Here is a 57671-nt window from a genome sequence, read left to right on the forward strand (position 1 = left end):
CCACTCAGAAATAAGCATTTTTTATTCCTCCCCGTCACTCCCATTCATATAACATAATTCTTTTCTGTTTCTTCATGGACTTTCCGAGACTACACATCTAAATCCGCTCCTTCTCCGCCCACACGGGAAAATGTTACAATTGCCGCATCGCCGTAATCCGCTGCGGAATTTATGGCTGCGTCCGTGTATTTCTCCCAGGGACATTCTGATACTTTCGCACCCTCCGTTGCCACCATGCCGGCTACTTTCCTGGCATATTCGGAAGCATCATTCACATAAAAATCCCAGAGAGCTGCATTCACTTCAAATCCTGCGTTCTCCAACGCTCCTTTTAAAGTATTTGCGGTAGAAGCGTCAATATTTCCGGAACCGGTACCGCCATATACCAGATTCACCGATGAATTGGAAAAACAACTGACCTTGCTGCCCTTAGCCAACGGCAATGCGTTGTTTTCATTCATCAGAAGAGCCGCCCCTTCCGCTTCCACCTGCTGGCAGAGCTTCAATCCGTAATGCACCATCTCTTCTTTGGAAGCAAAATCCGCCTCATAATAAACGGCGCTGTCGTCTCTGTTTTCCAAATGGTTGAAGGTTCCTCCAACGAAAATTGAAAAGGAGTTGTCAAACATGCTGGTAACAGCCGTTGCCGCAATCAAAATCACTGCAAAAGGAAGGCTGAACCAGGTCAGAAACTTCCATGGCCTGGTAGCTTTGCGGCGGGCCCGTTTAAATTCTTTTTTTCTCTTCTTCATTTCTTTTTTCTCTTCCATAGTCTCCTCCATTTCATACATTTTTACATAAACAAACTGTCTGTGCAAAAAACATACAACCCTTTCTCCCTATACCCAGTTTTGGCTTTTTCCTTTTTTCACTTTATATTCCGGCCGGGGTTTGTCTGTCCGATAAATCACCGCCTGATCCCTAAGCTCTCCTGCCCGCGCCTCCAGATGGTTTTCCTGTTCCAGTTCCACCTTAAAGTGAAACGCATGGCTGCCCTTTTTTACCCCAATCCGTTTGCCGTTCTGATATAATGCCACCTCTTTCTGATTGGAATAAACGGTCACATCCGCAACCTGCTCCGTCCGGTATTCATAACGTTTCCCGCAGAGATGGACAAAGGGTTCCTCACTCCACCATGCCTTGTAAATATAAAAGCTGTCCTTTTTTATCTTCCGGTCAAAGGTCACAAGTCCTTTATGATTCATACCCGGCTCTCCGCCCTGCTCCCTGGCGTCCGCTGCAAAATCAAACATGTTCCACACATACGTGGACCAAAGAAATGGATGCCTTGCAAAACAGTCCAGCATATACTCATGGTATTTGGCCTGATATTCCTCCGTGTGATCCCCCCGCCTGGGCTTTGCGCTGTGAAGATTGGGCATTCCCTCTGCTCCGTATTCCGAATACCCAAGGCACCTCTTGGGATATTTCCAGTGATAAAACCGCAGAAACAGGTCGTTCAGAAACAGTCCCGGCACATACCATCCCAGATACAGGTTCCATGCCACAAGATCCGAAATTTTTGTAACTGGATGGAAGGGATGGCACATGGCGTAACATGCAAGTGTTGTGGGCCGCCCCGGGTCCAGTTTTTTTGCATATCTCTGAAGATTCCTGTGGTTGTCCAGCATATCCTTTCTGTGCTTTCTGGAAATGGTAATCTCATTGGAAAGCCCCCAAGTCACAATGCAGGGATGGTTGTAATTCTGAGTAATCAGTTCCTTCATCTGGAAAAATGTGTTCTTCCTTCCCTCCGGCATATGGGCGGAAATATAAGGAATTTCTGCCCATACCACTATGCCGTATCGGTCACAGAGTTCATAAAAATACTGGTCGTGCTGATAATGTGCCAAACGAATGGTATTGGCTCCCACCTCCCGGATCAGTTCCATATCCTGTTCCATCTGTTCTCTGGAAATAGCATTTCCTATTCCCTTCCAGTCCTGATGCCTGGAAACGCCCCGCAGGGGATAAGATACGCCGTTTAAGAAAAATCCCCGTTTCGGATCAACAGAAAAAGTCCGAATGCCGCAGGCTGATGTAATCTGATCCAGCAGTTCATCCCCCCGTTTCAAAGCTGCTGTTACCTGATACAAATAAGGATCTTTGACGCCGTTCCACAGATGGGCCTGTTCCACTTCAAACACCCCTTTACATCCCCGGAATTGTGAAATCCTGTTTCCCTCACCATCCTTCAGCGTCAGTTCCACATACAGCTCTTCTTCCGGTTCGGGACAGGATGTTTGCTGCTGATTTCCAGATTCCTGGGCTACAAATGCCTGAACCTTTATCATACCGGCGCCGTCTTTGACCTCCGTGCTGATTTTGATTCCAGGCCCTCCATAATAATCCAGTTCAAAATGATGTTCCGATACAATCAGAAATTCCACCTCACGGTAAATTCCGCCGTAAAATGTAAAATCCGCCACCTGTGGATACACTTTTTCGTTTTTGCTGTTATCCACCTCCACTCGAAGCATATTTTCTTCTGCCAATTTTCCCGTGACATCTGCCCGGAATGTAGAATATCCGTTGTGATGGCTGCAGACTTTTTTCCCATTTAGAAACACATAGGCGCTGGCATTCACCCCATGAAACTGAAGGTATACCCGCTCCCCCTCCTGAAATTCCGGTTTTGGAATTACTTTTTCATAAACGCAGGTTCCCCGGAAATAATCATTTCCTCCATCCTGGCCGTCCTGGGCGTTCCAGGTATGGGGAAGATTTACCAGCTGCTCTTTTCCTTCCGGTCCGGTAAAGATCCACCCATTCATTAGGCTGACTGTTCTTCTTTCCGCCATAGCTGCTCCCTCCTTTCTTCCAAAAAATAAAAATGGAACTTTGTATAAAAAATATTATACCAAAATTCCTTTTTTTATTTCCAGTGCTATGTCCTAAGCGGTAGCATATCTGTCCTATGCGGCAAATTGCACTCGTTTGCTTGGATGATTCATATAAAATTGTGCATAACTTACAAAACTTTTCCCATAAGAAGGATCCGCATAGTTACAGCGTTCTTTCACGTAAGAGGAATCAGCATTGTCACGGAAAAGCATCCATCTTCTTCCTCAAGATTCAGCACCCCTTCGTATTTTTTCAGGTTATGCTCGATGCTCCTGAATCCGAATCCATGAAATCCTCTGTCCTTCTTGGTTGTCACCGGGAACCCGCCCTGATAGACCAGCGGCGCTTCCATCGGATTGATAATCTGAATTGTCAGAAACTTCTTCCTGCGGTATATCATCAGATCAATCTGTTTTTGTTCCTTCTCTTTCAGTTTTCCTACTGCTTCTATCGCGTTATCAATTGCATTTCCCAGAATGGCATACAAATCCACCGTATCCATAAAATCCAGACAGCTCCCGTCCGCCACGCAGGAAAGAGCAATGCCCTGCTCCCGGCAAAAAAGGCTTTTTTCCGTCAGAATGATATCCAGCGTTTCATTTCCAGTCTTAACAATGGCTTCATACAGGGAAACCGATTCCTCAAGCTCATCCAGATACCTGTCCGCCTGCTCCTTGGGCATATTTCGAAGAGCGCGGATCTGATGCTTCAAATCATGGGTCTTCTGATTGATTAACGCAATGGTTTCTTTGGACAGATAATACTGTTCCCGCTCTTTCTTCCGAAGCAGGTTCATCATCTCTATTTCTTTACGCATCTCACTTTTTTTGAACAATTCATTCTGAAGATACAGGGTAACGGCAAGTAAAATTTGTGCCATATAGAGAATCAGCCAGCGTAAGTCAAAAAGGCTGATTTCCAACGAACCAAACATAACTGCAAGGACCTGCAGCACCACAAAATCAGAAACTGCAAGGGCAAGCTGTCGGGGACCGATTTTCTTCTCTCCTCCGTCAGGCATGTTTTTCCCAATTGTCAATGCTGACAGGAGATCCCCAACCAGATAAATGCAGATTCCCATTCCCCAGTCATGCCAGGGCTTTCCTGTTCCGGAGGTTTCGTACAGACAGCTTAATATTACCCAGAGCTCACTTAAAATCTGCCAGGTCAGAAATGCCCAGATACCATAATATACAGATGCGCTCCAGGTCAGCTGGATTCCCTGATGGAGCAGGCTGGCTAAAAAGATAAATCCCAATATTTTAACGAAAAATTCAAATTTTGACATGCTCTCTGCCAAGAGCCCGTATACAAGTCCACAGAGCAATAGATACAGAGCGATTCTTTCTGCAATACGCTTCCTGTTTTCCACTCTGCGCTGAAGCGTATAAACATAAACGATACCGCTTGGCAAAAATGCAAGGGCGCAAATCCAACGGCTTACCAAATCCATCAGCCCATTCCTCCCACATATTCCGCAAGGGACTGTAAAAAAGCGGCCCGGCTGCGTCTGCTGATTTCCAGCTCATATCCGCCCACCACCACCGTATTCTTTTTTACCTCAGATACATGCTTTAAATTCACAATATACCAGCGGTTGCATTTGGCAAAAGAGGCTGCCGGCAGCGATTCCTCCAGGCTTTGTATCGTTCCCCGAAGGGAATATTCTCCCTGAGAGGTATAATAATGAAGGATACGGTTCTGCACCTCCACATAATAAATCTGTGAAATGTCCAGCTTCTTGACGCCATCCGGACAGGAAAGCAGGATTTCCTGGGATTTTCTTTTATTCAGGCGCCTGAAGCATCTTGTCAGCCTCATGGCAAACTGGTAATAGCTAATCGGCTTCGTCACAAAATCCAGCGCCTCCACCTCATACCCCCGGATGGCGTAACCTGCAAGATTCGTAATAAACATCAAAGCAACCTCTGTGTCCATCTCCCGAATTCTGACTGCCGTATCCATTCCGTTGATTCCAGGCATCTCAATATCCAAAAGAATCAAATCATAAACAGGCTGATAATTCGCAAGAAGCCCTGTTCCATCAAAAAAGACAGACACTTTTAACGGAATGCTTTTCTCCTTCTGATATTGTTCCATAAAATCCTGAATCTGCCTGGAACATTCCTTTTCATCTTCCACAATTGCTATGTGATACATGTTATCCCACCTGACAATAAAAACTTCTATGGACAGTTTACCATGGATTTTCACAAGTAACAACCATATATCTCATTCCTGCAATCCAATATTTTACCAATGCTGCTGTTCACAATAACTTTCCCGTGTACAGCCGTATATTTTCTGGTATAATAAAGAAGGCAAATGAAAAACAGATATCATTTACTCAGAATTTTCACTGGAAAGGACATACATATGAAACAGAAGCAAGCGATCCTTCTGGTTAGCTTTGGCACCAGTTATCTGAAAAGCAAAGAAAAAACCATTGACAAACTACTGGAAAAAACTGCGGAATCATTTCCTGATTACAGGATTTACCAGGCATGGACCAGCAAAGTAATCATTAAAATTTTAAAAGAACGCAACAATATTGTTATTCCCGCCATTGAGGAAGCAATGGCTCAGATTCATTCCGAGGGTATCGAAAAGCTGATTGTCCAGCCCACCCATTTCATCAACGGCATTGAAAATGAGACGATGGAAGAGCTTGTGCTCCAGCATGCAGCGCCCGGCTTAGACATCCGCTTCGGGGATCCTCTGCTTACAAGTACCGAAGATCACAAGGCTGTGCTTCAGGCAGTTATCCGGGAATTTTCCCAGCTCCCCAGGGAGGAAGCCCTGGTATATATGGGGCACGGAACCACCCATCACGCCAACTCCGTATATGCTGCCCTGGATTATATGCTGAAGGATATGGGCTGTCTCAATTTCTTTATGGGTACGGTGGAAGCTTATCCTGACCTGGATGCCTTAATCCGGCAGGTCACACGAACCAAAGCCCGGAAAGTCCACCTTGCCCCCTTTATGCTGGTGGCTGGAGATCATGCCAACAACGATATGGCAGGGGATCACAAAGACTCCTGGAAATCCCAGTTTGAAGCCGCAGGATATGAAGTGGAATGCCATTTAAAAGGGCTTGGAGAATATGAAGGAATCCGGGATATCTACATGGAACATTTGAGAAAAGCCATAGAAAAATCATTTTGATGTAATTCTTTCCAACGGCCCCTTCCTGGACGGAAAAGAAAATTTCCGCCTGAATTATAAGGAACTGTTCAGAAATAACTTTTATATAGTGCACAGAATGCAAGCAATATTAAAAGTTTTTTCGACAGTTCCTTATAATTAAGAGTATACTTATTTGCCAAATGATTTGCTGCTCTTCTTGAAATAGTGGGAATCTGTTGACAAACCATTTTGCTCGCAGGTATCTATTTAATATACAAAAACAGCCACGCCAAATGCCGGCAAAGGATAGGCAAAGGAGAAGGGCCTGTTATCGCACTCCTGCTTTTCTGCCTTATATACCAGCGGACGTTTTACGCCTTCTCCGCCGTATTTCTTGTCATCGCTGTTGAAAATCAGCTTATACTGCTTTTTCAGCGGTACGCCCACCCGGTAATCTTCCCGTTCCACCGGAGTAAAGTTGCAGACAAACAGCAGGTTATTTTTCCCTGTCCGGCTCTTTCTTACAAAGCTGAAAATACTGCGGAAATTATCGTCGGCATTAATCCACTCAAAATTCTCAAATCTGGTATCCGCCTCATACATCGCAGGATATTTTCGATAAATATGAAGCAGATCTTTCACAAAGGTCTGAAGCTGCAGATGCTCTGGCTCTGCTAACAGAAACCAGTCCAGCTCCCTTTCTTCGCTCCACTCCCGAAGCTGTCCAAATTCCTGCCCCATAAACAGAAGCTTTTTCCCGGGATGCCCCATCATGAATCCGTATCCAGCCTTTAAGTTGGAGAACTTATCCTTACCCTCTCCCGGCATTTTATTAATCATGGAGCATTTCAAATGTACCACCTCATCATGAGATAACACCAGAATATAATTTTCACTGTGGTTATAGCTCATGGCAAAGGTCATCCTGTTATGGTTGTCTTTGCGGAAATAGGGATCTAATTTCATGTAATCCAAAAAATCATGCATCCAGCCCATATTCCATTTATAGCTGAAATTCAGTCCATCCTCTTCCACGGTTCCGGTCACCCTGGGCCATGCAGTAGATTCTTCCGCAATCATAACGGTTCCCGGGTTCCTGCCCAGTATCAGGGTATTAATATGTTTAAAAAATTCAATTGCTTCCAGATTCTTATTATCGCCATATTTATTGGCTACCCATTGTCCGTCCTGCTTGCCGTAATCCAGATACAGCATAGAGGCCACTGCGTCTACCCGAAGGCCATCTACATGATAATGCTCTACCCACATCAGGGCGCTGCCAATCAGGAAATTCTTCACCTCATTTTTGCCATAATCAAAAATCTTAGTGCCCCAGTCCGGATGTTCTCCTTTCCTGGGATCTGCATATTCGTACAGACATGTTCCATCAAACTCTGCAAGGCCATGGGCATCCCTTGGGAAGTGGGCCGGTACCCAGTCCAAAATAACGCCAATTCCATGCTTATGCAGATAATCTACCAAATAGGCAAAATCTGCAGGGGTTCCATACCGGGAGGTGGGCGCATAATATCCTGTCACCTGATACCCCCAGGAACCGTCGAAGGGATATTCAGAAATTCCCATCAACTCTACATGGGTGTATCCCATTTCTTTCACATACTCTGCCAATTTTACCGCAAACTCACGATAGGTATAAAACCCTTCATCCTCTCTGCCCGGATGACGCATCCAGGAACCGGGATGCACCTCATAAATTGCCATTGGCAGGGCATGAACGTCTTTGCAAGCCTTACGCTTTTCCATCCATTTAGTATCTGTCCACTTAAATGCATTGATATCTGCCACGGCAGAGGCATTTCCCGGACGCAATTCCGCATAATTAGCAAAGGGATCGGCCTTGTAAAGTTTATTTCCCTCTGGAGTTTCAATGTAAAATTTGTACAAATCGCCTTCTTTCACTCCCGGGATAAACAGCTCAAAAATTCCCATAGGCTCTAAGCGCTTCATTTCATTTGCATCTTCTTTCCAGTCATTGAACTCTCCAATAACCGAAACTTTAGCGGCATTAGGAGCCCATACTGCAAAGTATACGCCCTTTTTTCCCTTTTCTGTAATGGGATGAGCGCCTAATTTCTTGTAAATGTCATAATGTGTTGCCTGTCCAAAATAGTACATGTCTAAATCTGAAAAACGTTCCATAGCTACCACTCCTGTTTTTATCTTATTTTATTCTTCAAAATCTTTTTCTCTCAGATATAAATACCCTTCCGGGCTGAATTTCTTTCCGCCAAATAATTTCTTAAATCCACCTCTTTCCGCACTGCTGATGGCCATATCCACAATTTCTTTTACCTCTGTCAGCGTAGTGGCCTCATCCAGCTTTTGTATATTGCTGATACGGTTATAAAGAGCTAATATTCCCATATCATCAATTTCACATTCCTGCTCAAAAGCATATGCTTTCGCAAATTCCACCAGTTCATCACTGGTGAAGACCGGTATCTTAATTCGTTCCGTAAATTTCTTTGCAAAATTTGCATCCTGACTTAAAACCTTTTCAATTCCTTTTCTGGTATCTTCCAGAATGAACAAAAGCCCGTCGGTATCCTGATCCATCAAAAGAGCCAGCCTCGTGGCTGTTTCCTGAGAAATCTCTCCAGCCCTTTCAATAATAAGATATCCGCCTGCAATTTTTTTAAGCAACTGGCTTAAATCCTTCTGGTTCAGGGATTCTCCTGTAATCTTGCCTACCTTTCCTTCCTGGTGGCCGCCCTCTTTTTGAAGGGCTTTGATCATATCAGTAGCCAGTACTGTTTTTCCGCTGCCGCGGCCGCCCATAATCAAAATGTTTCCGCTGCCGGAACTGTTTTCCCTGCCTTTTCTATGTAAGGCTCCCTCCAGCACCTGGCAAATCTGCTGCTCCATTCCGGTAACCGGAACAAAATAAGAAAAAATTTCTTTTTGTTCTTCACTTAACTTCCGAACCGGTTCCTCTTCTGAAGCCATTTTTATTTCAGATTCAAACAGCGTTTCCTCCGGCTCCAGCGAAACTTCAGGAACAGGAAGCTCCTCCGGCTTCGGCTCTGGTACCGGAACAGGCTCTTCTTCCCGTTCCAATTCTACCTTGGGAAGCTGATTCTTCTCTTCTCTTGAGGCTTTTGCTGCCCGAAATGCAGATTCCAGATAGCTTTCCGCATCTTTCCTGGCCGGAATCTCCGGTTCCTTCGGCGCTTCCGGCTGCCTGGGAAGCTCTGCCGAAACCTCTGGCCGCCTTGTTGTTCCCATTGGAACCTCTGGATGGCCAGGCATTTTCGTTGGAACCTCCGTCGGTATGGAAGTTTCCCGCAAAACATCTTGGGATTTCAGAGCTTCCGGCTGTCCCGACAGGTCCCCGGCCTCTGATACAATTTTTTCTTCCAATGACTCCTCTGGCAAACTTTCCGGTTCCCTTGCCAGGGTCTCTGACGGAGCTTCCGGTTCTTTGGCAGCGCCCTTTATTGGATATCCTGCCCTGGCTAAGGCACTTTCTGGCGGATATCCCTCTTCTTTCAGAAAACTTTCTATCGGATACCCTGCTCCTTCTGGAGAAATCTCCATTGGATAGTCCTGTCTATGCCCTTCCAAGGAAAACTCAGGCTCTTCTGGCAGAGCCTGAGACGGCGCCTGTAAATTTTCTTCGTATATCTTCCGGCCATCTTCCTTCTGCAAAACCATTGCCGATTCTTCCTCCGGAAGATAATCTTCCGGTTGCATTCCGGCCTCTGAACCACTGTAATAACCTTCCGACTCCATTCTGGCTTCTGCCTTTGCATGATAGCCTTCCACCTGCATTCCAGGCTCTTGCCCTGGCTGATATTCTTCCGCCTGCATCTCTGGCTCTTGCCCTGGCTGATAGCCTTCCGCCTGCATCTCTGGCTCTTGCCCTGGCTGATAGCCTTCCGCCTGCATTCCGGCTTCAAGCTCCGCACGATAGTCTTCCGGCTCCATTCCGGCTTCCGCTCCGCTGTAATAGCCTTCCATCTGCATCTCTGGTTCCGCTCCGGCAGGATACCCTTCCGGCTCCATTCCGGCTTCCGCTCCGCTGTAATAACCTTCCATCTGCATCTCTGGTTCCGCTCCGGCAGGATACCCTTCCGGCTCCATCCCAGCCTCTGCTCCGCTGTAATAACCTTCCGGTTCCATCCCAGCTTCTTCTCCGACAGGATACCCTTCCGGCTCCATCCCAGCTTCTGCTCCGCTGTAATACCCTTCCGGCTCCATCCCAGCTTCTTCTCCGCTGTAATACCCCTCCGGCTCCATCCCAGCCTCTGCTCCGTTGTAATACCCTTCCGGCAACATCTCCGCCTCATCATAATATTCCTCTTCTGCCGGAAACTCTGCATCCTGCAGATAGCGTTCCGCCAGCAATTCCTGCGGTGAAACCCCCGCATTCAGCTTCGGGATAATCTGGTTCAGCCGTTCCATTAACTCTTCCGCTTCCTGCAGCGCCCTTGCCTTGGCGGATTCCAGCTTTCTCTGCTGAGCGACTGCCATTGCTGCCTCTGCTGCCCGTCTGGTCTTCTCCCACTCTGACAAAACATCCTCTATCCGAAGCTGGCCGTTAACCTGAGGTTCCCACCAGTCTCCCCCTGGAACAGACATGCGAATCTGCCCGTCCCAATCCTCAGCCAGCAATTCATTAAAATCCGTCTGCAAAGAGCCGTCGATCTCTTCATCTGTCTCAATATGCCCATACCGTTCTTCCTCAGCCACTAATTCCTCTTCCGGCTGAGGCATCTGCAAATAGGGGATTTCCTCCACGATTTTCTTAATGCTATCCATGGTGTCAGAAACCGTTTCCCTGGTATTTGCCTCCATAATCTGCTGCATGCCCTTGGCCAGTTCCTCCTGCAGGTTCATGGTGTTAAAACGGCCGGCATTTGCCGTAATATCTGGTATCTCCACTGTCTCGTGAATGATTTCTTCTGATTCTATCGTATCCTCCGTCTGCGCTTCATAAATCTCCCCCCTGCGCATCTTAATCTCCCGGTATTTCTCTTCCTGATATTTATTCAGGGGCTGGTAGAGCATCTTAAGCTCCAAAGCACGTTCCACATACTTTCCATCACCGATCCACAATACCAACTCATCACAAATTTCCACACACCGCTCACTGTTGCCTGAACGGTGATACAGGCAGGCAAGCTCAAAGGCCCATTCCTCTGTATATTCCCGCTCCTTGAATTCCTCTAAAATAGCAATCAGTTCTTCAATGGGCAGCCCTTCCAGCCGGGCAAGCTGATATCGAAGCACATATTTCAGATTATCGTACGGAGCAACCTCCAGAAATTCGTCATAATATTCCTTCGCCTCTTCCAGATTCCCCATTTTCATAGAAACCAGCGCCAGCCGGTAAATAATATTCCTTCCAACTGTTGCCCGATCATAAGCCATAAGAAGAATCTCACGGCTGTTCTCATACTGTTTATTTCTGTCGTATATTTCCCCAACCATACAAAGGGTTGTTGCACTCTTTACTTTTCTCCAATTAATCGTATCTGCAATCTCCGCCGCAGTACTATAATCTTTCTCTTCCACCAGATTTTTCAATTGCTCCAGCTTCAGTTTGTATTCATATTTGTCCAAACGTTTCACCTCAAAATTATTAAAAGGTATAAAACTCCTAATTATCAACCTGTACCCTATAGTCTACCATAATTCACCCTGATATGTCAAAAAAATATCGCAGACATTATCCATTTCAGACAATGCCTGCGAAACTAACCAAAACTGTTATTTCTCTTCCTTTTTCTCTGCTTTTTTCTCTTCCTTTTTTCCTTCGTCTTTTTTTACTGGTTTCTGTATTTTCACTGGCTGCTCTGGAAAACAAATCAGTGTATTAGTCTCTATATCCAGTTTTTGGGCTTTAATATAACTTCTGGTGTCTCTGGGCAATCGTTTACTCTTTAATATATAATCCAGAATTTTCTTGACGATATAGAAAATTACCGCAAACGCCGGAACGCCGATAATCATACCCGGAATTCCAAAAATACCGCCGAAGGTCAGTATGGCAAATACCACCCAGAAGGAAGACAGCCCAGTGGAATCCCCCAAAATCTTCGGCCCGATAATATTTCCGTCCACCTGCTGCAGCACCAGAATAAAAATAATAAAATACAAACCCTTGATGGGATTTGCCAGCATAATCAGGATGGTGCTGGGCACAGCTCCCAGATACGGGCCGAAAAAGGGAATCACATTCGTCACTCCAACAATCACACTCACCAGCACACTGTAAGGCATCTTCATAATATACAGACATATAAAGCAAAGAATCCCGATAATCAGAGAATCCAGGATCTTTCCGGAAATAAATCCGCCAAAGATCTCATTGCTTTTGTGTACCGTATGAATCACTGCGTTGGCTTTTTTTCCCGGCAGCAGCGCATAGACAATCTTCTTGCTCTGGCCGATAAACAATTCTTTGCTCATCAGCACATAAATAGAAATAATAATGCCGACTATCACATTAAACATCAATTTTACTGCAATAATCACACCGGAAGTAAGGCCCGCAAGAACATTTCTGGTCTGGGGAAGGAATTCTGTCTGGGCCCATTCTTCAAAAAATTCCGTTCCCTTTGTCAGAGCAGTTTCCAAATAACCGGAAATATTGCTGTCTGAACTGACATAATCATTCAGCCAGTCCATAAAACTGTTCACCTGTCTCGGCAGTGTACCAATAAGTCCATTAATGCTGCGGTACAGCTCCGGTATTACCATCTGCAGCAAAACAGCGATAATAATCAACACAAACAACAGCGCGCCTGCCACACTGAGGCCCCTTACCAGCCTCCTGGCTTTCCTTTTATTCTTCATCCTTTCCTGCATCACAGGCAGCAGATGGCGTTCTTCAAAATTCACAATGGGCGTAACAAGATAAGCCAAAACAAATCCAATGGTAATCGGCTGCAGAATCACTGCCAGCCGATCCATCACCTGCGCCACTCCATGAAAACGGTAGACAAAGAAGAAAAAAGAAATGCTGGCTGCAACTACCAAAAAGGAAGTCAGCCCTATCGCCAGATAGGGTCTGATATTCCAGTTGTTTTTTTCATTCCTTTGTTTTTTTTCCTGTTCTTCCAAAATAAAATTTCCTCTTTTCTTACAGACCGCTGCATGATCCTTCTTCAAAAACAGCAGTTCTGCCTGTTATCCTTTATAATAGTTAATCAGGCATCCCTTTAATATGATCGTCCGTTCATCCTCCGTCAGTTCTCCCATGCCTAAAGTAAATTCCTGCAATGCCCCGTCTTTCACCACATAAGCGGCAACCTCACTTTTCTTCTCTTCCACCGCCTTGCGGATATCAGGAATAAAAATATAATCTCCATTGGCAAAGGGCAATTCCCCTTCCGGAATCAAAAACGGCAGCATACCCCAGTTGATCAGATTCGAGCGGTAACGTTTGGTGGCGTATTCATTGGCAATGTTGGCCCAGCCCCCTAATACCTTCTGGCAAGAAGCCGCCTGTTCCCTGGCAGAGCCATCTCCTGGCTTTACTGCAAAAATGGCGCTTCCAATTCCCAGCAATCCAGGCTCTTTCTTCTCTCCAAATCCCTTTTCAGGAAACGTCTGGTTAATTGCAGCCATCACCGGCCCAAGCTCCTCCACCGCATCAATAGGGCAGGTTCCTGCTTCCAAAGCTTTCTGGGCTTTCTGAATCTCTTTGGCGCGCCCTACATAAGCCGGATCTTTTCTGGATAAGGTAAATTCTGCCAGTCCCAGCGGATTGGAGCGGTAAGAAGAGGTTTCACCGGAAGGAATCAGCTCATCTGTGGTGGTTACCGGATCATGAATCTCAGACACTAACTTCAGCACCATATGTTCCGGCAATTCACTCATTGCCGGCCAGTCTTTGATATTGGGACCAAACCGAACCTCCTGAGAAGGATCTGCCTCTCCTTTGCTGTCAAAGACACGGTTTTCATAAATTCGGCTGTCAAAGTGATATTTGGGGCTGGTATATTCCACATCCAAATCTGTTGCCGCTGTCAGATATCCTTGATTAGCCGCTGTCGCCGCAATGGAACGGGCGTCCATCAGCGCTACTGATGCAATCTGTCCGCTCTGCAGCTTGCTTCCCTCACGGTTGGGGAAGTTTCTGGTGGAATGGCGGATAGAGAATCCATTATTGCCTGGCGTATCCCCGGCGCCGAAACAGGGACCACAGAATGCTGTTTTCAGCACTGCTCCTGTTGCCATCAGGGAAGCTGCCGCTCCATTTTTCACCAGTTCCATATAAATCGGCATACTTGCCGGATATACGCTCAGGGTAAATTCATCCGCACCAATGCTTGCCCCCTTTAAAATATCTGCCGCATCGCAAATGTTTTCAAATCCGCCTCCGGCACATCCTGCAATAATTCCCTGATCCACATAAAGCTTTCCATTTCTCACTTTATCCTTCAATGAGAATTCCACTGCCCCATCCAGGCTAACCCGGGCTTTCTTCTCACAATCCTCCAAAATATCCATCAGATTCTGATTCAGCTCCTCAATGGTATAAGTATTGCTGGGATGGAAGGGCATAGCAATCATTGGCTTTACTTTATCCAAATCCACTTCAATCATTCCGTCATAATATGCTGCCTGTCCAGGGTTCAGTTCTTTATAATCTTCCCTTCTTCCATGAATCTCATAAAATTCCCGAATAGCGTCATCCGTCTGCCAGATAGAAGACAGACAGGTAGTCTCTGTGGTCATAACATCAACGCCGATTCTGAAATCTGCACTTAAACCGGAAACCCCTGGCCCTACAAATTCCATTACCTTGTTATTCACATAACCGTTGGCAAATACTGCCCCAATAATGGCAAGAGCCACGTCCTGAGGCCCTACGCCCCGCTGAGGCTTCCCGGTAAGATACACGCCTACCACCCCGGGCATGTTGATATCATAAGTTTTATTCAGCAGCTGTTTTACCAGTTCCGGCCCGCCTTCTCCCATTGCCATGGTACCCAGAGCGCCGTATCTGGTGTGGGAATCGGAACCCAGAATCATTTTGCCGCCGCCTGCAAGCATTTCCCTTGCATACTGATGGATGACTGCCTGATGAGGCGGTACATAGACGCCGCCGTATTTTTTGGCGCAGCTAAGCCCAAACATATGATCATCCTCGTTGATGGTTCCTCCCACGGCACAGAGGGAGTTATGGCAGTTGGTAAGCACATAGGGAACCGGAAATTTCTCCAACCCTGAAGCCCTGGCGGTCTGGATGATTCCCACAAAAGTAATATCATGAGAAGTCAATTTATCAAACTTAATTTTCAGCTTCTCCATATTGCCTGAGATATTATGTTCTGCTAAAATCCCGTAAGCAATGGTGTTTTTGGCAGCCTCCTCTTTGGTTATGGAAAGTCCTGTCTCCGCCTGAATTGCTGCTGCCGCCTGAGCGTTATCCTCAATGAAAGATGTTCCATTTACCAGATAAACGCCGCCGTCGTGTAATGTTATCATGTGATTTCCTCCTATTTTTGTCAATTAATACTCTATATAACGCCAAGTATAACCCTTTTGTCAAATAAATTCTTTTATTTTTCGGTGCAGAAGCTGCATTTCCACCGGTTTCGTTAAATATTCGTCCATACCGATCTTCTTTGCATGCTGGCTGTCCCCTGGAGATGCATTGGCAGTCAGCGCCATAATCGGCACAGTTTTGGCGTCTGTCCGATTCAGGGCGCGAATCTCTCTGGTTGCCGTCAGCCCATCCATCACAGGCATCCGAATGTCCATCAGAATCAAATGATACCATCCCGGCTGAGAATTTCTGAACTTCTCCAACGCAATCAGTCCATTTTCCGCAGCGTCTACTTCCAGATTCCAGTCCTCTAAAAAAGTCTGCACAATCTCCAGATTAATTTCATTATCTTCCACTACCAGCACACGCTGCCCTTGGAATACCTCTGAAAAATCATACTCTTCCTCCGGAATATTCTCTTTCTTGTCGGTATCCAATGTCTGAAAGGGCAGTTCCACTACAAAGGTAGTGCCTTGTTTCTTCCTGCTCTTAAAGCTTATGGTTCCTCCCATAAGCTTAACCAGACTTCTGGTAATGGAAAGCCCAAGGCCACTGCCTTCAAAAATTCGGCCTTCTGTAGAACTCTCCTGCTCAAAAGGTTCAAACAATACTTTCTGGAACTCCTCGCTCATGCCAACGCCGTTATCCTTAATCGTAATTCTCAGTACTGTCTCTTGTCCCTGACCTTGCAGCTGTTCTGCTTTCAGGGAAACTTCTCCCCCTTCCCCTGTATATAAAACGGCATTGCTCAAAAGATTCAAAAGAATCTGTTTCAGACGCAGATCGTCTCCCAAATAGGCTTCTGCCACCGCTGCATCCACGGAGACCTTCAGCTGCTGCTTCTTTTCCTCTGCCTGCAGCACAAGCATCGCCGTAAGTTCCTGTATCAATTCCCGAAAATGGAATTTCTTCTCCCCTATTACAAGCTTCCCGCTTTCAATCTTAGACATATCCAGAATATCGTTGATTTTTGACAGCAGAAAACGGGTGGAAAGTCCCATTTTCTTCAGACACTCCCTTACCTTTTCCGGATTTTTCAAATTGGTCTCTGCAATATTTGACATTCCCATAATTGCATTAATGGGAGTCCGGATATCATGCGACATTCTGGAAATAAAATCCGTCTTGGCCTGATTCGCCCGTTCTGCGGCCTTTAAAGCAGTTTTCATCTGCTCTTCCATTGTCTTGCGTTCATCAATATTCCGGCTCAGTGAAATCTGCATCGTATCGTCATTATAGGGATTATCTACACGGATCACATGGGTGTCTGTCCAGTGATATCTTCCATCGTCTCCCATCTGCCGGTGCTCCATATATCTGAATTTTTCTCCGGAAGCATACATCCTTAACAGACTCTCCCGGCTAAAATTTTCCCGAAAAGCCTCCCTGTAATCCGGATGCATACTCTCAGCGCCAGCAGCAACCAAATCATCAAACCTGCCGGAAACAGGCGCGCAATGACTGTCAAATCCGGCATACTCCACCATAAAATAAGTATTTTTTGTCAGATTTACGGAGACTACCATAGTGTAGATCTGAGACAACGCAACCTGCATCTGCATCCGTCTCAGCTCCGTTCCCTGATCCATTTTTTCTATGGCGTGGCTGCAGACAGACACCACATATGCGGGAATTCTGTCTTCCCACATAACTTTCACAGCACTGATATCTACAAATTTCCCAAATGGCATATCGTAGCTGGTAATCACGCGGCTGTCTTTTCCCTCCATATCGCAGGCAGGACAGTGCATGCGGCCGCATTTCCACACTTCTTCACAAATATCCCCCGGTTTAATGGAATGCTTAATTTTCTTAATCCGTTCATTAACATACAGAATCTCATGGCTCTCTTCTGCAGTAACAAATATAGAGGCGCCTGTCATACTGTCCAGCACACGTTCTAACTGGCTTATTTTTCTCATAATCCCACCATTCCTATATGAATACGGCAATCGCTTCATATTTTGCACTGTTTTCTGAGTATAAAGATACTTTTATTATAGAGCCTTTTCTTCGTTACTGCAATAAAAATTTCCCTTTTTTCCTATCCGTTTTTTCGCAATATGGAACCGCTCAGACACCTGTGCCGTCAGGCAGTTTTAAAATTTCCGGCTCCTGAGGGAAACTTACGGTAGCTTTGAACAAATCTCCGTCCAGATAAATCTCAAAGGTTCCGTTCATCAGTTCCGTAAGGCTTTTGGCAATGGAAAGTCCAAGACCGCTGCCTTCTGTGCTGCGGGAAATATCTCCCCGGATAAAACGTTCCGTTAATTCCTCCGCATGGATATTCAGAGGATTCTCGGAAATATTTTTAACGGAAAACCTGACCCGGTTTCCATCGGCCTCCATATCTACATAAACCCGCGTATGCTCCATGGCGTACTTTGCCACGTTGCTGTACAAATTCTCCAGCACACGCCAAATACGCCTTCCATCCGCCAGAATAATCACAGGCTTCCGAGGCAGCTTGCTGACAACCGTGAGATTTCTGACCTGAAACCTTTCGTCAAATTCCCCTTCCGTCTGATGCACCAGTTCCACCAGATTAATCCGTTCCATTTCCAACTTGATATTGCCGGAGCTGACCTTAGAAGCTTCCACCAAATCTTCTGTCAGCTGTTTCAGCCGCTGAGACTTGCTGTCCAGCACAGCAATATACCCCTGCACCCGCTCATTCTGCAAATCTTCTCTTTTCAACAGATCCACATAATTGATAATCGAGGTCAGCGGCGTCTTGATATCATGGGATACGTTAGTAATCAAATCCGCTTTTAAATGTTCATTCCGCATACTGTCATCCACTGCATGAAACAGACCGTCTCCGATGGTATTCACTGCTTCTGCAACGCATTTATTGTCTCCGCTTAATTCTTCCGCTGCAATTTTATACTCCAGATCTCCGCCGGAAATCTTGCGGATGCCTTCTAAGACCTTATTGCGCTGCACGCCTTCCCGGATAATCAATACCGCTTCCACACAAGAAAGCAGGATAAAACCCGCCAGGATCAGCATTATCACCTCTTCATCATACATATTGCTCAGTATGCCCGACCAAAGCGCAAAACAAAACAATAAATGCATTCCGAACAAAATCAGCATTTTGGCAGAGGACTTTCTGGTGAGAAACAGCAGGCCAATTCCGTGTACAAACCAGTACAAAATACTCCTCTTCCACAAAACCCCTGCACGAATCCTACGCACAAAACTCAGATAAAAGCTTAAAAACACCGTTCCGCTGAAGAAAGACAATATTCCTGAGGCCAGCATCAGCCCCGTCAGCTCCTCACTGCTAAATTGGTAGAATATCCTGCCAAACAGCAGAAAACAGGTGCTTCCTGCGGATACAACGAGAAAATACAAGACCTCAGTAGGAATCTGATCAAACAGATTCAGATAAATCTTCTCTTCCTCTTCTCTTCTGCCTGCCGCCATACTGAGATAGATCAGGCAAATCAGACAAATCACAAGACTGAGCGCCGCCCCCAGCAGACTGATATATATCCATGGGCGCATTCCTGTGAATTCATCTCTGGCTCTTTTGAATTCATCTTCATTGGGAAAGGCAGTATCCACACAGACAAACAGCACATTGCCCTTTCCTCCGTATTTTGGTTCCAGGAAGCTGTAAAATACATCTTCCATTCCTTTTACATTTGTCTCCAGCCGGATATCGTTTTCCCGGTAATATACATATTTTCCTTTTTTTTCGCCATACTCTGCAAACCCAATATTCAGCGGTTCCTTAATATTCGTGTATATCGTATCTTCATTCCCCCGACTGATCCAGTAAGAAACGTTCGTTCCGTTTTCCGAAAGATTATACAGATTCAGACACCGTTTATACTTGCTGATTTCCTCTCCGATATTGGCAAGCGTATATTCCAATGCAGCATATGCATTGCACATCCGGTTCATAGTATACTCTCCCTTCATGAAATTCTCCCAAATTCCCACGCCGTTTACCGGAAGATAATCTTCTTCTACAAATTCATAACTGACAACCGTATTCAGGTTCATCATATCCATGCTCCCTAAAAGGAGGATCAGCTCATCCCCTTTCAGCTCATACAATTTTCCATTCCGGACCTTTTGAATCATTTTTTCCATTTTTTCATCTTCCGGCAAATCATCTTCTGAATAAGCTTTTTCATCTTCCGGCAAATCATCTTCTGAATAAGCTTTTTCATCTTCCGGAAATACTGTGGTCTCCGAATATGTTTTTCCCTCCTGCACCACCGATATGCTGTAAGAACCGCCGTAATAATGCTCTACGTTCTGAACAATAATTTCCTGCAGCTCTGTGGTCATTTCCTCAAGAGTGGATACTGTTTTTTCTTCGCTCAAAATAGAGACGCCATCTTTATAAACATTCTGTTTCAGACGGATTCTCTGGTCTATGGTATATTCTGACACAAATTCATACTCTGCCTTTTGATATCCCCGTGACCATTCGGACAAATCCCCCAGATAATACTGTAATCTGTTTCCGTCCTTACTTTTTCCCATCCGGCCAGGGATTTCCCTGCTCGCATAATAATCCCAGATTCCCACTTCTTTTTCACTGTCATAGCTTCCGTCCGTTTCAAATTTCTTCCTCAAATCAATAAAATTCAAAATTTCTTCCTCTGATTCTTGAAATTTTGAGAAAAAAGCACTGGAAGATTCAAAGGATTTATTCTTTAAATCACCAAAGTCCAGGATGTCTTTTTGAAACAGCACAACCAGCATCATCACAGACAGCACCAGTATCACGGAAAACACAAGATTGGCTGCAACTGCAATAATCTTCAGGCCAGCAGAATATCGAATTTTTGTCACTTTACCACCGCTTTCATTTCTCAGAATTATTTTGATTTTTCTATCTTATAGCCTACGCCCCAGACCACCTTCAGATACCGGGGCTCTTTGGGATTGATTTCTATTTTTTCCCTGATATGACGGATATGTACCGCTACTGTATTATCTGCGCCAATGGCGTCTTCGTTCCATATGCTCTCATAAATCTGGTTAATAGAAAAAACCTTTCCTTGATTTTTCACTAACAGCAGCAAGATATTGTATTCAATAGGCGTAAGCTTTACCGAAGCATCATCTACGGTTACCTCTTTTAGATCATCATTGATGATCAGACCTCCCACCTGATACACCCGTTTACTGCTTTCTGCTGCGTTGCCAAGCTGGGTGTAACGGCGAAGCTGCGACTTAACCCTTGCCACCAATTCCAGAGGATTGAAGGGCTTGGTCACATAATCATCCGCCCCGATATTCAACCCCAGGATCTTGTCCGCATCCTCAGACTTGGCGGACAGAATAATAATGGGAATGCTGCTGTCTTCCCGGATTTTCAATGTCGCGCGAATACCGTCCAGTTTAGGCATCATCACATCAATAATTAGTAAATGCACTTCATTTTCTCTCAGAACCTGTAAGGCCTGTTCTCCATCATAGGCTTTCAGAATACGATAGCCTTCCTGCTGCAGATAAATCTCAATTGCATCCACAATCTCCCTGTCGTCATCACAAACCAGAATACTTTTCATTTCCTTCACCTCGCTTTATCGTCGGTATTACCGCTTTTCCATTATAACCTTTGAAAAGCCGGATGGCAACATTCCGGTATGTAATGTACAGAAATTCCCTCTGCCGCAGATTGCGTTCCACTCTTTCATAATATCCAGTCAATCCCTGTTCTTACAGTATAACAACTGATTGTTAAGTTATGCGGGGGAAATTTATTAAGATTTTTTGAAATTACAGCCAGAGCCGTCACAAAAAATGCCGGATTCAGTTAATGCAAAAAGAACCGTAAAACCTGAATGATCCGGCCCGTTTCACTTAGACAGAATAAATTACTATACCTTGCAACAACGGCAAAAATCGCTGCTCCCCGGTAAATACAAGGGATACAGCGATTTTTTAAATTTCCAGCTGTCAAAGATGGGATTATACGTTTTCCCCGGGATGTCGTCAATAGAAAGCAACCGCCCTTTACTTTTTAGCTGTTAAAATACGGCAGGTATCGCATAGAGTTTTGACTTTGCCTTGCCTTGGCTTATGGTTGATGATACCCAGATAATGCTCCCTTTATATAAAATGGGCTGTGAATCACCGTCAAATACCATATTCGCATATTTTTTGGAATAAATCTTTTTGCCGGTATCACTGTATACCACATAATTTAAAGTGGTTTTCCCTTTCTTGGTAGTGGTATAAAGAATGGCAAAACGGTTGTCTGATAATTTTACCATACGCGTCTCTCCTACAGTAACGGAGGTGGTCTTTGGATGATATGTTGTCAGCCATTTAAATGTAATCTTCCCTGATTTGCGGTTTGCAAAAGCCAGAAATGCATTGTACTTCATATCATAACCAAACCCGGAAATCTTTTTTATTTTATTTTTGTGAGGCTGCGAGGTGCCGCATATAAGCACATTCTCACTCCCAATTTCCATGCCCCCAACTCTGCATCCGGTAAAGTTATCGCCGCTTCCTCCCTGAAATTCCAACACGGATAAAGAACTCACTTCCGGTTTCTCTAAGCCATAATCAGATACAGTTGTCAATACAATACTGCGGGGATGGGCATCTCCGTGATCCAAAAGATAGAGCGTACCATCTTTAAATTTAGCAAACTGATTAAAAGAATGGCTGGCGTAACTCTCATTCGCTTCCGTTGCCTTCATATTCTTCGTATCAATTTTAAAGGAAATATTAGACTGATGGCGCAGCCCGTCGAAGGTGGTAAACATCTGTCTTGAGGTCATCAGGTAAAGGGTGCTTCCCTGCATATCCATGCGGCAGTTTCCGGCATCAAAGGGGGAATAAATTCCCTCAAAGGTATTTCCGGCGCCGCCGGTGATGTTTGCAGTTTTTAATTTTTTCCAATTGCTGTTGTATTGGATTACTTTAACAACCGTTTTTTTCCTGCTTTCTTTGGGATTCTGGTAGCCTACAGCGACATACAAATTACCGTCTGTCCCCTGGTAAAATCCGCCCCACACGTCATATTTCAGTTTTACTGTTTTTGTCTTTTTCACCTTGAAGGAAGAACTTAAGGTATAAATTTTTAAATTGCCATTATTCTGAACACAGACTACGTTTAATTTGCCGCCAGACTGGTAGTAATATGTATTGTCCGGGTGTGACCAGTTGGATGAATACTGTCCCATACCGTTAGATGCTTTTTGCTTTATCTGGCTGCATGATATTTTTTTTGTTTTATTTTTTAAGGGAATGATCTGGGACACGGATGAGGAGTAATCACTTTCACCAATTTCATCCACGGTAACCAGTTTGTAGTAGTATGTGACACCCTTGCTGACTTTCTGTTTATAAGAAGTTATTGTGCCGCTCTTTGCCGTGTAAATACACTTATAGGTTCCATTCTCCTGTGTGGAACGGTAAAGTTTATATCCCGTTGCACCTTCAAAGGCCTCCCATTGGATTAGCAAATTGCTGCTGCCGGATTTTTTCACAGAGGTAATGGCAGAACCCGCCATTTTTTTGGCTGTAAAACCCTCCGCAAATGCATATGCATCTCCCACTACGGTGCGCATATCATCCGTTACATAACCAACAATCTGGTAATAATATTCCACGTTCCATTTTACAGGTAAAGTAACGCTGGTTGTGCCCGCGCCTACCGTTTGAATTGTTTCAAATTTATCGTCGCTTACTGCGCGCTGCACATAGTAGCCGCTGCAACCGGGATAATTTTTCCATTTCAAGGTAATATGGTTAAAATCCGTCTGTTTGAGAGCCGAAAATGAAACTCTTGCTGGCACTACATAAGCACGTTGTTTGTAAGAGGTATTCCCGGTTGAAACAATGATATCTGTATAGCCGACTTTTACAGTCTCACATTTGACTATCTCAAATACGATGCCGCCGGCTTCCACAGTCTTTTTCTCTCCTGACGTAATTTTCAGTACATCAGTATTGGTACTGGAAACAGAAAAAGTAACGGGGCTGCTGCCTTTATTCTCACAAAAGTAAGCTATGGAGCAGCTGTTATCTGTAGAATCAAGTCTATAATACTCTTTCCAATATGGTTCGTCTGACACAAACTCAAACGTGAACTCTTCTTCCTGTGCAGCCCTGCTTTTTGCTGCCTGATCCGGTGTAACGGGCGGTATGCTGTCTCTTTTTTGCGGTTGATCCGGCGTAACGGATGCTATACTGCCTCGTTCCTGCGGCTGTGCCTGCAAAGTGCTGCCGTCTTCCTGCAAAGCCGTTGGCTGCATACTGGCAGCGGCATATTCTGCACACACTGGCTGTATGGCATTTACAGATAAGACAGCTGACAATAATAGGGCTATTATTTTCTTCACTAATTTTTCCTCCTTACGTTTTATAACTGTAAATAATTATACATCACTTTACAATTTTTTACAAGCAGACCACCCGGGAATGGACAGTTAAATAGAACAAAGTGGGCAAGCCCACATCAACTCCCCTGTCCCCTCAATCCCCCGGGGATTGCATACTTTGCGCGCCGAGCACGACCCCTTTAGCGACATCATACCTCTCGTGTGAGTGCGCATCTTTATTTTTAAGCGGTATTTAGTCCCCTATCAGGACTTTCTTTCCTGCAAAGGCAAACCCGTATTTACGGATATGTTCCTTCGGTATATTCTTTCCAACCAGAACCGTATCATATTGTTTCTCTTCAATCTGGTCAAGGGCTGCTTTCACAGTTTCCGGCAAGCCGGCTTCTTCCTCCGAACCACTCCCGCACCATACGCTGGAACATCAGCTTTACTTCCAGATTCGTCAGCGTAAGTTCATATTCCGGTTCATAAATAATTCCTGCCTCATAATCCGTCCGAATTCCTTCATATGTAATTACTTTGAGATTCTTCTAAACCAATTTGTATCAAATAAAACTCAGAAACTCCATAAAAGTGTCATAATTTTCCAGTTTTAATTGTCATAATATATGGAGTATGAATTCAGATAGATTTTTTCAGATTCTACTGAAAAATTTTTTAAAAGGGGCTGTCGAAAAATTGGAATTCATGCACAATATTGCATTGTGATATTGGAACAATCACAGCATATATTGTGGGAATCCGTCTTTTTCCGACAGCCCTTTTTTATGCCATTTTCAATTTTATTCCCTTATTTTCTACCAAAAGGAAACCGCCTCTCCTTCTTCTCAGGCACCGGATTTTCTTCCCCTTCTTTCCATTTAAAATATTCAGCATCCAGATCCACATGGATTTCCGGCGGCAGCTTGGGAATTTCTGCTGTTTCCATTGATAATTCTGATCGGGAGGAAATGGCGGAACCGCCTGTTCTTGCAGCATTTTCCATTTCCTTAATCTCAGATTCCACCATAGCCGCCAGTCCTGCACCGGCTTTTGCCAGAATATCATCCAGTCCCTTTTCCCTCTCAGCCATAGTAGTTTCTTTTTTCTCCGTGTCCAGGGACATATCCTCAATTTTTATGCCGTTTCCTCGGTTTCTCTTCGCCCTGCGGCGCAGATTTTCCGCAAATTCTTTTCCTGTGATATGGGCCAGGCTTTCTGTGGCGTCTGACTGGTTCCCGGAGCCCTGCTGATCTGCCTCATAGGTTTTACCAGTGCGTTCAAAGTAAGCCTGATTGATCTTAATTTCCGGTTTCACTGCAGAATAAGATTTACCCTCGTTTTGAATTCGTTTTTCCTTCCGGCCTTCCACCTCCATCTGCCGTTCTTTTTCCCGCTGCCGGTTCACTTCCTCAATCAGCTTGACATATTTGTCTGTATCTGCAAAATCCCGAAGCTGACCTGTCAATTCCAGCTGATTACGTCTGACCCGTTCCCGCTGTTCTTCTATATCCGTATTCATTTTGCGGAAAATACTCTGAACTGCCTGATTCGCATCATCCATAATATAACAAATCCGGTTGATGGCGTCATCCGTATACATAATAGAAGCTGCATAAATATCGTCCGCATGCCTGCTTGCCTTCTGAAGGATTTCCTCTCCCCGCTTCTCACAGCGCCGTTCCGCTATCTCATGTTTCCTTGTGGTAAGCTCATATTGATCCATCGCTTCATAAACAGCAAGGTTCAGCTGCTCTAATAATTCAAAAACAATCTGTTTTTCTACAATAATTTTCGTGCCGCTTCCCTCATAAGGTTCACTTTTGGAAAACAGCAGGTGTATACTTTTTAAAATGCGTTCTATTTTATCCTGTACGCTCATATTTCATCCCCTGTTCTGCTGAAATGTATCTGAAACTTATACCCTTGAGCCAAATCAGTGTGCTCCTGAGTATAAAACCCTGTATTCTTCGAAAATTCTGAGGACATACCTTTGTCAATTTTACCAGAATTGCTTTACAGTTGCAAGAAAAAATCCATGTTACCAATATCTGTAACAACATCCTTATACTTGTTGACAAACCACTCTTTTAAAAGTATATTGAAAAAAAGGAGATGATATTCCTATGATTCAAACAAATGAGGAGATGATGCCTGATGACCCACGCTTATGATAAAGTCAAGCAGCCATATCGGAAATTTCATAGAAAAGTCTGTCGGAAATCCCATCATTTTCCGACAGACACTTTTTTATTCAACTGCTAAAACCGGAAATCCCGCTCTCCTTTATGAATATTCGCCAGATAATCAACCACCTTCTCTTTTACTTTAGGATTCGTGATAACATCCAGCTCCTTTTCAATCAGCTTATCACCAATTTCCCTGGTTTCCTTGGAAGCATAGTCCTCTAAATATTCTTTTAAGGTCATCAGAGCGTTGGGATGACAGCAGTTTACAATCTGGCCGCTCTTTAACAATGTCATAAACCGATCCCCAGTTCTCCCTTCCCGATAACATGCAGTACAGAAGCTCGGCACATAATCCATTTCCATCAGCCATCTGACCACTTCATCCAAAGTACGATTATCGCTGACGTCAAACTGCGCGGAGTTCTCCTCCTCCGGTTCCGGCTCCACATAGCCCCCCACACTGGTTCTGGACGCCCCGCTGATTTGGGAAATTCCAAGGCGCAAAACCTTTTCCCGGCAGGCCTTGCTCTCCCGCGTGGAAACAATCATACCCGTGTAAGGAACGGCAATCCGGATACAAGCCACTATTTTTTCAAAAATCTCATCTGAAATTCCATTGTCAAACACATCCGGATCGATGTCATCTGCCCGGCGCAGCCTGGGAACGCTGATGGTATGAGGACCTACCCCTTTGTATGCCTCCAAATGTTCCGCATGCATCAGAATTCCGGTAAAATCATAACGGTAATTGTTCAGCCCGAACAGCACTCCCAGTCCCACATCATCAATCCCGCCTTCCATAGCTCGATCCATTGCTTCTGTATGGTAAACATAATCATGCTTCGGCCCTGTGGGATGCAGTTTTTCATAAGATTCCTTATGGTAGGTTTCCTGGAACAGAATGTAGGTGCCGATTCCCGCCTCTTTTAATTTTAGATAATTTTCCACGGTAGTGGCGGCAATATTTACATTCACCCGACGGATTGCCCCATTCTTATGTTTAATGCTGTAAATGGTATGAATGCATTCCAGAATATATTCAATGGGATTATTGACAGGATCTTCTCCCGCCTCCAGGGCAAGCCGTTTATGTCCCATATCCTGTAGAGCCACAACCTCCTTCACGATTTCTTCCTGCGTCAGTTTTTTTCTGGCAATATGCTTGTTCTTCAGATGATAGGGACAGTATTCGCAGCCGTTGATACAGTAATTGGACAAATACAGGGGTGCAAACATTACAATGCGGTTTCCATAAAAATCCTGCTTGATCTGCCGGGCAAGGGCATAGATTTCCTGATTGATGTCTTCAAGCTCACAATCTAATAACACCGCCGCTTCCCGATGGGAAAGGCCTTTCCGAAGCTTTGCTTTTTCCAGGATCTGCTCCAGCAGTTCTCTGTTATTTTTATTTTCCTCTGCATAGGACAGAGATTCAAGAATCTCCTCATGGCTGATAAATTCTTCTGCTTTGGGTGACATTACATTATACATTATGATTCCTCCTTATAATCGCCCCGGTCAACGACCAGTTTATATCCAATCTGTTCCATTCTCCGGTTCAGGCAAGCCCGGCATTCCGCCGCCTCATCCCCGGTACAGATTTTGTTATCATACAATTCATATTTTTTTCGCACAGAAGTAGGGGACAGGTTGGGCATTACCACATTGGCTCCCGCCAGAATTCCCTTCTCCCGCCCTTTCGGATCGATGGTTCCCAATGCGGTCGTGGCAGGCAGCAGCAGCTTCGGCATCATTACCCTCAAAAGTCCAATCAAAAAAAGCGTCAATTCCAGCGTCCCGGCAGATTCCCCGGCAAAGGGGGTATCGTGATGAGGCACAAAAGGCCCGATGCCTGCCATATGGGGCTCCAGTTCACGGATAAACATCATATCCTCTGCCAATTGGGCCGAGGTCTGCCCTGGGCTTCCCACCATAAATCCCGTACCTGTCTGATAGCCGATTTTTTTCAGATCATACAGACATTTTTTCCGATGCTCCAAAGACAGTTCCGGCGGATGCAGCTTCCGGTAATGTTCCTCATCTGCCGTTTCATGGCGAAGCAGGTAACGGTCTGCCCCCGCCTGAAATAAACCGAGATAACTCTCGTGGGAACGCTCTCCCACCGACAGGGTAATGGCGCAGTCTGGATAGGCTTTTTTGATCCCTCCAACAAGCTCTTCCAGTTCCTTCTGGGAAAATGCTCCGTCCTCGCCGCCCTGCAGAACAAAGGTCCGAAATCCCAGTTCATATCCCGTCCGGCAGCATTCCATAATCTCTTCTCTGGTTAACCGGTAACGCTGGGCGTTCCTGTTGCTTCTGCGAATACCGCAGTATTTGCAGTCATTTTTGCAGTAATTGGTAAATTCTATTAATCCTCTGGTATATACTTTATTCCCGTAATATTTATGCTGCCATTTTCTTGCTTTTTCAAAAAGATATTCCGCTGCGTCAGGGCTTCGGCCCTCCAGCAGCGCAATCCATTCTTCCCTGGCCAGCCGTGATTCAGCCTCCAGCTTATCAATTAATTGCCTGGTCTGCTCCATAAGTTCCTCCATAATAGAATGAAAAAAGGGGCTGCCGGAAAATGAAATTTATACACAAGATATGATATGAATTCTTAAAAACCAAAACCATATCTTATGCCTGAATTTCATTTTCCGACAGCCCCAGAAAATCCTTATAAACTCTTTCTTATGCTGGCTGCACCGTTCCCTTCAGGATATCCTTGTGGTCTGGTTCGCTTATTTTTCCTGGTTTACAGTCAGAGCTTTCTTCCTGCGCACCTTTTCTTCTTTTTTCTCCAACGCACAATCAGCGCAATCACCAGTATGATAATGATCACAAACCCTGCAGCTGCTGCAAAAACAGCCAGCGCAATGCCGTTGGGGTTCTTTAAGACAGCCCCTAAACTGCTGTCATTTTCTACTACTTTCCGGTCATGAGTGGTGCTGTAGTATTCCGGAATTTCCGGCTCCTTGGCTTCTGTTTCTTTCTCGAAAGAATCCAGATATCTTGCCACGCATTCCCACGCTTTTAATTCCTGCCCATCTACATAGATGATGTGTTCTTCCAATTGTTCTATAGGAATCTCATTTCCTTGGGCATCCTTTGGCACAATAGAGAGAATGCCGTAGGATTGTTCTGTCACAGCGCCCAGCATCTGTCCGCTGTAAAGATCGGCAATCAGCCGGTAAAGCTTATCATCCTCCAATTCCTGCACATTTCCGTCCATATCCTGAAATTTTACATCTGTAACTTTATTCAGAATCATCCGGCTGGGATTTATCGTATACGTAAGCCCGCTGACATATAGCTGGGCCGTTGTCATCATCGGTGAAATAGACGCATCCACCTCTGCCATGGTTTTTAACTCTTTTCCGGTAAAATATGCGCTTACCAGCGGATATCCCGGTATGCCGTCCGGCCCGCTTCCCAGAGAAAGGGTCTGAAAAGCATCCGAAACCGTAATGTCTTTATCCTTATGGAAGGTATCTCGGATACATCCGCTTGGAACCACCGCTACCATGGCAGGATTCGCATCTCCGGTATCGCTGTTGTTAACTACATAACGGTAAGAATCTGCCAGCAGATTCCCCAAGGGCTCCTCCTGCAACTTCTCCCCCAGTCCATTGATCCCGGTAAATTCCCAGGGATTGCGAGCAAGCACCTGATCCTTGGTAAACCCAAACCGGGAAAGATAATCGGAATCAATGGTCGCGCCCAACTCTTTAATTTTTTCTGCCGCCTCTTTCTCTTCCGGATAAGCTTCATCCATCAAGGTTAACTTATAATCTGTAAGGCTCCAGCGTCCGTCTTCCTTCTGAGTCATCGACAATGTTCCCACCCGGGCACCGTATTCTCCGGTTGACACAATCACTGTATTGCCGTGGATGATAGGCTCTTCCAAAATACTGTGGGTATGGCCGCTTACAATCAAATCCAGCTCCGGCACGCCCTTTGCCAGCAATTCATCCTCTGATTTCTTCTCATCCTCCCAGGTTCCGCTGTGGGACACACATATGATCACGTCCGCATTTTCCTGCTTCTGAATCTCCTCCACTGTATCTTTCACGGCTTCCACCGGATCCCGAAAAGTCAATGCGCAGGTAGGCGCGCATTCCAGGGAATCTTTTCCAAAAACGCCGATAATTGCAATTTTTACGCCGCCTTTTTCCACTATGATATAAGGTTTCACGCCATACATTTCAAAAGCTTCCTGCAGTATGGCTCCCTCTTCTGCCTTTTCGCTTTTTAACGTTGCTTCCCAGTCTATGTTGCAGACCACCAGAGGGGGAATCTCATCCCCGCTGTCCTTGGCTGCCTGAAGCATATCTGCCAGACCTTTGCTTCGGTAATCAAATTCATGATTTCCAAAGGTAGCGGCGTCTGCTCCAAGATATCCCAGCATCCGAAGTTCTGCGGCCTGTGTAGTATATACTGTCTGATACAGCGTTCCCATAGAAAAATCTCCGCCGTCTAAGTACAGAAAATTTTCCTCCGACTGCCGCTGCTCATTCAGATATGTCATAATCCTGGCAAAGCCGCCCACCTGCTGTTCTTTCCCATCCTCTTCCAGATAAAAAGGCTCCAGATGAGAATGGAGATCATGTGTAAACGCCACTTTCACTTCTTTGGATTCTTTGGCATATGCAGTGCTTTCCGAAACAATCATCCCCATCAGGAAAAGCAGCAGCAGTTTCCATGCTCTCTTCATTATTTTCATAAATACTATTTCCTTAAATTTCAATCAATTCATATTCCCTGCTGCCAATGCCTATTTTCTCAGCATGCTCCACGCAGGATTTCCAGTTGGTATCTGGATGGGTAATATGGAAATGATCATGGCTTTCATCATGGTCATGTTCTTTATTTTCCTGCAATACGCTTCCTGCAATCACCGGCTGACGGTTACAGGCGTCTGCACAGGCAACATCTAAGGCCACAGGATCAAAAGAGGCAAACATTCCCACATCGGGGATAATCGGAATATCATTTTCCGCATGGCAGTCACAATTTGGGGACACATCACAGACAAGTGAGATATGGAAGTGGGGCCGATCCTGAATCACCGCCTTGCTGTATTCTGCCATTTTATAATTCAATATGTCACTGGAATCCCCAAAGCTTGGCTCCACCGCATCTCTGGGGCAAATGCCAATACAGCGTCCGCAGCCCACACAATTGTCATGATTAATAGAAGCTTTCTTGTCTGTCACAGTAATTCCTGTATGGGCACAAACTCTGGTGCACATGCCGCAGCCTACGCATTTCTCCTGACTCACATACGGCTTCCCTTCGCTGTGCATCTCCATTTTCCCTGCACGGGAACCGCAGCCCATGCCGATATTTTTCAAGGCTCCGCCGAAACCTGCCATTTCATGGCCTTTAAAATGATTCAAAGAAATAAAGATATCCGCATCCATAACCGCACGGCCGATTTTGGCTTCCTTCACATATTCACCGTCCACAGGAACAAGCTCCTCGTCCATTCCCTTCAGCCCGTCTCCGATTATTACATGACAGCCTGTGGAAAATGGCGTAAATCCATTCTCATATGCAGTGTCCAGATGATCCAGGGCGTTTTTCCTGCTTCCCACATACAGGGTATTGCAGTCTGTCAAAAACGCCTTCCCTCCTAACTCTTTCACGATATCCGCTACTACCTTGGCATAGTTGGGACGCAGAAAGGCCAGATTTCCAAGCTCCCCGAAATGTATCTTAATTGCCGCATACTTATCTGTAAAATCTATGTTCCTGATTCCTGCTGTAAATATCAGACGTTTTAACTTATCTGGAATATTTTCCGTATATGAAGTTTTAAAGGTTGTAAAATATACTTTCGATTTATCCATGAGACCCGCTCCTCCTTAAATTATATTTAAGGTACATTATAACATTGCCGGCACTTTTTTGCAATAAAATATCAAAAACATTTCATAAATGATGATGCCTGAACTGCGTTTTTTTCACCTGATATTTTTTTTACTTTTTCTTCATAATTTCTTTTGAATTCTTTATCTTTCTTTTAGAAATTGTCCACAATTTGCACACATTTATGTCCTATACTCATTATATCAAATGAAGTTGATAGCACAAACAAGCGCGCACCGTTATTGACTTCGACCAACAACAATTTAACTTTTATGAAAAGTTATTTTACATATATTGGTGCCACCGCCCAAGATGTGGCACCCCATGAAACATTTCATAAATTTACTCCCCCAAAAAGGGTTGCCTTACGGCAGCCCTTTCCTTCCGTTCTGCAGGCACTTTTATGCAGACATACTAAAGCAAATGAGTATGACTGCAATCTTTTTCTTCGTTTTAGACAGTTCCACAAGTTCCGGCTGCAATTGTTTCACGATTCCTTAAAGCTGTAAGTAATCCTCCCATCAATCAGCACATAACAAATTCTGGTATCAGAAATCATGGGATTGCCCTCTGCAATCACAAAGTCTCCGTCTTTTCCAATTTCCAGGGAACCTACCCGTTCAGACACTCCAATATGCTTTGCAGCATTAATAGTAATCGCCTTTAATGCGTCAAATTCATCCATTCCGGATTTCACTGCAAGTCCGGCGCACAGTGCAAGATACTGCTGGGGAATCACAGGAGAATCTGTAATAATAGACACCTGACAGCCTGCCCTTGCCAAATCTCCCGGGGTTTCAAAGCTTTTATTTTTCAGTTCAAATTTCGAAGCATGAGTCAGGGTAGGCCCCACTGCCACAGGATAACCTTCTTTTGCCAAGTCCTCTGCGATCAAAGAACCATCCGTACAATGGTCAAGGGCCAGGCCCGTCCCAAATTCCCTGGCAATGCGGATGGCAGTATAAATATCATTTGCCTGATGCACATGGGCCTTCAGGGGCAATTTTTTCTGAATGACCGGAATCAGCGCTTCCAGCTTGGGATCATAGGGAGGCTGCTTTGAGATATCATCTCCTGCCGCTTCCTTTCTGGCAAGATACTCTTTGGTTCGCTGCAGCATGATCCGCAATTTGGAGGCAACTGTCATCCGGGAATATATTTCTTTGTCTTTATAGCAGAGCTTTGGATTTTCACCGAATGCACATTTCATGGCCGCTTTTTCCTTAATAACCATGTCGTCAATGCGTTTCCCAACTGTCTTGTACACTGCAAAAGTGCCGCCCAGTACATTAGAGCTTCCCGGACCTGCCGCTACGCAGGTTACTCCTCCTTCCATAGCAAGACGGATACTTTCATCCTGTGGATTCAGTCCGTCAACAGCAGAAAGCTCCGGCGTCAGAGATTCTGACATTTCATTATAATCTGCCCCCTCAAATCCGATGGCATAGCCGTCCAGTCCCAGATGGCAATGGGCTTCCACAAATCCAGGATAAACCTCAAGCCCGGAAGCATCCAGCACCTGCACTTTGCCAAACTCCTTTTCCTCCAGCTTTGGCTCAATTCTGGCAATTTTTCCGTGTTCCACGAAAATATCTGCTGTATAAGCTTCTTCATGGATCGCATCATGAATCGTTCCATGTTTTATCAATAATCTTTGTTCCATATGACTTCTCCTTCCACATACACTTGGTACTATAGAATAATTTATCCCCAAATACAAACAAACTGCGCCTAAATATAAAACCTCTCTCCTACCGGCGCTACTAAGCATATTATTTCAAATTTCTGGCATTTTTAGCTTCCCCCGTATCTCTTCCTGCTATTCACAAACATCCGCAACCCGATAGCCCAGTTCCTTCAGCATTTCCAAATCCTTCTGAATCGTAATTCCAGCAGTGGTCAGCATGTCGCCGGTAATAGCTGCATTGGCTCCGGACTGAAAACATCTTCGCCCCTGATCCTCCATCAGTCCTCTGCCGCCTGCCAGCCGGATGAAGGAACCAGGCAAAATAAAACGAAAAACAGCCACAATCCGACACATGTCCTCTTCTGTCAGTCTGGGATTTTTCTCATAAGGGGTTCCCGGAATCGGATTCAGCATATTTACTGGTACGGAATTCACTCCCAGCTCCTGCAGCCTGAAAGCCAGGTCAATGCGGTCTTCCATACTTTCTCCCAATCCCATAATTCCGCCGCTGCAGACACTCAGGCCTGCTCTTTTGGCCGCCTGCAGGGAAGCAATTTTATCTTGTTGTGTATGTGTGGTGCAGACATTGGGAAAATAATTTTCCGAGGCTTCGAGATTATTATGTACCCGTTCTGCTCCTGCCGCCTTCACCTTTCCAAATTCTTCCTCATCCAACAATCCAAAAGACACGCAGACAGAAATATCCACCTTCTCCCTGATCTGACGGATGCTTTCGCAAGCCTGCTCCACTTCCTGACGGCTCAATTTTCTGCCAGAAGTAACAATGGAATACCTGGGCACTCCCCGCTTACTGTTGTATTCTGCCTGCTGCAGTAATTCTTCCGTTCCCAGCAGGGGATAGCTCTCAACATCCGTTGGATAGAAAGAGGACTGTGCACAATATTTACAATCTTCCGAGCATTTTCCGCTCTTTCCATTAATGATCGTACAAAGATCAAACTGATTCCCGCAAAACTTCCGCCGGATCTCATCTGCCGCCTGTGTCAGCTCTTTTAAAGGCATTACTGCCAATGCAAGAGCATCTGTCTTATTGATCTGATATCCCTTCAACACTTTATTCTTTAAAAGTTCTAATTTTTCTTCCATAATTACCTCCTGCGTAATACGGGCTGCCGGAAAATGAAATTCAGGCACAATCTATAGTTGTGGCTCCAAAAAACTTTACGGGCATTACTGTTCATCGTGATGCCCGCTGTGGTGGTGGTGCTGCTGCCTGCCGTGGCTGCAGCCCGCCTGCATATTTTCTAATTCATTTTCACTTACGGTTTCTGACCGCCCGTTTTCATATTGTGATAAAAGCTGCTGAAGCTGACACATAGAAATATTCTGACAATTCTCAGCCGTCAGCCCTGAGCCATATTGTGTAAGAAGCTGGTAGATTTGATATTTTCCCAAAGACATTCCACAATCATGGGCCGCAGTAACTGTTTCCATATCTGCGCTTCCGCACATCCCATGGTAATGAGTTGCCACTACACTGTCCTGCAAACCTGAGAGAAGCTCTTCCGCCTTTACAGAAGCAACTGTAACCGTCAATTCTGCATCTGCCGTCAGATATGGCTGCATAGCGTCACTTTCCACCAAAAGCTCCACCGCTTCTAAATAGTCCTTTCCCTTCAGCTGTAAATGTTCTAACACTTTTGCCCCATCCCTGTTTCTGCTCTTTGCATCCGTGACACGGTTTCTGCGATTCAGGGTCAATTCAATGGAAGGATTCACATCCACGCTGACATAAGACACCGGCATTTCCCAAAAATACCAGTTACCAATTCCAATGCAAAGCAGCAAAACAGCAAAGACAGGCGCCAGAGTGACTAACCGGAATTTAGCAGAATTCTTTGTTGTTTTTTGATTCTCCTGCTTCAGATAATCAGAAACAGATTGCTTCATCTGTTCTGTTGCATGAATCTGATCAAATGCTTTCTGAATCTCATCATACATTCCTGCCACCTCCCAGCCTCTGTTTCAGCAATTCTCTTCCCCTTGATAAAAGGGAATACACTGTGTTTTCCTTTTTATGCAGCATTGTCCCAATTTCTTTGGCAGTATATCCTTCATAATAATGAAGATAAATCACATCTTTATATTTCGCCGGCAGCGAAAGCACTATTTCTAATAATTCCATCTGCTCCGGCATCACGCTGGCAGCTTCTTCTGAAAGCACATCCAGGGGCACTGTACTATGCCGGAATAATTTTCTTTTCAAATCTTTACAGGCATTGAGAGTAACGCGGATCAGCCATGCCTTCTCGTGTTCTTTGCTTTCAAAGACCGCAGAATGGAGGACATACTTCAAAAACACCTCCTGAAGCACATCCTCCGTATCTTCATGATTATTAAGATGCAAAAGGCAAATCCTACGAATCATATCAGAATAGGATTCGATTGCCTGTTCAACCTCCTGCTCGCCGCGCATACAATATCCCCTTTGTACTTCTTATCAGTGGTGGCTTCCTCCATGATGACTGCCTCCGTGATGGCCGCCTCCGTATCCATTACCACTGCCGCCTGTATAATTGTCGCAGACTCCATCGCCATTGGAATCTACATAGCTTCCGCAATGGCCGCTTCCGTTATGGGAACAGTAATCGCAGACTCCATTTCCATCAGCATCTACATAATTGCCGCAGGCTCCGCCATGAGCGCAATAGTCACAGATTCCGTCTCCATTGGCGTCTACATAATTGCCGCAGGCCCCGCCATGGGCACAATGATCACAAACTCCGTCTCCATTGGCGTCTGTATAATATGGGCAAACGGGGCTTGCCGTTGTGTCGGGAACCTCTGCTGCTGCGTCTGCCGGGGCAGACTCTTCTACTGGCGCCTGTTCTTCTGCCGGAGCGTCTATATCTTCCGCTGCATCATCGGCTAACTCTGTATCCTGAATATCCACTATCATATCTGCTTCTTCTGACGTTTCCTCCGGGCTTATCGTGCTGGTATTTATAATTGCATTGCTCAGTCCGGCTTTCCTTGTAGTTACTTCCTGCTCTACGCGGGGGCTTGATTTCTGCATATTCGCCGCAATTACAGGTGCGGAAATTCCGCATACTACAACAAAAGCGAATGCCGCAATCAGTATTTTCTTCATCTTATTCATATCTGCCTCCTGAATGTTCTTATTGGTGGATGATTGATGTGTGCTCTTTACTTATAATACGATGCAAAATAGAAAATACTTGCACTCTTTTGAAAAATATTTTCATTTCTGTAGAAAATAACCTGAAATCCATTGCGTCTCCTATACCGCCAGGATTGTTCCTGTATTAGGACGAAACACAGACACATCTGAATTTCCAGAATATAACTCTGTTCCATAATCCGCAGCGATGCATCCGCAAAATAAACAAAAACAAAATAGAATGATTGCTAAAACCTGAACTGCTTTCCTCATAATTCTCCTTTTTTCTAATCATAACACAAAGTGAAAAAGAAATCCACAAAACTTGAGACCGCTTTTAGTAATTAATTTGGCGACTCATGGTAAATCTCTGTTTTCCTGCCGATAAAAATGCTGGATGAATGCCACAACAGCGAGGAGTACCGCCAGTTATCAGAAAGTGTCAGGGAATACTGCAATGTGATGCATAAATTGATTATGGATGTGGAGCTTCCTCATGGGATGAAATTATAGGGGCAGCATTGCAAATTATCTCAAAAAAGCACTGCAAATACCAGATGCTCCATCTGATATCTGCAATGCTTCATTTATCTACTGTCTCACATCAAGCCGCACCAAGGCCTTCTTCAATGCAATCTCTGCACGTGCCACGTCAATCTCTGCTCTGTGGCTGCGCAGCCGCTCTTCTGCACGGGCTTTGGCCGCCTGAGCACGGTTCACATCAATCTCATCCGGCCATTCCGCAATCTCCGCAAGAAACGTTACCTTTTCTCCCAGAATCTGCACAAATCCTGCATGAACTGCCGCATGCTTCTTTCCACCAGACTCTGTAACGGTTACAATTCCGGGAGCCAGTACGGTAGTCAGAGGGATATGATGCTTGTAGACGCCCATCTCTCCATCAACAGATGTAAATTCCACCATGGAGGCTTCCCCTTTATAAAACACACGATCCGGCGTGATAATTTCCAATTGAAAGTTCTTATTTTCCTCTGCCATGTGCTCACCCCCTACTTCATGCGGGCGCGAACTTCATCAATCGATCCGGCATTCAGGAAATAACTTTCCGGAACATCATCATGCTTGCCTTCCAGGATTTCTTTAAAGCCTCTCAGGGTCTCTGCGATGGGTACATATTTTCCATCCACCCCGGTAAACTGGGTTGCCACAAAGAATGGCTGAGACAAAAATCTCTGTACCTTTCTTGCACGGTTTACCACCAGCTTATCATCCTCAGACAATTCATCCATACCAAGAATAGCGATAATATCCTGCAGTTCTTTGTACTTCTGAAGAATCTCCTGCACACCCCGGGCCACTTCAAAGTGCTCTTCTCCTACCACACGGGGATCCAGAATACGGGAAGTGGAATCCAACGGGTCTACCGCTGGATAAATACCTAACTCTGCAATAGAACGGGACAAAGTTGTGGTAGCATCCAGATGGGCAAATGTAGTTGCCGGAGCCGGGTCAGTTAAGTCGTCCGCCGGAACATACACAGCCTGTACGGATGTGATGGAGCCGTTCTTTGTAGAAGTAATACGCTCCTGCAAAGCGCCCATTTCTGTCTGCAGCGTAGGCTGATAACCTACGGCGGAGGGCATACGTCCCAACAGCGCAGATACCTCAGAACCTGCCTGAGTGAAACGGAAAATGTTGTCGATAAACAACAGTACATCCTTTCCGCCCTTGTCACGGAAATACTCTGCCATGGTAAGCCCTGTCAGTCCCACACGCATACGCGCCCCGGGAGGCTCATTCATCTGTCCGAACACCATACAGGTTTTATCAATAACTCCTGATTCTTTCATTTCATAGTAAAGGTCATTTCCTTCACGGGTACGTTCCCCTACACCGGTAAATACGGAATATCCGTCATGCTCTGTGGCAATGTTATGGATTAATTCCTGAATCAACACGGTTTTTCCTACTCCGGCGCCGCCGAACAGACCGATTTTACCACCCTTCTGATAAGGGCAGAGCAGGTCAACGACTTTGATACCGGTCTCCAACATTTCCGTAGAGGTTGCCTGTTCCTCAAAGGTTGGAGCTTTTCTGTGAATCGGCATGTATTCTACATTTTGGGGAGGATCGATTTCATCAATGGGATCTCCTAATACATTGAACATACGTCCCAATGTCTGCTCTCCCACCGGAACGGTGATGGATGCACCGGTTGCTTCGGCGTCCATCCCCCGGACCAATCCGTCCGTAGAACCCATGGCAATACACCTTACCGTATCATCACCCAGATGCTGGGAAACCTCCACAACCAGACGTTTTCCGCCTTCCAGCGAAATGTTGATTGCTTCATTGATTTCCGGCAGACTGCCTTCGGAAAACTTAATATCCAAAACAGCGCCAATAATCTGAGTGATTTTACCTATATTCTTATCTGCCATAATTTCACTCCTTAAATTGTTAATCACTGACTGAAGTTCAGTCTGACGCTCTGTCAGGCTGTCTTCAAATCATCTATCCTGGTTTCTTCTTTCAGGCTGCTGCAAACAGCAAGGTATAAAACCTATGAAAGAATAACCTCATCTCGTAGAAATGTGAGACATTTCTATGAGATGGCTTCGGCGCCGGCAATAATTTCTGTCAGCTCCTGTGTAATTGAGCCCTGACGCGCTCTGTTATATTTCAGTGTCAAATCACTAATCATTTCCTCTGCATTGCTGGTTGCGGAATCCATAGCCTGCATTCTGGCTCCGTTTTCACTGGCAACCGCTTCCACCAGCGCACCGTAGAACAGGCTTGTCATATATTTCGGAATAATCAGATCCAGCGCCTCTTCCTCATTGGGTTCATAATTCATCAGCACATTGCTGTCCGTCTCTTTCAGCTCCGCTTCATCAAATTCTATAGGAAGCAGCTTCATCAAGGTAGGCTCATGGCTTACTGTATTCTTAAAATGAGTGTAAGCAAGATAGATTTCTCCGATTTCCCCTTTGGTAAACGCCTCTAATACTTCCTTACAGATCAAATCAGCATCCCCATATGTGGGAGCTTCGATGACATCCGAATAATCTGCTGTAACCTCATACCCTTTTCTTTCCAGGGATTCTCGCGCCTTACGGCCGATAATATAAATCCGGGCTTCTTCCTTTGTAATTCCGCTGTCTGTGACAAGCTTCACAATGTTGGAATTGTACCCACCGGCAAGTCCCCGATTAGAAGCAATAGTTATAACTGCTTTTTTGGGAGAACTTCCAGCTTGTAAATAAGGATGATTCATGTTCCCGGAACGGGCCAGCATTGAGGTTACCGTCTGATACATATAGTTAAAGTATGGATTGGACTGCTCCGCACGGCTTTTGGCCTTTTGCAGTTTAACGGTGGAAACCAGCTTCATGGCTTTTGTGATTTGCTGCGTACTTTGTATGCTGCCTTTTCTTCTTTTGATGTCCCTCATGGACGCCATAAACATTCACCACCCGTCTTACTTAAATTGCGCTTTGCATTCCTCAATTGCCTTCACAAGCTTGCTCTCAGTTTCTTCTTTAATTTCCTTATCCTTGCGGATTGCCTCGGGAATCTCAGGATATTTGGTATCTACAAATTCAAACAGCTCTCCTTCAAAACGAAGGATATCCTCTACCGGAACGTCCAGAAGATATTTCTTGGTCGCTGCATAGATAATCATAACCTGATATTCTACCGGCATCGGCTTATACTGAGGCTGCTTTAGCATTTCACGGATTCTTTCTCCCTGCGCCAGCTTCTCTGTGGTATCTGCATCCAGCTCAGATCCGAACTGCGCAAAGGCTGCCAGCTCACGGAACTGCGCCAGCTCCACACGAATGGGCGCTGCAATCTTCTTCATTGCCTTAATCTGTGCAGAACCGCCTACCCGGGATACGGACAGTCCGGCATTGATTGCCGGACGGAAACCTGCATTAAACATCTCTGTTTCCAGATAAATCTGACCGTCTGTAATAGAGATTACATTGGTAGGAATATACGCAGAAACGTCTCCCGCCTGGGTCTCTATAATCGGCAAAGCCGTTAAGGAACCGCCGCCTAATTTCTCAGATAATCTTGCTGCACGTTCCAGAAGTCTGGAATGAAGGTAAAATACGTCGCCGGGATAAGCCTCACGTCCTGGAGGACGGCGCAGAAGCAGGGAAAGGGTGCGGTATGCGGTTGCATGCTTACTTAAATCATCATAAACAACCAATACATCCTCTCCATTTTCCATCCACTCTTCTCCAATGGCACATCCGGCATAAGGCGCAATATACTGCAGCGGTGCAAGCTCGCTGGCAGTAGAAGCTACTACTGTGGTGTAATCCATAGCGCCAAACTCTTCAAATGTCTTTACAATAGTTGCAACGGTAGAAGCCTTCTGGCCGATGGCAACGTAAATACATTTCACGCCCTGTCCCTTCTGATTAATAATGGTATCCACCGCAATTGCTGTTTTACCGGTCTGACGGTCTCCGATAATCAACTCACGCTGCCCTCTTCCGATTGGCACCATAGAGTCAATTGCCTTAATACCAGTCTGTAACGGCGTATCTACAGATTTTCTTGAGATAACGCCGGACGCAACTCTTTCAATCTGTCTGAACTTTGTTGTTTCAATTGGTCCCTTGCCGTCAATGGGCTGTCCCAGCGCATTGACCACGCGTCCGGTCATGGCGTCGCCAACCGGAACCTCAACCACTCTTCCCGTAGTCTTAACGGTATCCCCTTCATTGATATTTTTCTGGTCGCCTAATAATACGGCTCCAACATTATCTTCTTCCAGGTTCAACACCATTCCATAGACTTCTCCGGGAAATTCCAATAATTCGCCCTGCATGGCGTTTTCAAGACCGTGAATACGGGCAATGCCGTCTGCCACCTGAATAACTGTACCCACATCCGATACTTCAAGCTGCGCCGCATACCGTTTCACCTGCTCTTTTATAACTGAACTAATTTCCTCCGGTTTTAAATTCATGGAGCGCATTCACCTACTTTCAACTGTATTTTTGATAATTCCCTGGTAAGGCTCTGCAATTTGTTCTTCACACTGCTGTCAACCACCCTGTCTCCAATCCGAATTACCATGCCGCCGATTAAACTTTCATCCACATCATAATGCATCTCAAATTCTACATATCTGGTGGTTTCCTGCAACTTATGCTTTATCTGCTCTTTCTGACTGTCTGTAAGCGGCATCGGCGCAGTCACATAAGCAGTGCCAATATTTTTATATTCCTTTACCTGGTCAATGAAATATGTGAATACAGATTCCATTTCACCATAGTGACCCTTAGAAACAAGCATACGCATAATCCCCGTAATTTCATCACGGACCCTGCTTTTAAAAATCTGTTCCAGAATCTCTATTTTTTCTTCTTTTACGATTTTCGGGTGATTCATCAGTTTGGAAAGCTCGTTGTCTTTTTGAAGAATCTGCTGTATGCTTCTTGCTTCTTCCAACATTTCATCCACCTGACCAGATTCCACAGCAAGCTCAAACAGTGCATCCCCATAAGTTTTGGATACTAGCTTTGCCATGTACTTTCACCTATTTCCTTCAATGTTTCCTCCACCAGCGCATCCTGAATGGATGTATCAATGGAGGCTGTCACTACCTTGCCTGCCATCATTGATGCTATGGCGATCATTTCCTGCTTAGCCTCATCCATAATACGTTTCTTCTCCAACAATGCTTCTTCGTTGGCGCGTTTAATGATGCGGACAGCTTCTTCCTTCGCCTCATCTACAATCCTGCTTTCATTTTTCAGGGCTTTCTGGCGGGCCTCACTTAAGATTTCCTCAGCTTCTTTCTCGATTCCTTTGATTTTCGCATCATACTCTGCTTTGACAGCAGCAGCTTCTTCCCTGTCTTTTCTGGCAGTATCAATATCATTCTTAATCCGTTCCTGCCTGTCCTTTAACATCTTCTTTGCCGGATTAAACAGCAGATAAGACATCAGTGTGAACAGAAACAAAATGGCAAGAATCGAAAGAACCGTATCATGCAAGAGCTGCGGATTTAAGCCAAATAACTGTTCCAAGGCCTGTCCTCCTTTCATTTAATTTGTGCTGCTTTTGCACATAGAGGTATGCCCGAAGGGCGCTTCCTCTGATTTGTGCATCATTTTGCACATAAAGGGATACCCTTATTTTAATGGCTGCACAAACATCAGAAGGATTGCTACCAGCAAACCATACAGACCCGTTGTCTCTGCTACTGCCTGGCCTAAAAGCATCGTAGAAGTAATGTCTGATTTTGCTCCCGGATTTCTTCCTACTGCGGATGCAGCATGTCCTGCTGCGATACCCTGTCCAATACCAGGTCCGATACCTGCGATAACCGCAAGACCTGCGCCGATTGCTGAACAAGCTCTGATTAATTCTGCTCCTGTAATGTTATCCATAAAATTTTTCCTCCTTGAGTTTTCTTTCTTACATAAATATAACTCTTAATTTTTATTGACCGGAATAACTCCGGATGTTACCTGATATTACACTGTCATCTCTATTCTTCCTCTCCAATTGCATTGCTGATGTATGTCATAGTCAGCATACAGAACACATAGGTCTGGATACATCCTGAGAACACATCAAAATATGCATGCAGTGCGCCAGGCCAGAAGTAGGCGACTTTTGACAATAAGGCATAAATCAATGCCATAATAATGGTTCCTGACAATACGTTTGCAAACAAACGCAGAGACAATGAAATCGGAACAGCGATCTCACTGATCAGGTTGATGGGGAACCAAATGGGCAGCCATGGCGGAAGCGGGGAACACATATCGGTCCATATCTCTTTGGGCGACTGGTATTTAAACTGATTAAAATGAATCAGAATAAAACTCAGCAACGCCAGCGGAAATGTCACGCCGTAATCGGCTGTGGGCGGCCTTAATCCAAACAGGCCGGAAAGATTGGATATCAAAATAAATATAAATATCGTACCCACGTAATTTACAAACCTGCTGCCGCTCTTCCCCATAACGCCCCGGACCATACCATCCAATTTCTCCACAATCAGCTCCACCACATTCTGAAATCCCCCCGGAACCTCTGACGCATGTTTCATGGCACGATTGGCTGCAACAGAAAATCCAATCAGTATCGCCATAACAATCAGAAGACTTACATGGGTTGTAGTAATCCAGAATGTATGCCCAAACAGCTCGTAAGAAAACAATCCGTGCACCATAATATCTATATCTGCACCGGAAGACAGTAAAATTGAGCTCTGCACTCTCTCACCTCCTTCAATCATTTTTTAACAATTTACAATATTTTCTAACTCTATCACCTCTTTTAATCTTTCCCATGAAGACACTTTTTTTGTATAGCTGCTAAAAATTTATGTGTCAGGGGCTGTAAATAGGCAGAAACTTTCAAACCCATTACGCCCGCAAACATAACAATTACATTGCCCAGCTTAAAGTACCCTACAATCCCAAATGCCAATACAACTGCCAGATACCGCAAGGCTGCATACAGGGAAGCCCTTCTGGAAGACCTGCCCTCTGCCATCTCTTCTACTGTATCAAAAATAACAATTGCCATATTTACCGCCATTCCCATTGCCAGAAAAACGCCGGCCCAAAGACCTATGGAATATTGCTCCTTGTCACTCACAAACCAAATGCCGATTACCTGTAACATCACTCCGTACAGCACAATCCCTGCCAGCAATTCCGGAAGAGCCTGATTAATTCTTCTTAACATGAACCGTATCCTTTTCCCTGTCCCATTGATGCAGCCCGGACATATCAGAATGCCGGGAAGAGATTTTATCATGACTATTCTGCTTTCCAGACACAGAAGCATGCCTGGAAGGCGTCTCATCAGAATAAATCTTCTTTGCCATAATGAAAATATTGCGGAACCCCGCCAGCGCTCCCATGGCAAACAGGGGAATTGTAATCCAGTTTATCTCAAATTTCTTTCCGAGATAAACGCCTGCCATCACGCATAAAAAAATAGGCACCAGCATGTTAATTCCAAACTGCGTAATTAAAGCCAAAGAACGATATACGCTTCTTTTGTATCTCACACGGCACCTCCACATCATATAATAATTTCCACCACATGAAATTATTATATCTATTTTCTGCCCAAATGTCTATTCCTTTCTTTTATTTTTCGTAATTTTAAAATTAAGATAGAAAAAAACAGAGAAATCCCAAGCACTGAATGGTATTTAGGATTTCTCTGCCTGACACAATTTTCTTTGTTGTACATTTTTGCAGAAAGTCTGTGAATTTTCCCCGCCCAAATTATAGTACCAACTTTACTTCCCGCTCCGTATGGGTATACTGATAATACCGCACCCCTGCCGCATCCAGCATCCGTTTAGAAGCAATGACAGAAGGGGTATCCTTATATTTGTCACTGTCATACACCACCGTTTGAATGCCCGACTGGATAATCGCCTTCGCACATTCATTGCAGGGGAACAGGGATACATACAGCTTCGCCCCTTCCAGGCTGCCGCCCCTGTAATTCAAAATTGCATTCAATTCACTGTGAGTTGTATACAAATACTTATTGTCCAAAGGCTCCCCTTCCCGGTTCCAGGGGAATTCATCATCCGAACATCCTATGGGAAATCCATTGTAGCCCATAGACAAAATCTTATTATCCGGGCTGACAATGCAGGCTCCAACCTGTGTTCCTGGATCTTTGGAGCGCATGGCAGATAACATTGCAACTCCCATAAAATATTCATCCCAGGTAAGATAATCCTGTCTTTTACCGCTCAATTTTATCTCTCTCCTTTTTACTGGAAATTCTGTTTCATCTTGACTGATTTATCTTGTGTGCAGCATTTGGTTCCGCACATAAATTTCATCTGCTTATTTGGTACCGAAAATCCGATCCCCGGCGTCTCCAAGGCCCGGCACAATATACCCATGATCATTGAGTTTTTCATCCAGGGCGCCAATATAAATATCCACATCCGGATGGGCCGCTTTCATGGCTTCCAACCCTTCCGGAGCAGCAATAATGCAGAGGAAGTGTATATTTCTCACGCCTTTATCCTTCAGCATCTGAATGGCTGCCACAGCAGAACCGCCTGTGGCAAGCATTGGATCTACTACAAACACCTCCCGCTCGGAACAGTCCTCCGGAAGCTTACAGTAATATTCCACTGGTTCTAATGTCTTTGGGTCCCGGTACAATCCAATATGCCCCACCTTTGCCGCAGGAATCATTGCCAGCATTCCGTCCACCATCCCAAGGCCGGCCCGCAGGATCGGAACCACCGCCAGCTTCTTCCCTTTTAATCCTTTTACCGTAGTGGCGCAGATAGGCGTCTCGATCTCAATATCCTCCAATTCCAGATTCCTTGTGGCCTCATAGCACATCAGCATAGCGATTTCTCCCACCATTTCCCGAAAATCTCTGGAACCTGTATCGCTTTTCCGTATCCATCCAATTTTGTGCTGAATCAAGGGATGCTCCATAATCATTACTTTTGCCATTTACCTCACTCATTCCTTCCTTCGTTTATCAGATTTACCAATTTTTTAATGGTCTTATTTAATGTCTCATAGCAGAGACCGTAAGACTGAAGGCTTCCGCCGTAGGGATTTAAAATCTCCAGCTCATCTCCAGTTAAATCCGTCAGCACCTCCACATCTGCTTCCAGGCTATCCTGATATTCCTCCAGAATCTTCTGTTTCTGGGCAGTCTCCATAGCAATGATCAGGTGCTCTGACTGCAAATCTTCTGCTGTAAGCTGTTTTGACATCTGATTTTCTGCATTAATTCCATTGCTGATTAACACAGCCTCTGTTTTCTGATTCAGCGGCTCCGGAAAAAGCACCACAAGCCCCCTGCTCTCTATTTCCACCGGGTATTTAATGATATATTCCTTCATGATAGCTTCTGCCATAGGTGCACGTGCCGTTCCGCTGTCACATACAAAAATAATTTTTCTGTATCTTTTCATATCCGTCACCTTCCTGTTTACACTTCTATCATCTGATGCCCCGCTGCTTTCAGCATACGGTTTTTAATTGCCTGTCCGATTCCTGATTCAGAAAAACTCTCTGAATATATGATTTCCACATCCAGCTGATCAAATTCCCTCAAAATACCATACAAATGCCGGGCGATAGACGCCGCATCCTTCCTGGTGCCGATGCTTTTCACCGTTCCGTACTGGTATCCGTCTTTCGTCTCTTCTGTTCCGATAACGCCCACAGATTTGCCCTCTTTGGCAGCTTTTTCTGCCAGCTCATTGATTTTTTCCTGTACCTTTTCCTTAGAACCCGCCACCAGAATCAAGTCTGCCTTTGGCGCATAATGCCGGTACTTCATCCCCGGCGCCTTCGGAGGGGCCTCTGGGTTCTCTGCAGCAAGGCCAGGGTCCATTCTGACTTCCCCGATTACCTCCTGTATCATCTTTGCCGTGATACAGCCTGGCCTTAAAATCATGGGAATCTCTTCTGAGAAATCCACAATGGTAGATTCAATGCCAATTCCTACAGGGCCGCCGTCCAGAATCATGGGAATCTTTCCCTTCATATCCTCCGCCACATGTTCCGCCCGGGTAGGGCTCGGCTTTCCTGAGGCGTTTGCGCTGGGAGCGGCTACATATCCGCCGCCGGATCGGATCAGAAGCAGGGCTGCCGGATGGTTCGGCATACGCACTGCCACCGTCTGAAGCCCTCCTGTGGTTTCCAGAGGAACTATGCCGCTTTTCTCAAAAATCATGGTCAAAGGCCCGGGCCAGAATTTTTCTGCCAGCTTCCTTGCTTGTTCAGGCACTTTTCTCACTATCTTTTCCAAATCTTCCATATTAGAAATATGTATAATCAGAGGATTGTCCGAAGGACGGCCCTTGGCCTCGTAAATCCTTCCAGACGCCAGAGGATTCAGGGCGTCGGCCCCCAATCCATACACCGTCTCTGTGGGAAATGCCACCAGGCCGCCCTGCCTTATGATCTGCCCTGCCGCATGAATCTTTTCCCTGATTGCTTCTTTGCCTTGTCTGTCATCTGTAATGCTTACAATTGCTGTTTCCATGGTATTTACCTGCTTTTTATTTCCTATTGGCAACGTCCAGCTCTTTTCCATCGCTGTCCTGCTTTTCATTCCGTTTCCTGCTGCCGGGCGTTTCTCTCTGTTCCAGTTTGGGCCCGCCGCTCTTGCTCTCTACAGCTTATTATCCCATAATCATGCAATCTTCGCAACCACTAGATATAGGATCTCTGCTGTATCCTGTAATTTCGATTCCTGGAAAGCCATGGCGCCTGTCTTAACTCAGGAAACAGTAAGCCGTGTGCCAGTTTTTGCATCCTTGGATCTTCCGGCTGATAATCCTGCCTCTGCCGTCTCCACATAAGTCATATGAATGCTTTCTAAAGAATAGGAATGGCCGTTTCCGCCGATGGATTCCCTTATGCAAAGAATAGAATAAAACAAGAGCCGGAAATCCTGAAAACAGATTTCCGGCTCTGTATGATACGCAAGAGCATGCTTATTTGCCAAATGAATTGTCTTCATCCTGCTGCTGTTCTGATGATTCCTCTTCCGTTTCGTCCTGCTGCTGACTGGCCCCACTGGAATTGTCTTCATCCTGCTGCTGTTCTGACGATTCCGTCCTTGTTTCGTCCTGCTGCTCTGCAGTTCCTGCCGCATCAGCGCCCCGGCCCAGATATTCCAGAATCCCCGCCTTCACTGCTTCCGCCACCTTCTGCTGATATTCTTCTGTGGCCAGAAGCGCCGCCTCCTGGGAATTGCTCAAAAACCCACATTCCACGATAACCGTAGGGCTGGGAGTCTTTTTTAGCAGAAAATAGCTTTCATTTGCTTTCGCCTGACGGTGATTCTCGGGATCTAACTGTTCAACCATGGCTTTTTGCAGCGTCTCCGCCAGCTTCTTCCCTTCCTGGGACTGGCCGTAATAGAATACCTGCGCCCCTTTTACTGATTCCTCCGGATAGCTGTTCTGATGGATACTCACGGTAAATACCGGCTTGGCTTCTGTTATTATTTCACAGCGTTTGCGCATGTCTTCCACCTTCTTGTTATTGGACGACTGCTGGTATAGCCCGCCTTCATCGGTTCTCGTCATAACGATTTTAATTCCTTCTTTTTCCAGCAATTTCTGAAGCTTCCTGGCAATTTTCAAGTTGATGTCTTTTTCTTTTTCCTTGTTGACGCCGATTTTGCCGGGATCATCGCCTCCGTGACCGGCGTCCACAACAATACAGATTTCCCCTTTCTGCGCCCTCATATTTTCTACCATATGGGCCCCTTCCCTTGCAAAGAAGTAAGCGCCCACCAACAGCACTACCGCCATTATCACTTCAATTCTTTTTTTCATCCACTGCTCCCGGTTTATCTTCCTTGTTACTATTTATGATAATCCCGAGAAAAGTATTCTTACAACATTTTTCTTCCTCTGATTCAAGGATTGGCGTCTACTGTATCCGTTGAATCTGAACGTGTCATTATGTTTTCTGAAAGTTCAGAAGGCTCATAGCTTACCGCATCTTTTTCTTCATCTGACAGTCCCTCATACCACTCCAGCCACTCCAGTGTTTCCAATGACAATGTGTTTCTTTTCATTTCTCTCCCCTCTACGATAGGATGCCAATCTCCTTTCGCTTCTTCTGTGGTTGCTATTTCACTTTTATTTCCCGCATCATCCACAAGACGGATAGAAAATGTGTCTCCCACATTAATAGACGTAATATTCGGCAAGTCATCCACATGGAAGCCAAGATTCATTCCATCCAATGTACCCATGTATTTCCATTTTCCTATTTTCTTCTTGCTGTTTTGTCTTACATAGACATCGCAGCCTATTTCCCCTTCCACATCAATCCAACTGTAGTCATTATCAAACGGAAAGGATACCTTTGGTTTCTTGGGAGGAGTGACATCTTTTACCTCTTTTATCACATAGGCGCTTCTATCCGTTTTGTTTGCGGTATAAAATGTAAGTTTCGTTTCTGCTTTCTGTTTTATAATGGGACATTTCTGGTATCCGCTTTTTCGATACTTGACCTTTTTTAATATTTTCGCACCATTCTGGATATAGAGTGTGTCTCCCTTTTTGGCATACACTTTTACTGAAGTAGATTTATCCGTAATGTTTCCGGCAACAATAGGCTTTTTCAGCGAAGCGCTGACCGCCTTTTTAGAAATCATGCCATCATCCTTCACAGTTTTTACAATGGCAGGACCCACAACTCCATCTTTTGTAGTCAGGGTAAATTTCAACTTTACATGGGCTTTTTGCAACGGCAGCCTGACCGTCTTCTTCCCTTCGCACTTATATGTTTTCTGAAAAATAGTTTCTGCATCGCTCGTTATTTTTAATGTGGTATTGTCATAAACATATACCCGCACCTTATCCGTTTGGGTAGTAACCTTACCAAAAACAATGGGTTCAAGCGCTGCCCCTTCAGGCATTTCCCATTTGGCGTACACATCCTTTGGATATGCTGCTGTTCCGATGAAAACAGCCGCCAAAATAAAAGCCACTAAATATTGTTTGATTTTTTTCATATTAACCTCCAAATTCTCTTTCTTGTTTTTTATACCCGTGAGCGAAATGATTTGCCAACAAGTTTTCACTATTTTCGCCATTTGGGAGCTTCTATTCTATAGAATCGTAAAAAATAGAATAAGGTTACAAAAATTAAACTTATTTTTTTAAGGACAAATAGGAATCTGTTTCATCCTCAAAGATTCTCACTAGATTTCCTATGACTGCATATGGTTCCTGCGCCTGCACCCCGGCAGGAACAAAAAAATCGCTCTGTCTTTCTTCCGCATATCCATCTTCCCTCTGCACCACTATCGTATTATAGCGTTCATCTTCCTCCTGCACCGCCACCGTATCGTAACCTTTATCTTCTCCTTGTACCGCTGCCGTATCAAAGCTTTCATCTTCTGCCAGAACTCCTCTGGGAGAAATCATAAATACCGCCGCCGTTCCAACTACAATTACAGCGGCAGCGGCGCATGACGTTAATCCAATTGTCTTTCTCTTCATAATCAACACAATCCTTTCTTCCAGTGGATTTTTACTAAAATTACTAAAGCTTGCCGAACCCATATCATTTTGATTTTCTGCAAAATGCACCAGCTCATGTTCCAGCACAAAATCCAAATATCGTCCGTTATGGTAATCCATATGTTTCGGAAGGATAATTTTGGGCTTCCACAGCCCTGCGGCCACTGGCGCCCGAATCCTGTCGCTTTGCATCACTGTTACTTTCCGAAACATTGTGACGCCATCCAGCCAGTGGTCAATATGGCTGTTCCCACGGATTGGAACGGCATACCTCAGCCTGTTTTGCGTCCTAAGATATTGAACGCCAAAGTAAAGGAGCAGGAAGCCGCATCCCAACAGCCGCACCGCCTGCATTATTCGAAAATAAAATGCATCCATTAAATCCATTGTCAAAAACCATTTAAAAATGCTTAACTATCAATATATTTTTGATAATTAAGCATTTTTCATAAATTTTATATAAATGTAGTTATTCTGATTCCGCCTATATTACATGCCGCACTATGTAATTTTTTAGTTGAATAATTAAGCCACATCTGCAATTTCATGCCTATAAATTGCAGTTTGAGAAAGCATTATCCAGAGCATCGTCTACCGTCTCTTAGTCCGGAACATGCAGAGCACTGTCAAAACATAGCCTACCAGCAGTGTTCTGTAATACTGCCAGCTTCCCGAAAAAGCCAAAAAATCATCCAGCTCCACAAAGATATCCATAAATCCGAACCCGTTCTCATGCATCAGATCATAAATCTCCCAGGACCAGGCAATACGGTTTGCCAGATAAATTATAAAAGCCGTTATAAGCAAAGTGATAACCATTCCTTTCCGGTCCATGCATCTCCCCAGCTTCTTATAGCCCCAGGCTGCACAGATTGCCGCCACCGCTCCTGCAAGCCCGGCAATAATCCCAAGCCGGAAAAACAGCACCCAAAGGGCTCCGCCCACCAGAGAACCAAAAAGCGCCCCAAAAAATCCCGGCACTGCATTGCTCTTTTCCTGAGATATTTCTGTGAAAAATGCATTTTGCCCATTTCCCTGAAAATCCGGTTCCGGCACTCTTGCACTAGCACACTCACTGCATAAAAAACAATAACCATCCGAAACCTTATGCCGATTTGCCAGAGAAACTGTTTTTCCGCAATTCCGGCATCCTGATATGTAATGATTCACTGACAGGTATGTAACCAGCGGTTCTACTGCACTGTTTACCACTGCCGCAATATCTTTTTCTTTTTTCTCAATCTGAACGGAAAATTTTACCATATATTTCTCTGTCTGGTATCCGCTAATCTGCTCCTTTTCCCTCTGCAGATCCCGCAGAAAATCTTTTACGCTGTCATTATTGTCCGCTTCCGGCAGGTGGGCGGCCACCGTTATAATATACTGGCCGTTTCCTGGTTCTATCATAATATAAAAACCTTTGTACTCACCTGCCATGTGATCTCCGTACAGCTGCAGATTCCCTGCAAGAATCTTGCTGCATAACTCCTGCTGCAACATCTTCATAACTCTCATCTCTCCTTTTTTAAACTTGATTTGCACACTTATGTTTTACAAGATTCTGAAATTCCTCAAATCCTATCATATTTGCATAGGCGTCTATTTTCTTATTGCCTCCTTTATCTCAAATCCTAATCCTGTTTTTCTTCATCTCAACCTTACCAATCTCTTCCCAGAGCAAAATATCCGGTTTGCCAAACATCTGTCCGATCATGATTCTCTCATCTCCAAAAAAAATATGGCTGGTGTAGCAATAACGCCCACACAGAAAAAATAATCCGGCACAACCCAAAAAAACAATGCTAGATACAACAATGACAAAGATTTCCCCGCCATATAAAATTACCGTCACAATAACAACCACGTTAAAAATAATCATGCTGCAGCCTGCGACGTACATTAAATAACGCTGGACTGGCTGCCTTGCCAGAAGCTTCATCCCTACCGGCACATTCTTTTCTTCCCGTTTATTATTTCCAAAAAAAGCGAACAAAACATAGGCAATCAGCATAATTCCCAGTACATAAAGCCGATTCTGCATTCTGGTTCCCATAACTTTCCTCCCTTAATTGCTGCGTATCTGTAAGCCAGATGATTTGCCAGCGGATTCTCGCTGTTTCCAAAAGAATCTGCCAGCAAATGCGTATGCTCCTGCGTATCGTCTATTCCAGACTCACCAATTTGCTTCCCACACTGTAGCGAACCTTATAACCTTTCTTGGACACTGTAGTTTTTACTCTGAACCTTAGGTTCGCATCCGCTGCACTGAGCCCTGTCAGCTCACAGATATATCTGCCGCTCTTTCCTTTTTGAACCTTACTGAGATACTCCCATTTCTTTGTTTTCTTATTATATTTATAGAGCTTTTTGGCTGTTACCTTAAAAGAAGCCACCTGCTTGCCAGTACTCTCTTTATACTCATAAATGCGGTAAGAAGATGCATTTTTCACCGGATTAAAGCAAATCTGAACAGACGTATCCGTCAGACGCACCGCCGATACCCTGGTGGGAGCCTTAGGCTTCACAATAATTTTAACTTCCTTGGACAAAGGCCCATAGTAGGTCTTGCCGTTTACCTTTTTATAGGCCCTGACCTTATAACGGTAGGGCTTTCCTGCGGTTCTTTTCTTATCTATGTAAGAAGTTTTCGTGACATTGGCAGCCTTTACAAATTTCTTTTTGGAGGCATTGTACCGAAGCACCTGATAGCCGTCTGCCCCTGCAGCTTTTTTCCACTTCAGCTTTACCCGATCTGTCTTTCCCGAAGAAATTGTCAAACCAGACACTTTCTTCAGATTCGGCTTCTCTTCTTCCGGCTTCTGCACCGGCTCCTCTTTTTTATCCGGTTCCTCCGGCGCCGGCGTAACCTGGGGCCCTCCATCTCCCGGCGCTGACGCTACAGTCACCCGGCAGACGCCGCTCTGGGCTTCTGTTCCAGCAACGCCAGATCTTGTAGTAACCATCAATGTATAATTGCCCGCATCTTCCTTAACCGCAGATAAAATCGTAAGCTTGTTCCTGGTCTGTCCTTCCAGCGGCTCGCCGTCCTTATACCACTGACAGGTATAATCCAATCCCTCTGCCGCCGTTATGTTTGACGTTATCTCAAAACCTTTTGTCTCCTCTGCCGTGATGCTGTCTGCTCCAAGTTCCACCCCAGCAGGAACCGGCGCCGGCAGAACCGGAGTTTCTCCGCGTTCCGTTTCCTTCTGGCGGACTGTCTCAGCCACAAACTGCGCTTCAATAATATCGCCGTCTATCAAAGACTTATAATCTGCCTTTATGGTCATAGATTTGTTGTCTGTAATTACTTGGTATTTTCCTCCTGATACTACAGAATCAATCACATACCCCTCATCCGCCTGGATGGTCAGTTCCCGAACCTCACTCTGCGCCAGCGTGAGGATACCTTCCTCCGCTCCTGCAATCTGTCCTCCCTGTGTCGCCGACAGGATAACAGATTTGGATATTTTCGGCATTGTCCCGTCATCCTCCACTGCTACAATTGCAAAGGGACTGAAAGATTTGCATAAAATCACCAGTCCATACCGTGTCACTACTAACGGCACTTCCTCCAAGCCTTCAATTTGCCCGTTTTTATCTCTCTTAAAATGATATGCTTTAAACGTAACGCCCTCATCATCCGGTCCATAGCCTTTCGGGAATCCAACCGACAGCCGCACCGACGACCCGACAGTTAAAATATTTTTATTACAGGTCAGAAGATCGATGTTATATGTTTCGCTGCCTTTCAGCTTTCCTCCAAGCTCACTTTCAAGCTTATTATTAATGATGTCTGTTTCTGCGTTGGAGGTAGTTGTTGCTACAAGAGTAAGGCCTGTCAGCATCTCCGGCGTTACAGCGGCATTATCGTCTGTCTTCCATTCCTGAAAATTCTTCTTGGAAAGATCTGAATTCTCCAGAAGCTGCGGCCTTCCAAAAAAATTAAAGTAATATCCCTGGGAACGGAAGGCACAGACTGCCGTTTTTCTGGAAGCAGTGTAGCTGAAGCTTTTCGGAACCTTTTCACTGTCCACCCCCACCAGGCCGGTTACATAAAATACATAATCTACCTTTTCATCCAGCCACATTTCACTGGGCATAAAATCAAAACTGACAGTACTGTCGCCATCCCACACAAAATTCTCAATTTTACAATAATCCAACGCACTTGTATTTTCCTGCAGGACAGAAACATCAACCCCCGCCGCTGCGGCGCCCTCTGCAAGCTTCAGAGATTCACCAAATTCCACAGTTACCTTATACGTTTTCCCAATCCCTATTCTGGAAGTCATGGAGGGAACCGCCGTCTTAACATACGGCGGCGGCGTATAGGTTCCTTTTGGATTATACAGCACCTCTGTATATGCGTCAAACAGCAGCGGATCTCCCTGAAACGTCAGCCGCTTAAGCCCTTCCACACTATTTTCCTTATAGTCCCCCGGCTCCTCACTGGTTACAGCAAACTCCACATATTCTGCACTTGCAAGGGAAATTGTGGCTTCTGTTTCCGTATCCATGAACTGATATACATCCGGCAGTACATAGCCCCAATTACCATATTCCCAACGGTTTGTATTGGGATAATATTTGGTAGTGCGCATCAAAATATATTTGCCATTTTCTATGGATTTGGCGGCGCCCATGCCATTGTAGCTTACCTTATACACTCCGGTTTCCACGCCACCCACCACGGCGTCTTCGCTGAACATTACCTTCAGGCCATTTGTATCGGCAACTTCTTGAAACATTCTGTCCGGCCCCTCAAGCTCCGGGTATTGGAACTCAAAATTAGCTTCTGACATGACGCCATCCGGAACATGCCTTCTGCTCATGGTATCATTCCCCACCAACAGGTAATCGGACCGTTCAAAGCCGTCTAAGCCTCCTTCTCCCGGAAGGGGAGATATGGGATCATCTGTCGTGGCGTCCAGGCCATACCATACATGATCCAGTTGGACATAATTCCACATATGGGGCTCCGTTTTATCAGACGTCCGCTGGAATCCTCCCTGGACAAGAATACACTGAATACCAAGCTGATCCAAAGCCGCCTTCATTGCCCTTGCATATCCTTCACACAGGCTTTCTCCCTTCACCCAGGCGCCGTATGCCGTTCGGATATGACCCACATTTTCTTTCGCGCAAGAATTTTCCATCCGGTAAGAAGTATGCCGGATCAGCTCATCATGAATATATGTAACCTTTTGAACCGCAGGATCTTTTCCCTCTTCAGCAGGAATACTGCTGGCTCCTGCCGCAATCTCATTAAGCCTTGCGTCAAATTCGGCAATCGCCGCTTCCACTTCCTCCTGGCTTGTAAAGCCTTTTACAAAATAATTATCGCTTCTGCCCGGCCCCAGGTATGCGCAGTACTCTGCGCCCTTTTGCGTCACCCGCAGGGTCAGATATGAAAAATCCACATAAAAAATCTCCGGATAATCTGCATAAAAAGCATCCCTGGCTGCGCCCATATAAGACAGCAGCGTCATAGTTCCATTGGCATAACCCTCAAGCTGCGACTGGTTCAGATGCCCGTTTGCCACAAGATCATAATCTCCGGTTCCTGTTTTAAATATTCCCTGTGTATACATTTGATACATCGCATCATAAAACCCCTTTGCCTCCTCCGGAAGCTGGCTGTAATAGTATCTCCCGCTCTCCCTGGCGTCCGCTGCCTGACTGTCAATTTCCAACTGAGCCGCATACGTCTCCCCGCCAAAGCCTCCAGCCACAAATGACATCGCAAACAGAATTGCCAGCACAAAACTGACCGTTCTCTTAAACTGCATAAAATTTCCTTTCCTTCCTGTAAACTGGTAAAAAATACTTCGATGTCAGAATAACACGGGGAGAATCCTTCGTCAAGAATTAATCATGCTTCATTTTTTGCTCCATGTTCTGATTCATATTTTTCCTTCCTTCAAAGTATCGCTCCAGTTTTCGGTTAATCTGCTCTGCCTCCCGGTAATCCAGCCAGGAAGAGCAGATCCACACTGCAAGGTATACAACAGCCACTGCAGCCACCATCCCAAGCACCTGATTTAGATTATCAAACGAAAACCATCGAAAAAGAAAACCGCCAAACAACACTGCAGCATTGACATAAGCATAATATACTGCAATTCGAATCAGCATGGATCTTCTGGAAATCTCCCGCTGACCGTCTACAGAAATCACCAGGCTTCCCAATGTACAGATAAACGCAAGCACAAGAATCTGCCAGAGAATATCCACATGCAATTCCAGCTCCCAGCCATAAAAAACAGTAATAAACACTGCCGAAGCAAACAGGATTCCAGTTGTTATTTTTACAAATAAGGATGCCATTGCATCCAGACGTTTCCGCATCATCCTTCCCTCCTCACACACCCAATTTTTCTTTCAGCAGACTCACGTACTGTCTGGAAATAATTACCTTTTCCCCGTTTTTCAGCAGAGCCTCATAACGTCCTCCGAATGCAGGAGCCAGCCTTTCCAGCTGCCTCAGATTTAAAATAGAGGATTTGGACACCCGGATAAAATCACGTCCCGGCAATTCCTCCAGAAGCTCATACAAACGGCATTTTACCTGATATACCTCCGTTTTACAGTAAGCAAATACCCTCTGGTCTACCGACTCAAAGTAAAACACTTCCTCCGGCTCCACAAAAAACATTCCCTCTTCCTGATACACCGCAAGCTTTCTTGCGCCCTGTTTCAGCTGATTTACCAGTTTCACCATATCCTCATCCAGGGAATGGCATTTAATAATAATCTCTTCCTCTTCCTCCGGCCCTATATCCAAAATAGTTACTTTCATAGTTTTCCTCTATCGGTCACTGATATCTTTTCTTTTCTGCACCAATACAATCAATATAAATGCAATTATACCACAAGCTGTCAGAAATAGCGCCTGAAAAAAAGAATCTGCCGCCTTTTCTCCCATTTTCACCTGAATTCCCATGTATTCACTGTATTCCGTCAGCAATTCCT

The 57671-nt window shown here is 45.1% G+C and carries 49 protein-coding genes (1 of these 49 running past the window's edge); 2 read left to right on the forward strand and 47 right to left on the reverse strand.

The genetic code is table 11. The features are described from left to right. Positions 1 to 89 precede the first annotated feature (89 nt). The 4 genes from E5329_RS14055 to E5329_RS14070 all read right to left on the reverse strand — a co-directional run bounded on the left by E5329_RS14055 (position 90) and on the right by E5329_RS14070 (position 5004). Positions 90 to 770, reverse strand: a complete 681-nt coding sequence (locus E5329_RS14055) for a glycoside hydrolase family 3 protein (RefSeq protein WP_135990147.1) — start codon at positions 768 to 770, stop codon at positions 90 to 92. 69 nt (positions 771 to 839) lie between these two features. After that, positions 840 to 2801: a glycoside hydrolase family 2 protein gene (locus E5329_RS14060; protein ID WP_135990148.1), complete on the reverse strand. Its 1962-nt coding sequence runs from the start codon at positions 2799 to 2801 to the stop codon at positions 840 to 842. A 218-nt stretch (positions 2802 to 3019) separates the two neighbouring features. Continuing rightward, on the reverse strand, positions 3020 to 4297 hold the full coding sequence (locus tag E5329_RS14065; RefSeq protein ID WP_135990149.1) for an ATP-binding protein: 1278 nt from the start codon (positions 4295 to 4297) through the stop codon (positions 3020 to 3022). Next, positions 4297 to 5004: a LytR/AlgR family response regulator transcription factor gene (locus E5329_RS14070; RefSeq protein WP_135990150.1), complete on the reverse strand. Its 708-nt coding sequence runs from the start codon at positions 5002 to 5004 to the stop codon at positions 4297 to 4299. The genes E5329_RS14065 and E5329_RS14070 overlap by 1 nt, the downstream gene beginning before the upstream one ends. Before the next feature lie 216 nt (positions 5005 to 5220). Here E5329_RS14070 and E5329_RS14075 point away from each other — a divergent pair, with 216 nt between their 5' ends. Further along, positions 5221 to 6012 (forward strand): sirohydrochlorin cobaltochelatase, encoded by a 792-nt coding sequence (locus E5329_RS14075; protein ID WP_135990151.1) that lies wholly within the window; start codon positions 5221 to 5223, stop codon positions 6010 to 6012. Between the two features lie 228 nt (positions 6013 to 6240). On the opposite strand, the gene glgB is transcribed toward E5329_RS14075, so the two are convergent. The 19 genes from glgB to E5329_RS14165 form a co-directional block, all read right to left on the reverse strand. Then, the gene (gene glgB, locus E5329_RS14080; RefSeq protein WP_135990152.1) at positions 6241 to 8133 is read right to left on the reverse strand and encodes a 1,4-alpha-glucan branching protein GlgB; all 1893 of its coding nucleotides are present in this window, start codon (positions 8131 to 8133) and stop codon (positions 6241 to 6243) included. A 27-nt stretch (positions 8134 to 8160) separates the two neighbouring features. Further along, positions 8161 to 11559, reverse strand: coding sequence for a hypothetical protein (locus tag E5329_RS30715; protein WP_275443278.1), 3399 nt, complete (start codon positions 11557 to 11559; stop codon positions 8161 to 8163). Between the two features lie 147 nt (positions 11560 to 11706). Continuing rightward, positions 11707 to 13062, reverse strand: coding sequence for an AI-2E family transporter (locus E5329_RS14090; protein ID WP_135990153.1), 1356 nt, complete (start codon positions 13060 to 13062; stop codon positions 11707 to 11709). Between the two features lie 66 nt (positions 13063 to 13128). Further along, a complete protein-coding gene (locus E5329_RS14095; protein ID WP_135990154.1) occupies positions 13129 to 15435 on the reverse strand; it encodes a hydratase in 2307 nt (768 codons plus the stop codon). A 60-nt stretch (positions 15436 to 15495) separates the two neighbouring features. After that, a complete protein-coding gene (locus tag E5329_RS14100) occupies positions 15496 to 17418 on the reverse strand; it encodes a hybrid sensor histidine kinase/response regulator (RefSeq protein ID WP_168356634.1) in 1923 nt (640 codons plus the stop codon). A gap of 151 nt (positions 17419 to 17569) precedes the next feature. Continuing rightward, complete coding sequence (locus E5329_RS14105; protein WP_135990156.1) at positions 17570 to 20314, reverse strand: sensor histidine kinase; 2745 nt, start codon at positions 20312 to 20314, stop codon at positions 17570 to 17572. A 26-nt stretch (positions 20315 to 20340) separates the two neighbouring features. After that, the gene (locus E5329_RS14110; protein WP_135990157.1) at positions 20341 to 21036 is read right to left on the reverse strand and encodes a response regulator transcription factor; all 696 of its coding nucleotides are present in this window, start codon (positions 21034 to 21036) and stop codon (positions 20341 to 20343) included. 462 nt (positions 21037 to 21498) lie between these two features. Beyond that, positions 21499 to 23826, reverse strand: a complete 2328-nt coding sequence (locus tag E5329_RS14115; RefSeq protein WP_135990158.1) for a fibronectin type III domain-containing protein — start codon at positions 23824 to 23826, stop codon at positions 21499 to 21501. Positions 23827 to 24058: 232 nt separating this feature from the next. Beyond that, positions 24059 to 24202, reverse strand: coding sequence for a hypothetical protein (locus E5329_RS29790; protein WP_168356635.1), 144 nt, complete (start codon positions 24200 to 24202; stop codon positions 24059 to 24061). Positions 24203 to 24616: 414 nt separating this feature from the next. Continuing rightward, positions 24617 to 25687: a hypothetical protein gene (locus E5329_RS14120; protein WP_135990159.1), complete on the reverse strand. Its 1071-nt coding sequence runs from the start codon at positions 25685 to 25687 to the stop codon at positions 24617 to 24619. Positions 25688 to 26066: 379 nt separating this feature from the next. Continuing rightward, positions 26067 to 27485: a [FeFe] hydrogenase H-cluster radical SAM maturase HydG gene (hydG, locus tag E5329_RS14125; protein ID WP_135990160.1), complete on the reverse strand. Its 1419-nt coding sequence runs from the start codon at positions 27483 to 27485 to the stop codon at positions 26067 to 26069. Then, positions 27485 to 28549, reverse strand: coding sequence for a [FeFe] hydrogenase H-cluster radical SAM maturase HydE (gene hydE, locus E5329_RS14130; RefSeq protein WP_135990161.1), 1065 nt, complete (start codon positions 28547 to 28549; stop codon positions 27485 to 27487). Before hydE ends, hydG begins: the two co-directional genes overlap by 1 nt. Positions 28550 to 28755: 206 nt before the next feature. Then, positions 28756 to 30717, reverse strand: a complete 1962-nt coding sequence (locus E5329_RS14135; protein ID WP_135990162.1) for a bifunctional metallophosphatase/5'-nucleotidase — start codon at positions 30715 to 30717, stop codon at positions 28756 to 28758. 13 nt (positions 30718 to 30730) lie between these two features. Next, entirely contained in the window at positions 30731 to 31846 is a 1116-nt protein-coding gene (locus E5329_RS14140; protein ID WP_135990163.1) for a DUF362 domain-containing protein, read from the reverse strand. A gap of 506 nt (positions 31847 to 32352) precedes the next feature. Further along, the gene (locus E5329_RS14145; RefSeq protein ID WP_135990164.1) at positions 32353 to 33528 is read right to left on the reverse strand and encodes an amidohydrolase; all 1176 of its coding nucleotides are present in this window, start codon (positions 33526 to 33528) and stop codon (positions 32353 to 32355) included. Between the two features lie 156 nt (positions 33529 to 33684). Beyond that, positions 33685 to 34659 (reverse strand): biotin synthase BioB, encoded by a 975-nt coding sequence (gene bioB / locus E5329_RS14150; RefSeq protein WP_135990165.1) that lies wholly within the window; start codon positions 34657 to 34659, stop codon positions 33685 to 33687. A gap of 84 nt (positions 34660 to 34743) precedes the next feature. After that, positions 34744 to 35514 (reverse strand): anti-sigma-I factor RsgI family protein, encoded by a 771-nt coding sequence (locus tag E5329_RS14155; RefSeq protein ID WP_135990166.1) that lies wholly within the window; start codon positions 35512 to 35514, stop codon positions 34744 to 34746. Next, the gene (locus E5329_RS14160; protein ID WP_135990167.1) at positions 35507 to 35989 is read right to left on the reverse strand and encodes an RNA polymerase sigma factor; all 483 of its coding nucleotides are present in this window, start codon (positions 35987 to 35989) and stop codon (positions 35507 to 35509) included. The genes E5329_RS14155 and E5329_RS14160 overlap by 8 nt, the downstream gene beginning before the upstream one ends. Before the next feature lie 24 nt (positions 35990 to 36013). After that, positions 36014 to 36673, reverse strand: coding sequence for a hypothetical protein (locus E5329_RS14165; RefSeq protein WP_135990168.1), 660 nt, complete (start codon positions 36671 to 36673; stop codon positions 36014 to 36016). Between the two features lie 411 nt (positions 36674 to 37084). Between E5329_RS14165 and E5329_RS30720 the strand changes: the two genes are divergently transcribed. Continuing rightward, the gene (locus E5329_RS30720) at positions 37085 to 37207 is read left to right on the forward strand and encodes a hypothetical protein (RefSeq protein ID WP_275443280.1); all 123 of its coding nucleotides are present in this window, start codon (positions 37085 to 37087) and stop codon (positions 37205 to 37207) included. A gap of 78 nt (positions 37208 to 37285) precedes the next feature. On the opposite strand, the gene E5329_RS14170 is transcribed toward E5329_RS30720, so the two are convergent. From E5329_RS14170 to E5329_RS14285, 24 genes are all read right to left on the reverse strand, one after another. Further along, positions 37286 to 37693 carry a F0F1 ATP synthase subunit epsilon gene (locus tag E5329_RS14170; RefSeq protein WP_135990169.1) on the reverse strand — a complete coding sequence of 136 codons (408 nt, stop codon included), beginning with the start codon at positions 37691 to 37693 and terminating at the stop codon, positions 37286 to 37288. 11 nt (positions 37694 to 37704) lie between these two features. After that, positions 37705 to 39096, reverse strand: a complete 1392-nt coding sequence (atpD, locus tag E5329_RS14175; RefSeq protein WP_135990170.1) for a F0F1 ATP synthase subunit beta — start codon at positions 39094 to 39096, stop codon at positions 37705 to 37707. Between the two features lie 164 nt (positions 39097 to 39260). Next, the gene (gene atpG, locus E5329_RS14180; RefSeq protein WP_135990171.1) at positions 39261 to 40118 is read right to left on the reverse strand and encodes an ATP synthase F1 subunit gamma; all 858 of its coding nucleotides are present in this window, start codon (positions 40116 to 40118) and stop codon (positions 39261 to 39263) included. A gap of 18 nt (positions 40119 to 40136) precedes the next feature. Then, on the reverse strand, positions 40137 to 41642 hold the full coding sequence (gene atpA / locus E5329_RS14185) for a F0F1 ATP synthase subunit alpha (protein ID WP_135990172.1): 1506 nt from the start codon (positions 41640 to 41642) through the stop codon (positions 40137 to 40139). Then, positions 41639 to 42205, reverse strand: a complete 567-nt coding sequence (atpH, locus tag E5329_RS14190) for an ATP synthase F1 subunit delta (RefSeq protein ID WP_135990173.1) — start codon at positions 42203 to 42205, stop codon at positions 41639 to 41641. The genes atpA and atpH overlap by 4 nt, the downstream gene beginning before the upstream one ends. Next, positions 42193 to 42708: a F0F1 ATP synthase subunit B gene (gene atpF / locus E5329_RS14195; protein ID WP_135990174.1), complete on the reverse strand. Its 516-nt coding sequence runs from the start codon at positions 42706 to 42708 to the stop codon at positions 42193 to 42195. Before atpF ends, atpH begins: the two co-directional genes overlap by 13 nt. A 105-nt stretch (positions 42709 to 42813) precedes the next feature. After that, positions 42814 to 43071 carry an ATP synthase F0 subunit C gene (gene atpE / locus E5329_RS14200; protein WP_016213229.1) on the reverse strand — a complete coding sequence of 86 codons (258 nt, stop codon included), beginning with the start codon at positions 43069 to 43071 and terminating at the stop codon, positions 42814 to 42816. Between the two features lie 101 nt (positions 43072 to 43172). Further along, positions 43173 to 43928 (reverse strand): F0F1 ATP synthase subunit A, encoded by a 756-nt coding sequence (atpB, locus tag E5329_RS14205; RefSeq protein WP_135990175.1) that lies wholly within the window; start codon positions 43926 to 43928, stop codon positions 43173 to 43175. Positions 43929 to 43969: 41 nt separating this feature from the next. Then, a complete protein-coding gene (locus E5329_RS14210) occupies positions 43970 to 44383 on the reverse strand; it encodes a hypothetical protein (RefSeq protein WP_135990176.1) in 414 nt (137 codons plus the stop codon). Continuing rightward, positions 44367 to 44711: an AtpZ/AtpI family protein gene (locus E5329_RS31745; protein WP_135990177.1), complete on the reverse strand. Its 345-nt coding sequence runs from the start codon at positions 44709 to 44711 to the stop codon at positions 44367 to 44369. Before E5329_RS31745 ends, E5329_RS14210 begins: the two co-directional genes overlap by 17 nt. Positions 44712 to 44934: 223 nt before the next feature. After that, positions 44935 to 45420 (reverse strand): deoxycytidylate deaminase, encoded by a 486-nt coding sequence (locus E5329_RS14220; RefSeq protein WP_135990178.1) that lies wholly within the window; start codon positions 45418 to 45420, stop codon positions 44935 to 44937. A 93-nt stretch (positions 45421 to 45513) separates the two neighbouring features. Beyond that, on the reverse strand, positions 45514 to 46143 hold the full coding sequence (gene upp, locus E5329_RS14225; protein WP_135990179.1) for a uracil phosphoribosyltransferase: 630 nt from the start codon (positions 46141 to 46143) through the stop codon (positions 45514 to 45516). A gap of 5 nt (positions 46144 to 46148) precedes the next feature. Continuing rightward, positions 46149 to 46613, reverse strand: coding sequence for an arsenate reductase/protein-tyrosine-phosphatase family protein (locus tag E5329_RS14230; protein WP_135990180.1), 465 nt, complete (start codon positions 46611 to 46613; stop codon positions 46149 to 46151). Positions 46614 to 46630: 17 nt separating this feature from the next. Then, positions 46631 to 47692 carry an L-threonylcarbamoyladenylate synthase gene (locus tag E5329_RS14235; RefSeq protein ID WP_135990200.1) on the reverse strand — a complete coding sequence of 354 codons (1062 nt, stop codon included), beginning with the start codon at positions 47690 to 47692 and terminating at the stop codon, positions 46631 to 46633. 237 nt (positions 47693 to 47929) lie between these two features. Continuing rightward, a complete protein-coding gene (locus tag E5329_RS14240; RefSeq protein WP_135990181.1) occupies positions 47930 to 48157 on the reverse strand; it encodes a hypothetical protein in 228 nt (75 codons plus the stop codon). After that, a complete protein-coding gene (locus tag E5329_RS14245; protein WP_135990182.1) occupies positions 48147 to 48995 on the reverse strand; it encodes an N-acetylmuramoyl-L-alanine amidase in 849 nt (282 codons plus the stop codon). The genes E5329_RS14240 and E5329_RS14245 overlap by 11 nt, the downstream gene beginning before the upstream one ends. An 83-nt stretch (positions 48996 to 49078) precedes the next feature. Further along, positions 49079 to 50185 (reverse strand): hypothetical protein, encoded by a 1107-nt coding sequence (locus E5329_RS14250; protein WP_135990183.1) that lies wholly within the window; start codon positions 50183 to 50185, stop codon positions 49079 to 49081. 139 nt (positions 50186 to 50324) lie between these two features. Next, positions 50325 to 51083, reverse strand: coding sequence for a M56 family metallopeptidase (locus E5329_RS14255; protein ID WP_135990184.1), 759 nt, complete (start codon positions 51081 to 51083; stop codon positions 50325 to 50327). 204 nt (positions 51084 to 51287) lie between these two features. Further along, positions 51288 to 52202 carry a hypothetical protein gene (locus E5329_RS14260; RefSeq protein ID WP_135990185.1) on the reverse strand — a complete coding sequence of 305 codons (915 nt, stop codon included), beginning with the start codon at positions 52200 to 52202 and terminating at the stop codon, positions 51288 to 51290. A 118-nt stretch (positions 52203 to 52320) separates the two neighbouring features. Then, positions 52321 to 52749 carry a hypothetical protein gene (locus E5329_RS14265; protein ID WP_135990186.1) on the reverse strand — a complete coding sequence of 143 codons (429 nt, stop codon included), beginning with the start codon at positions 52747 to 52749 and terminating at the stop codon, positions 52321 to 52323. A 109-nt stretch (positions 52750 to 52858) separates the two neighbouring features. Beyond that, complete coding sequence (locus E5329_RS14270; RefSeq protein ID WP_135990187.1) at positions 52859 to 56488, reverse strand: transglutaminase domain-containing protein; 3630 nt, start codon at positions 56486 to 56488, stop codon at positions 52859 to 52861. A gap of 79 nt (positions 56489 to 56567) precedes the next feature. After that, the gene (locus E5329_RS14275) at positions 56568 to 57050 is read right to left on the reverse strand and encodes a DUF3021 family protein (protein WP_135990188.1); all 483 of its coding nucleotides are present in this window, start codon (positions 57048 to 57050) and stop codon (positions 56568 to 56570) included. A 10-nt stretch (positions 57051 to 57060) separates the two neighbouring features. Further along, the gene (locus E5329_RS14280) at positions 57061 to 57498 is read right to left on the reverse strand and encodes a LytTR family DNA-binding domain-containing protein (protein ID WP_135990189.1); all 438 of its coding nucleotides are present in this window, start codon (positions 57496 to 57498) and stop codon (positions 57061 to 57063) included. A gap of 9 nt (positions 57499 to 57507) precedes the next feature. Further along, positions 57508 to 57671, reverse strand: partial view of an ABC transporter permease gene (locus E5329_RS14285; RefSeq protein WP_168356636.1) — the 3' portion only. Its footprint extends 751 nt past the window's final position; 164 of the gene's 915 nt are visible here — the last part of the coding sequence; its start codon lies off the right edge, out of view — the gene reads right to left on this strand; the stop codon is at positions 57508 to 57510.

The organism is Petralouisia muris (assembly GCF_004793545.1).
Taxonomy (GTDB): Bacteria; Bacillota; Clostridia; order Lachnospirales; family Lachnospiraceae; genus Petralouisia; species Petralouisia muris.

What these genes read in the sequence shown, in the direction of transcription:
- E5329_RS14055 (WP_135990147.1), bottom strand. Translation starts at nt 770, where the DNA reads ATGGAAGAGAAAAAAGAAATGAAGAAGAGAAAAAAAGAATTTAAACGG.
- E5329_RS14060 (WP_135990148.1), bottom strand. Translation starts at nt 2,801, where the DNA reads ATGGCGGAAAGAAGAACAGTCAGCCTAATGAATGGGTGGATCTTTACC.
- E5329_RS14065 (WP_135990149.1), bottom strand. Translation starts at nt 4,297, where the DNA reads ATGGATTTGGTAAGCCGTTGGATTTGCGCCCTTGCATTTTTGCCAAGC.
- E5329_RS14070 (WP_135990150.1), bottom strand. Translation starts at nt 5,004, where the DNA reads ATGTATCACATAGCAATTGTGGAAGATGAAAAGGAATGTTCCAGGCAG.
- E5329_RS14075 (WP_135990151.1), top strand. Translation starts at nt 5,221, where the DNA reads ATGAAACAGAAGCAAGCGATCCTTCTGGTTAGCTTTGGCACCAGTTAT.
- glgB (WP_135990152.1), bottom strand. Translation starts at nt 8,133, where the DNA reads ATGGAACGTTTTTCAGATTTAGACATGTACTATTTTGGACAGGCAACA.
- E5329_RS14095 (WP_135990154.1), bottom strand. Translation starts at nt 15,435, where the DNA reads ATGATAACATTACACGACGGCGGCGTTTATCTGGTAAATGGAACATCT.
- E5329_RS14100 (WP_168356634.1), bottom strand. Translation starts at nt 17,418, where the DNA reads ATGAGAAAAATAAGCCAGTTAGAACGTGTGCTGGACAGTATGACAGGC.
- E5329_RS14110 (WP_135990157.1), bottom strand. Translation starts at nt 21,036, where the DNA reads ATGAAAAGTATTCTGGTTTGTGATGACGACAGGGAGATTGTGGATGCA.
- E5329_RS14120 (WP_135990159.1), bottom strand. Translation starts at nt 25,687, where the DNA reads ATGAGCGTACAGGATAAAATAGAACGCATTTTAAAAAGTATACACCTG.
- hydG (WP_135990160.1), bottom strand. Translation starts at nt 27,485, where the DNA reads ATGTATAATGTAATGTCACCCAAAGCAGAAGAATTTATCAGCCATGAG.
- hydE (WP_135990161.1), bottom strand. Translation starts at nt 28,549, where the DNA reads ATGGAGGAACTTATGGAGCAGACCAGGCAATTAATTGATAAGCTGGAG.
- E5329_RS14135 (WP_135990162.1), bottom strand. Translation starts at nt 30,717, where the DNA reads ATGAAAATAATGAAGAGAGCATGGAAACTGCTGCTGCTTTTCCTGATG.
- E5329_RS14140 (WP_135990163.1), bottom strand. Translation starts at nt 31,846, where the DNA reads ATGGATAAATCGAAAGTATATTTTACAACCTTTAAAACTTCATATACG.
- E5329_RS14145 (WP_135990164.1), bottom strand. Translation starts at nt 33,528, where the DNA reads ATGGAACAAAGATTATTGATAAAACATGGAACGATTCATGATGCGATC.
- bioB (WP_135990165.1), bottom strand. Translation starts at nt 34,659, where the DNA reads ATGGAAGAAAAATTAGAACTTTTAAAGAATAAAGTGTTGAAGGGATAT.
- E5329_RS14155 (WP_135990166.1), bottom strand. Translation starts at nt 35,514, where the DNA reads ATGTATGATGAGATTCAGAAAGCATTTGATCAGATTCATGCAACAGAA.
- E5329_RS14160 (WP_135990167.1), bottom strand. Translation starts at nt 35,989, where the DNA reads ATGCGCGGCGAGCAGGAGGTTGAACAGGCAATCGAATCCTATTCTGAT.
- E5329_RS14165 (WP_135990168.1), bottom strand. Translation starts at nt 36,673, where the DNA reads ATGAATAAGATGAAGAAAATACTGATTGCGGCATTCGCTTTTGTTGTA.
- E5329_RS30720 (WP_275443280.1), top strand. Translation starts at nt 37,085, where the DNA reads ATGCTGGATGAATGCCACAACAGCGAGGAGTACCGCCAGTTATCAGAA.
- E5329_RS14170 (WP_135990169.1), bottom strand. Translation starts at nt 37,693, where the DNA reads ATGGCAGAGGAAAATAAGAACTTTCAATTGGAAATTATCACGCCGGAT.
- atpD (WP_135990170.1), bottom strand. Translation starts at nt 39,096, where the DNA reads ATGGCAGATAAGAATATAGGTAAAATCACTCAGATTATTGGCGCTGTT.
- atpG (WP_135990171.1), bottom strand. Translation starts at nt 40,118, where the DNA reads ATGGCGTCCATGAGGGACATCAAAAGAAGAAAAGGCAGCATACAAAGT.
- atpA (WP_135990172.1), bottom strand. Translation starts at nt 41,642, where the DNA reads ATGAATTTAAAACCGGAGGAAATTAGTTCAGTTATAAAAGAGCAGGTG.
- atpH (WP_135990173.1), bottom strand. Translation starts at nt 42,205, where the DNA reads ATGGCAAAGCTAGTATCCAAAACTTATGGGGATGCACTGTTTGAGCTT.
- atpE (WP_016213229.1), bottom strand. Translation starts at nt 43,071, where the DNA reads ATGGATAACATTACAGGAGCAGAATTAATCAGAGCTTGTTCAGCAATC.
- atpB (WP_135990175.1), bottom strand. Translation starts at nt 43,928, where the DNA reads ATGATTGAAGGAGGTGAGAGAGTGCAGAGCTCAATTTTACTGTCTTCC.
- E5329_RS14210 (WP_135990176.1), bottom strand. Translation starts at nt 44,383, where the DNA reads ATGTTAAGAAGAATTAATCAGGCTCTTCCGGAATTGCTGGCAGGGATT.
- upp (WP_135990179.1), bottom strand. Translation starts at nt 46,143, where the DNA reads ATGGCAAAAGTAATGATTATGGAGCATCCCTTGATTCAGCACAAAATT.
- E5329_RS14230 (WP_135990180.1), bottom strand. Translation starts at nt 46,613, where the DNA reads ATGAAAAGATACAGAAAAATTATTTTTGTATGTGACAGCGGAACGGCA.
- E5329_RS14235 (WP_135990200.1), bottom strand. Translation starts at nt 47,692, where the DNA reads ATGGAAACAGCAATTGTAAGCATTACAGATGACAGACAAGGCAAAGAA.
- E5329_RS14245 (WP_135990182.1), bottom strand. Translation starts at nt 48,995, where the DNA reads ATGAAAAAAAGAATTGAAGTGATAATGGCGGTAGTGCTGTTGGTGGGC.
- E5329_RS14250 (WP_135990183.1), bottom strand. Translation starts at nt 50,185, where the DNA reads ATGAAAAAAATCAAACAATATTTAGTGGCTTTTATTTTGGCGGCTGTT.
- E5329_RS14255 (WP_135990184.1), bottom strand. Translation starts at nt 51,083, where the DNA reads ATGGATTTAATGGATGCATTTTATTTTCGAATAATGCAGGCGGTGCGG.
- E5329_RS14260 (WP_135990185.1), bottom strand. Translation starts at nt 52,202, where the DNA reads ATGAAGATGTTGCAGCAGGAGTTATGCAGCAAGATTCTTGCAGGGAAT.
- E5329_RS14265 (WP_135990186.1), bottom strand. Translation starts at nt 52,749, where the DNA reads ATGGGAACCAGAATGCAGAATCGGCTTTATGTACTGGGAATTATGCTG.
- E5329_RS14270 (WP_135990187.1), bottom strand. Translation starts at nt 56,488, where the DNA reads ATGCAGTTTAAGAGAACGGTCAGTTTTGTGCTGGCAATTCTGTTTGCG.
- E5329_RS14275 (WP_135990188.1), bottom strand. Translation starts at nt 57,050, where the DNA reads ATGATGCGGAAACGTCTGGATGCAATGGCATCCTTATTTGTAAAAATA.
- E5329_RS14280 (WP_135990189.1), bottom strand. Translation starts at nt 57,498, where the DNA reads ATGAAAGTAACTATTTTGGATATAGGGCCGGAGGAAGAGGAAGAGATT.